48 protein-coding genes (1 of these 48 running past the window's edge) are annotated in these 57,671 nt (G+C 60.8%); 18 read left to right on the forward strand and 30 right to left on the reverse strand.

Annotated elements, in window-relative coordinates:
• Positions 1 to 615 precede the first annotated feature (615 nt).
• From AC13EY_RS18285 to AC13EY_RS18300, 4 genes are all read left to right on the forward strand, one after another.
• Positions 616 to 2,430, forward strand: a complete 1,815-nt coding sequence (locus AC13EY_RS18285) for a DUF1302 domain-containing protein (protein ID WP_338212735.1) — start codon at positions 616 to 618, stop codon at positions 2,428 to 2,430.
• Positions 2,431 to 2,465: 35 nt separating this feature from the next.
• On the forward strand, positions 2,466 to 3,830 hold the full coding sequence (locus AC13EY_RS18290) for a DUF1329 domain-containing protein (RefSeq protein WP_338212856.1): 1,365 nt from the start codon (positions 2,466 to 2,468) through the stop codon (positions 3,828 to 3,830).
• 148 nt (positions 3,831 to 3,978) lie between these two features.
• A complete protein-coding gene (locus tag AC13EY_RS18295; RefSeq protein WP_088273717.1) occupies positions 3,979 to 5,301 on the forward strand; it encodes a DEAD/DEAH box helicase in 1,323 nt (440 codons plus the stop codon).
• A gap of 442 nt (positions 5,302 to 5,743) precedes the next feature.
• Positions 5,744 to 6,808 carry a 3-deoxy-7-phosphoheptulonate synthase gene (locus AC13EY_RS18300; RefSeq protein ID WP_338212734.1) on the forward strand — a complete coding sequence of 355 codons (1,065 nt, stop codon included), beginning with the start codon at positions 5,744 to 5,746 and terminating at the stop codon, positions 6,806 to 6,808.
• Positions 6,809 to 6,892: 84 nt separating this feature from the next.
• Here AC13EY_RS18300 and AC13EY_RS18305 read toward each other — a convergent pair whose 3' ends face one another.
• From AC13EY_RS18305 to AC13EY_RS18315, 3 genes are all read right to left on the reverse strand, one after another.
• Positions 6,893 to 8,077 (reverse strand): multidrug effflux MFS transporter, encoded by a 1,185-nt coding sequence (locus AC13EY_RS18305; RefSeq protein WP_338212733.1) that lies wholly within the window; start codon positions 8,075 to 8,077, stop codon positions 6,893 to 6,895.
• Positions 8,074 to 8,892 (reverse strand): alpha/beta hydrolase, encoded by an 819-nt coding sequence (locus AC13EY_RS18310; RefSeq protein ID WP_482877274.1) that lies wholly within the window; start codon positions 8,890 to 8,892, stop codon positions 8,074 to 8,076. The genes AC13EY_RS18305 and AC13EY_RS18310 overlap by 4 nt, the downstream gene beginning before the upstream one ends.
• A gap of 93 nt (positions 8,893 to 8,985) precedes the next feature.
• The gene (locus AC13EY_RS18315) at positions 8,986 to 9,915 is read right to left on the reverse strand and encodes a LysR family transcriptional regulator (protein WP_482877272.1); all 930 of its coding nucleotides are present in this window, start codon (positions 9,913 to 9,915) and stop codon (positions 8,986 to 8,988) included.
• A gap of 128 nt (positions 9,916 to 10,043) precedes the next feature.
• On the opposite strand from AC13EY_RS18315, the gene aptA reads away from it, so the two are divergent.
• The 3 genes from aptA to AC13EY_RS18330 all read left to right on the forward strand — a co-directional run bounded on the left by aptA (position 10,044) and on the right by AC13EY_RS18330 (position 14,225).
• Positions 10,044 to 11,384 carry an omega-aminotransferase AptA gene (gene aptA, locus AC13EY_RS18320; protein ID WP_338212731.1) on the forward strand — a complete coding sequence of 447 codons (1,341 nt, stop codon included), beginning with the start codon at positions 10,044 to 10,046 and terminating at the stop codon, positions 11,382 to 11,384.
• A 52-nt stretch (positions 11,385 to 11,436) separates the two neighbouring features.
• Positions 11,437 to 12,933 (forward strand): CoA-acylating methylmalonate-semialdehyde dehydrogenase, encoded by a 1,497-nt coding sequence (locus AC13EY_RS18325; RefSeq protein ID WP_088273723.1) that lies wholly within the window; start codon positions 11,437 to 11,439, stop codon positions 12,931 to 12,933.
• 203 nt (positions 12,934 to 13,136) lie between these two features.
• Complete coding sequence (locus tag AC13EY_RS18330; RefSeq protein WP_338212730.1) at positions 13,137 to 14,225, forward strand: GGDEF domain-containing protein; 1,089 nt, start codon at positions 13,137 to 13,139, stop codon at positions 14,223 to 14,225.
• 4 nt (positions 14,226 to 14,229) lie between these two features.
• Here AC13EY_RS18330 and AC13EY_RS18335 read toward each other — a convergent pair whose 3' ends face one another.
• The 18 genes from AC13EY_RS18335 to AC13EY_RS18420 all read right to left on the reverse strand — a co-directional run bounded on the left by AC13EY_RS18335 (position 14,230) and on the right by AC13EY_RS18420 (position 33,243).
• The gene (locus AC13EY_RS18335; RefSeq protein ID WP_482877269.1) at positions 14,230 to 15,045 is read right to left on the reverse strand and encodes an inositol monophosphatase family protein; all 816 of its coding nucleotides are present in this window, start codon (positions 15,043 to 15,045) and stop codon (positions 14,230 to 14,232) included.
• Positions 15,038 to 15,562: a retropepsin-like aspartic peptidase RloA3 gene (gene rloA3 / locus AC13EY_RS18340; RefSeq protein ID WP_088273726.1), complete on the reverse strand. Its 525-nt coding sequence runs from the start codon at positions 15,560 to 15,562 to the stop codon at positions 15,038 to 15,040. Before rloA3 ends, AC13EY_RS18335 begins: the two co-directional genes overlap by 8 nt.
• A 147-nt stretch (positions 15,563 to 15,709) precedes the next feature.
• Positions 15,710 to 17,326, reverse strand: a complete 1,617-nt coding sequence (locus tag AC13EY_RS18345; RefSeq protein WP_482877267.1) for a Vgb family protein — start codon at positions 17,324 to 17,326, stop codon at positions 15,710 to 15,712.
• Positions 17,327 to 17,432: 106 nt separating this feature from the next.
• Positions 17,433 to 19,286 carry an ABC transporter ATP-binding protein gene (locus AC13EY_RS18350; protein ID WP_482877265.1) on the reverse strand — a complete coding sequence of 618 codons (1,854 nt, stop codon included), beginning with the start codon at positions 19,284 to 19,286 and terminating at the stop codon, positions 17,433 to 17,435.
• 118 nt (positions 19,287 to 19,404) lie between these two features.
• Complete coding sequence (cysQ, locus tag AC13EY_RS18355; RefSeq protein ID WP_088273729.1) at positions 19,405 to 20,184, reverse strand: 3'(2'),5'-bisphosphate nucleotidase CysQ; 780 nt, start codon at positions 20,182 to 20,184, stop codon at positions 19,405 to 19,407.
• A gap of 64 nt (positions 20,185 to 20,248) precedes the next feature.
• On the reverse strand, positions 20,249 to 20,878 hold the full coding sequence (locus AC13EY_RS18360) for a transposase (protein ID WP_088273730.1): 630 nt from the start codon (positions 20,876 to 20,878) through the stop codon (positions 20,249 to 20,251).
• 127 nt (positions 20,879 to 21,005) lie between these two features.
• Positions 21,006 to 21,386 carry a VanZ family protein gene (locus AC13EY_RS18365; protein WP_088273731.1) on the reverse strand — a complete coding sequence of 127 codons (381 nt, stop codon included), beginning with the start codon at positions 21,384 to 21,386 and terminating at the stop codon, positions 21,006 to 21,008.
• 2 nt (positions 21,387 to 21,388) lie between these two features.
• Positions 21,389 to 23,512, reverse strand: coding sequence for a YjbH domain-containing protein (locus tag AC13EY_RS18370; protein WP_482877263.1), 2,124 nt, complete (start codon positions 23,510 to 23,512; stop codon positions 21,389 to 21,391).
• Positions 23,505 to 24,284: a capsule biosynthesis GfcC family protein gene (locus AC13EY_RS18375; RefSeq protein WP_088273733.1), complete on the reverse strand. Its 780-nt coding sequence runs from the start codon at positions 24,282 to 24,284 to the stop codon at positions 23,505 to 23,507. Before AC13EY_RS18375 ends, AC13EY_RS18370 begins: the two co-directional genes overlap by 8 nt.
• Positions 24,281 to 24,928: a YjbF family lipoprotein gene (locus tag AC13EY_RS18380; protein WP_482877261.1), complete on the reverse strand. Its 648-nt coding sequence runs from the start codon at positions 24,926 to 24,928 to the stop codon at positions 24,281 to 24,283. The genes AC13EY_RS18375 and AC13EY_RS18380 overlap by 4 nt, the downstream gene beginning before the upstream one ends.
• An 11-nt stretch (positions 24,929 to 24,939) precedes the next feature.
• Positions 24,940 to 26,058, reverse strand: coding sequence for a polysaccharide biosynthesis/export family protein (locus tag AC13EY_RS18385; protein WP_088273735.1), 1,119 nt, complete (start codon positions 26,056 to 26,058; stop codon positions 24,940 to 24,942).
• Positions 26,059 to 26,151: 93 nt separating this feature from the next.
• Positions 26,152 to 26,424, reverse strand: a complete 273-nt coding sequence (locus AC13EY_RS18390; protein WP_088273736.1) for a hypothetical protein — start codon at positions 26,422 to 26,424, stop codon at positions 26,152 to 26,154.
• Between the two features lie 116 nt (positions 26,425 to 26,540).
• The gene (locus tag AC13EY_RS18395; protein WP_482877258.1) at positions 26,541 to 26,858 is read right to left on the reverse strand and encodes a hypothetical protein; all 318 of its coding nucleotides are present in this window, start codon (positions 26,856 to 26,858) and stop codon (positions 26,541 to 26,543) included.
• Between the two features lie 71 nt (positions 26,859 to 26,929).
• Positions 26,930 to 29,155, reverse strand: a complete 2,226-nt coding sequence (locus AC13EY_RS18400; RefSeq protein ID WP_482877256.1) for a polysaccharide biosynthesis tyrosine autokinase — start codon at positions 29,153 to 29,155, stop codon at positions 26,930 to 26,932.
• A 46-nt stretch (positions 29,156 to 29,201) separates the two neighbouring features.
• On the reverse strand, positions 29,202 to 29,636 hold the full coding sequence (locus tag AC13EY_RS18405) for a low molecular weight protein-tyrosine-phosphatase (RefSeq protein WP_088273935.1): 435 nt from the start codon (positions 29,634 to 29,636) through the stop codon (positions 29,202 to 29,204).
• A 294-nt stretch (positions 29,637 to 29,930) separates the two neighbouring features.
• Positions 29,931 to 31,874 (reverse strand): bifunctional diguanylate cyclase/phosphodiesterase, encoded by a 1,944-nt coding sequence (locus AC13EY_RS18410; RefSeq protein WP_482877254.1) that lies wholly within the window; start codon positions 31,872 to 31,874, stop codon positions 29,931 to 29,933.
• A 17-nt stretch (positions 31,875 to 31,891) separates the two neighbouring features.
• Positions 31,892 to 32,560 (reverse strand): transglutaminase-like cysteine peptidase, encoded by a 669-nt coding sequence (locus AC13EY_RS18415; protein WP_482877252.1) that lies wholly within the window; start codon positions 32,558 to 32,560, stop codon positions 31,892 to 31,894.
• A gap of 95 nt (positions 32,561 to 32,655) precedes the next feature.
• Positions 32,656 to 33,243 (reverse strand): UPF0149 family protein, encoded by a 588-nt coding sequence (locus AC13EY_RS18420; protein ID WP_228246104.1) that lies wholly within the window; start codon positions 33,241 to 33,243, stop codon positions 32,656 to 32,658.
• A 120-nt stretch (positions 33,244 to 33,363) separates the two neighbouring features.
• Between AC13EY_RS18420 and recQ the strand changes: the two genes are divergently transcribed.
• The gene (gene recQ / locus AC13EY_RS18425) at positions 33,364 to 35,493 is read left to right on the forward strand and encodes a DNA helicase RecQ (RefSeq protein WP_335598707.1); all 2,130 of its coding nucleotides are present in this window, start codon (positions 33,364 to 33,366) and stop codon (positions 35,491 to 35,493) included.
• Between the two features lie 12 nt (positions 35,494 to 35,505).
• Here the strand turns inward: recQ and AC13EY_RS18430 are convergent, their stop codons facing one another.
• Positions 35,506 to 37,683, reverse strand: coding sequence for a patatin-like phospholipase family protein (locus tag AC13EY_RS18430; protein WP_088273742.1), 2,178 nt, complete (start codon positions 37,681 to 37,683; stop codon positions 35,506 to 35,508).
• 160 nt (positions 37,684 to 37,843) lie between these two features.
• On the opposite strand from AC13EY_RS18430, the gene AC13EY_RS18435 reads away from it, so the two are divergent.
• Positions 37,844 to 38,662, forward strand: a complete 819-nt coding sequence (locus AC13EY_RS18435) for a UDP-2,3-diacylglucosamine diphosphatase (RefSeq protein ID WP_482877249.1) — start codon at positions 37,844 to 37,846, stop codon at positions 38,660 to 38,662.
• Positions 38,663 to 38,668: 6 nt separating this feature from the next.
• Here the strand turns inward: AC13EY_RS18435 and AC13EY_RS18440 are convergent, their stop codons facing one another.
• The 3 genes from AC13EY_RS18440 to AC13EY_RS18450 form a co-directional block, all read right to left on the reverse strand.
• On the reverse strand, positions 38,669 to 40,048 hold the full coding sequence (locus tag AC13EY_RS18440) for an adenylate/guanylate cyclase domain-containing protein (protein ID WP_482877278.1): 1,380 nt from the start codon (positions 40,046 to 40,048) through the stop codon (positions 38,669 to 38,671).
• A gap of 188 nt (positions 40,049 to 40,236) precedes the next feature.
• On the reverse strand, positions 40,237 to 40,806 hold the full coding sequence (locus tag AC13EY_RS18445) for an HD domain-containing protein (RefSeq protein ID WP_088273745.1): 570 nt from the start codon (positions 40,804 to 40,806) through the stop codon (positions 40,237 to 40,239).
• Positions 40,807 to 40,909: 103 nt separating this feature from the next.
• Positions 40,910 to 41,236, reverse strand: a complete 327-nt coding sequence (locus AC13EY_RS18450; RefSeq protein ID WP_088273746.1) for an Mpo1-like protein — start codon at positions 41,234 to 41,236, stop codon at positions 40,910 to 40,912.
• A gap of 206 nt (positions 41,237 to 41,442) precedes the next feature.
• Between AC13EY_RS18450 and AC13EY_RS18455 the strand changes: the two genes are divergently transcribed.
• Both AC13EY_RS18455 and AC13EY_RS18460 read left to right on the forward strand, forming a co-directional pair.
• A complete protein-coding gene (locus tag AC13EY_RS18455; protein ID WP_233048176.1) occupies positions 41,443 to 42,474 on the forward strand; it encodes an AraC family transcriptional regulator in 1,032 nt (343 codons plus the stop codon).
• A 5-nt stretch (positions 42,475 to 42,479) separates the two neighbouring features.
• Entirely contained in the window at positions 42,480 to 43,046 is a 567-nt protein-coding gene (locus tag AC13EY_RS18460; protein WP_482877246.1) for a nitroreductase family protein, read from the forward strand.
• Between the two features lies 1 nt (position 43,047).
• On the opposite strand, the gene AC13EY_RS18465 is transcribed toward AC13EY_RS18460, so the two are convergent.
• The 5 genes from AC13EY_RS18465 to AC13EY_RS18485 form a co-directional block, all read right to left on the reverse strand.
• The gene (locus AC13EY_RS18465) at positions 43,048 to 44,376 is read right to left on the reverse strand and encodes a HAMP domain-containing sensor histidine kinase (RefSeq protein WP_482877244.1); all 1,329 of its coding nucleotides are present in this window, start codon (positions 44,374 to 44,376) and stop codon (positions 43,048 to 43,050) included.
• A gap of 21 nt (positions 44,377 to 44,397) precedes the next feature.
• The gene (locus AC13EY_RS18470) at positions 44,398 to 44,745 is read right to left on the reverse strand and encodes a Spy/CpxP family protein refolding chaperone (RefSeq protein ID WP_228246097.1); all 348 of its coding nucleotides are present in this window, start codon (positions 44,743 to 44,745) and stop codon (positions 44,398 to 44,400) included.
• Positions 44,746 to 44,848: 103 nt separating this feature from the next.
• Positions 44,849 to 45,529: a response regulator gene (locus AC13EY_RS18475; protein WP_338212855.1), complete on the reverse strand. Its 681-nt coding sequence runs from the start codon at positions 45,527 to 45,529 to the stop codon at positions 44,849 to 44,851.
• A complete protein-coding gene (locus AC13EY_RS18480; protein WP_228246096.1) occupies positions 45,526 to 45,945 on the reverse strand; it encodes an SH3 domain-containing protein in 420 nt (139 codons plus the stop codon). Before AC13EY_RS18480 ends, AC13EY_RS18475 begins: the two co-directional genes overlap by 4 nt.
• A gap of 15 nt (positions 45,946 to 45,960) precedes the next feature.
• Entirely contained in the window at positions 45,961 to 46,263 is a 303-nt protein-coding gene (locus AC13EY_RS18485; protein ID WP_228246095.1) for a YciI family protein, read from the reverse strand.
• 168 nt (positions 46,264 to 46,431) lie between these two features.
• Here AC13EY_RS18485 and AC13EY_RS18490 point away from each other — a divergent pair, with 168 nt between their 5' ends.
• The 7 genes from AC13EY_RS18490 to AC13EY_RS18520 all read left to right on the forward strand — a co-directional run.
• Positions 46,432 to 47,286, forward strand: coding sequence for a PHP domain-containing protein (locus tag AC13EY_RS18490; RefSeq protein ID WP_269687078.1), 855 nt, complete (start codon positions 46,432 to 46,434; stop codon positions 47,284 to 47,286).
• Between the two features lie 30 nt (positions 47,287 to 47,316).
• Positions 47,317 to 47,961, forward strand: coding sequence for an L-threonylcarbamoyladenylate synthase (locus AC13EY_RS18495; RefSeq protein WP_088273754.1), 645 nt, complete (start codon positions 47,317 to 47,319; stop codon positions 47,959 to 47,961).
• Between the two features lie 85 nt (positions 47,962 to 48,046).
• Complete coding sequence (locus AC13EY_RS18500) at positions 48,047 to 49,264, forward strand: tryptophan--tRNA ligase (RefSeq protein WP_474121356.1); 1,218 nt, start codon at positions 48,047 to 48,049, stop codon at positions 49,262 to 49,264.
• A gap of 3 nt (positions 49,265 to 49,267) precedes the next feature.
• Entirely contained in the window at positions 49,268 to 50,143 is an 876-nt protein-coding gene (locus AC13EY_RS18505; protein ID WP_482877240.1) for a segregation and condensation protein A, read from the forward strand.
• Positions 50,124 to 50,954: an SMC-Scp complex subunit ScpB gene (scpB, locus tag AC13EY_RS18510; protein ID WP_482877238.1), complete on the forward strand. Its 831-nt coding sequence runs from the start codon at positions 50,124 to 50,126 to the stop codon at positions 50,952 to 50,954. Before AC13EY_RS18505 ends, scpB begins: the two co-directional genes overlap by 20 nt.
• A 64-nt stretch (positions 50,955 to 51,018) precedes the next feature.
• Positions 51,019 to 51,921 carry a 23S rRNA pseudouridine(2605) synthase RluB gene (gene rluB, locus AC13EY_RS18515; protein ID WP_269687080.1) on the forward strand — a complete coding sequence of 301 codons (903 nt, stop codon included), beginning with the start codon at positions 51,019 to 51,021 and terminating at the stop codon, positions 51,919 to 51,921.
• A gap of 248 nt (positions 51,922 to 52,169) precedes the next feature.
• Positions 52,170 to 57,671, forward strand: the 5' end (the start) of a protein-coding gene (locus AC13EY_RS18520) for a leukotoxin LktA family filamentous adhesin (protein ID WP_482877236.1). It continues 12,582 nt past the right edge of the window; 5,502 of the gene's 18,084 nt are visible here — the first part of the coding sequence; its start codon is at positions 52,170 to 52,172; the stop codon falls past the right edge of the window.

Genomic DNA, 57,671 nt, shown 5'->3' on the forward strand with positions numbered 1-57,671 from the left:
CGCTACGCAACATCAGCAAGAAATGGACGATGCCGATCCGTGACTGGAAAGCGGCACTGACACGCTTTACGATCAGCTACGAAGGCAGGCTGCCACAGTAGTAACCCCATCCCCGGTTACACAGAATTCTGCACACCCTCGGGACAGTTTGGCCGCAGCGTTCCAGAGACGGTTCATATCGCTCTGGCTGATGTGCATCTGGCTGAGGTCTGAAGGCTTGCAATGCTGGCGCAGGTCAGCGGGCAGGTCGCGGACTGTTTTGCCGTACAGTTCGAGCCCCTGGGCAATCCCCTGTGCCCAGAAGCAGCGTTCGTGCACGCGCTCCGAGGAAAGAGCATGGTTCTGTGGAGTCATGGGCTTTGTCGCCTGAATTTTATTATTTTGATCGACTGCAACTGGCGTTAACAATAAAACACAAAGTCCTATTGTGCAAAATTATGCAACGGATAATTGCGGGCTTTGGATCAAGGGTATTCAGCATGTGAATGTCCCTAGCGGCCAAAAAACTCGTCCGAATCGGCCAAATCGCGTTCCGATCTCGTGACAGACTTGGTTCCGGTGCTAGACGGCTCGCGTCGTCTTGAACCCATGATTCAAATCTAACGGAGCAGCACAATGACAAAAAAAATGCATGCTTGGTCGCTTGCCGCATTGCCGCTGGCAATCGGTCTGGCCAGTTTCTCTGGATCGGCTGGGGCAGTTAACTTCAATATCGGTGACGTGGAAGCGCAGCTGGATTCGCAAGTATCTGTAGGTATGAGCGTATCTACTCAGAATGCGGACAAGCGTTTTATTTCGCTGTCCAATGGGGGAGAGGCTGCTGCTCGGACCTCTGACGATGGTCGACTGAACTACAGCTCCGGAGACGTATTTTCCAAAATCTTCCGTGGCGTTCACGACCTTGAGCTTCGCTATGGCGACTCTGGTGCATTTATTCGCGGTAAGTACTGGTACGATTTTGCGACAAAAGACGGCCACCAGAACTTCTACGATATTGACGACTCCGGTCGCCCGCCGCTGGTCAAGGGTGCAGGCGTGGCTTTGCTGGACGCCTTCGTCTACCACAACTATTTCATCGGCAACAATCCGGGCAATATTCGTCTGGGTCGCCAGGTAGTCAGCTGGGGCGAGTCAACCTTTATCGGTAACTCCATCAACTCCATCAACCCGATTGACGTGGCCGCTTTCCGTCGCCCGGGCGCCGAGATCAAGGAAGGTCTGTTGCCGGTCGAGATGCTTTACATCTCTCAGGGCCTGACTGAAAACCTGAGCGTCGAAGCTTTCTACCAACTGAAGTGGCATCCGTTCGCAATCGATAACTGCGGTACTTTCTTCGGTTCGGATACTCTGGCTACCGGCTGTAATGACCGTCTAGTCTATGCAGGTGCTGACTTCCCGCAGGGTGAGCAGCCCCCGGGAACCGTGATTTCACGTACCGAGAAAGACCGTGAGGCGAAGGACGAAGGCCAGTTTGGTGTCGCTTTCCGTTGGTTTGTTCCTGAGCTGAACGACTCCGAGTTTGGCTTTTACGCGATGAACTACCATAGCCGCACTCCCATTTACTCCAACACCGCAGGTCTGTTTGCAGTGACATCCAATGCTGGCGATCTGTTGCCGGGTCTGGGTGGGACGCTGGGTGGCGCTGGCTATTACTTCGAATATCCTGAAGATATTCGTCTGTACGGTGTGAGCTTTCAGACCTCTGTTGCCGGCACCTCGCTGGGCGGTGAAATCAGCTACCGCCCCAACATGCCGCTTCAGTTGAACACCGGTGATATGAGTCGTACTGCCTTGGTCAACGCTGGAACTGGTCAAGACAACACCCACCGTGGTTTGACCGTGGGCTTTGGTGACGATATCCAGGGTTACGAGCGCATGGAGGTTTATCAGGCGCAAGTGACTGCCATCAAGTTCATTGAGCGAGTACTCGGGGCGAGCCGCCTGTCTCTGGTTGGCGAGGCCGGTGTCAATTACGTTGCCGGTATTGGTGATCTGAAGTTCGGTCGCGACTCATTGTTCGGTCAGAGCCCGTTTGTCGAGGGTGATGGCGGTCTTGGTGTGCTGCCGGCAGGTCAATGTTCCTCTAATCAGGGTACTCCTCCTGCTGGCCGCTCACCGAATGCTGCAAGCTGGTGTGAGAACGACGGCTTCTACACCGACTGGTCCTGGGGCTATCGTGTCCGCGCCTCGCTGGATTACTCCAACGTTTTCGCTGGGGTGAACCTCAGCCCGAACCTGACTTGGTCGCATGACGTTGAGGGTTACGGCCCGAACTTCACCGAAGATGCCAAGGCAATCAGTATTGGTCTGAACGCCGATTACGCGAACAAGTACAACGCCAGCATCAGCTACACCGACTTCTTCGACGGTAAGTACAACACCGCCGTTGACCGTGACTTTGCGGCCGTCAGCTTCAGCGTAAGCTTCTGATCAGACAGGCCATAAGGAGAAATAACAATATGCGTATGCAACAAACTCTGATGGGTGTCGGCGGTCTGGCCCTGAGCCTGATGGCATCCTCTGTAATGGCGCAAACCCTGACCCAGGCTGAAATCGATCAGCTGGGTACTTCCCTGACACCGATCGGTGCAGAGAAGGCCGGTAATGCTGCGGGCACCATTCCGGAATGGACCGGTGGTCTGCCGCGTGATGCCGGTAAGGAACTGGCAGATCACTTCTACGAGAACCCCTTCGCTGGTGAGCAGCCGGAGTTCGTGATCACCGCTCAGAACTACCAGCAGTACAAGGACAATCTGACCCCGGGTCAGGTCGCCATGTTCGAGCGTTATCCTGAAACCTTCCGTATGCCGGTCTACCAGAGCAAGCGTACTGTCGGCTATCCGCAGTCTGTCTACGATCAGGTCAAGGCAACTGCCGGTCAGGCCAAACTGGTCAACGGCGGTGACGGCATCTCCAACTTCAGCCACGGAACCTTTGCGTTCCCGATTCCGAAGTCCGGTGCCGAGGTTGTCTGGAACCACAACACCCGCTATCGCGTAAACGCTCATCGCTGGTACATGCAGGCCATGCCGCAAACCAACGGATCCTTCACGCTGATCAAGCTGGAAGAGGAAGTGGGTTACCCGCAGCTGATGCCTGACGTCGATGAGTCGACCATGCCGAACACCCTGCTGTTCTTCAAGCAGCGTGTGAATGCGCCGGCCCGTCTGGCAGGTAACGTACTGCTGGTTCACGATAGCCTGGATCAGTTGAAAGAGCCGCGTATGGCGTGGGTATACAACGCCGGTCAGCGCCGTGTACGTCGTGCTCCGCAGGTTGCCTACGACGGCCCGGGTACCGCGTCTGACGGTATGCGTACTTCTGACAACTTCGCCATGTATAACGGTGCACCTGACCGTTATGACTGGACCCTGGTCGGCAAGAAGGAAATCTACATTCCGTACAACAGCGGCAAGCTGACCGAGCGTGGCACCCAGTACGCTGACGTTCTGCAAGCTGGTCACGTCAACCCGGAATACACCCGTTTCGAGCTGCACCGCGTATGGGAAGTTCAGGGCAACGTCAAGGCAGGTCAGCGTCACATTTACGCTCAGCGTAACTTCTTCGTTGACGAAGACTCCTGGATGATCACCCTGGCCGATCACTACGATGGTCGCGGTACTCTGTGGCGTGTAGGTGAAGGTCACCTGTCCTTCAACTACGACTACCAGATCCCGGGTTACTCGCTGGAAACGCTGTATGACCTGCTGGCAGGTCGTTACATCGCACTGGGTATGTACACGGAAGAGGTCTCCGCTCCAGACCTGACCTATGTGCCGACCTACAATCAGTTCACACCGGCTGCCCTGCGTGCTTCGGGTATCCGTTAAGTTCTGATGCTGCTGTAAACGTTTGGGTTTGAGGGGATATCTTCGGATATCCCCTTTTTTTGTCTCTGGTTCGCTCCCGACAGGGAGCTTCGTCCTTCACTCTGCTAAACTTCGGCTCTGTTAATTCCCGAACTTCAGAGTGACTTCATTGTTCAGCCAATTTGATCTGCACGAGCGTCTGCTCAAGGCGCTTGCCGAGCTTTCCTTTCAGCAACCTACCGAGGTTCAGGCTGCAGCTATTCCGCCTGCCATTGAAGGCAAGGACCTTTATGTCATCGCCCAGACCGGCAGCGGCAAGACGGCCGCGTTCGTGCTGCCCATGCTGCAACGCCTGCTGGCAGACGAAAGCAAGCCGCTCGCGCCCCGCGCTCTGATCCTGGTGCCCACGCGCGAACTGGCCCGTCAGGTCTCGAAGGATTTTGCTGCGCTGGCCAGGTTCACCTTTATCAAGGCTGAGCAGGTTACCGGCGGCGAAGACTTCCGCGTTCAGGCGGCGCGTCTGCGCAAGAATCCGGACATTGTGGTGGCCACTCCGGGGCGCGCGCTCGAGCAACTGACAGCGGGCAATCTGGATCTGGGCAGTGTGCAGACTCTGGTGCTGGATGAAGCGGACCGCATGCTGGATATGGGCTTTGCCGAGGATGTGGGCAAGTTGGCTGACGCCTGCCCGGGCGAGCGCCAGACCATGCTGTTTTCCGCCACCAAGGGTAATCGCGGTCTGCAGCGCATGATCGACTCGGTTCTTTCCGAGCCGCAGATTCTTGAGCTGAACTCCGTACGCGATGACACGCCGAGTATCACTCAGCAAGTTATTCCTGCGGACGACAACGCCCACAAGGAAGCCATGCTCAAGTGGCTGTTGCAGAATCAGGGCGACGGCAAGACCATCGTCTTCACCAATACCCGGGTCATGGCGGATCGCCTGAACGGAGTGCTGCGGGCTCTGGATCTGCGCGTCTACGTGCTGCACGGCGAGAAGGATCAGAAAGATCGCTATCTGGCGGTGGAGCGCTTCAAGCAAAGCGCCAACGGTATTCTGGTGGCGACTGACGTTGCTGCCCGTGGTCTGGATATCGTTGAGCTGGATCGGGTCATCAACTTTGACATGCCGCGCAGTGGCGACGACTACCTGCACCGGGTTGGCCGCACCGGCCGTGCGGGTGCCGAAGGTCTGGCTATTTCGCTGGTCAGCCCGCACGAGTGGAACCTGATGTCGAGCATCGAGCGCTACCTGCGCCGCCAGTTCGAGCGTCGTCTGCTGGCTGAAGTGCCCGGCAGTTTCAAGGGGCCTAAAAAGGTCAAGTCTTCGGGCAAGCCGGTTGGCAGCAAGAAAAAGAAAGACGGTAAAAAGGATGGCAAGAAGGCGGCGCCAAAGTCGAAGAAGCCGAGGGCGGGCAAGCGTCCGTCACGCCCGCCGACAGGGCAGGTAGTGACGTCGTCTGACGGTCTGGCACCACCAAAACGTCGATGATTGAAGGCAGAAGGGGTTGCGCCCTGCGCAACTCATCCGTTAGAGTCGGGCTATTGTTTAAAGGTAATCAAGCCATGACACACCGTTCCGCCCAGATTGTTGTCGCCAGCGCCCTGCGTGCTGTCGCTGCTGCGCGCGTGGCGGTTGGTTACTTTTATTTTGGGTATTGGTTTAGCCAAAGGCGCGCCTGATACCCCACAGGCGCCCTGAATTGACGGGTCGCCACCAGAGAATCAAGAAACCCCGGTCGGCTACCCGACCGGGGTTTTTTATTTGGCTTTGCAGATTCGAGGAATGACCATGTACGCACAACGCTCTTACAACCCGCGCTCTTGCTGCAGCTGGCGATTTTGCTTCGGCGCCCTGACTTCACGACATCCACTCGATCGAACACCAAGATAGCGCCGCGGCGGCAAGACCGCCCCGGCTAAGGAAGCAAAAGATGACTGCCACTGTAACTGCACTTGCCAGCGCTGCTCCGACCACCAAGAGTGCCGCCCGCCGTACCCAGACCCTGCCGACACCGGCTCAGCTGCGCGAACGCCTGCCACTGAGCGACGCTCAGGCCGAGGCCATTGACGCTCATCGCCAGGCTGTTCGTGACATCCTTGATGGCAAGGATGACCGTCTGCTGGTGATTACCGGCCCGTGTTCCCTGCATGACCCCGACGCCGCGCTTGAATACGCCGAGCGACTGGCCCAGTTGCAGCGTCGTGTTGCTGATCGCCTGCTGCTGGTCATGCGTGCCTACGTCGAAAAACCGCGTACCACGGTTGGCTGGAAGGGCATGCTCTACGATCCGCAACTCGACGGCAGCGGTGACATGGCGGCCGGTCTGGCGCTTTCCAGACGCACCATGCTGGCAATCAGCGAGCTGGGGCTGCCGATTGCAACCGAGCTGCTGCAACCGCTGGCCGCCAGCTACCTTGATGACCTGCTCAGCTGGGGTTGCGTTGGTGCGCGTACCAGCGAGTCGCAGATTCACCGGGAGATGGTCAGCGGGTTACACCTGCCGGTTGGCTTCAAGAACGGGACCGACGGCAGTGTGGCGGTTGCCTGTGATGCCATGCGATCCGCCCGGCATCCGCATCAGCATTTCGGCATGGACATGCATGGCCGGCCGGCGCTGGTTGAAACGACCGGCAATGCGGATACGCATATTGTGCTGCGTGGCGGTCATGGCGGCCCGAATTACCAGGCCGAAGCCGTAGCGAGGGTGCGAGCAGAGCTCGAGCGCCTGGGCATGCCGGCCTCGCTGGTGGTCGATTGCAGTCACGCCAACAGCGGCAAGGACCCGCTGCGTCAGCCAGAGGTACTGGCTGATGTGGTTGCCCAGCGCGCTGCGGGCGACCTCAGCCTGCGTGGCGTGATGCTGGAAAGCCATCTGTTTGACGGTTGTCAGGCACTGTCCGGTGAGCTGCGTTACGGCGTATCCATCACCGATGGTTGTCTGGGTTGGGAGGCTACCGAGCAGGCTTTGCTTGCTGCTGCCGATCGACTTCGCTGAGCCGGCCGCCAGCTAACGCAGGTTGAACCGGGGCCGGCCGAGCAAGCGTCACCAGGAATCGACGGTGGCGTTTGCCCGGGTGCCTCATGCCATTTGTGGCTCGCTGTGTGCGGAATACAGCAAGAATCCACCCAGCGAGCACAGCGCGGCTGCGCTCAGCAGCAGGCCCAACGTCAGTGACGGTGGCAGGGCAATGGCACTGATCAGGCCGGTGCCGATGGCGGCGACAGTCATCTGCAGAAAGCCCAATAACGATGATGCCAGCCCCGCCTGCTCGGCGAAGGGCTGCAGGGTTACTGCGGTGCCCAGCGGGTTGATCACGCCCATACCGGCCAGAAACAGACAGATTGCCAGGCAAAATTGCAGCAAATCCTGGCCTTCATGCATCAGTACCTGCGACACGCCACCTGACAGCGCAAGCAGACTGCCAATAATCACCACTGGAATGGCGCCCCATCGCTGGGCCAGTCGCGGAGCCAGTATTCCCGCGCTGAAAACCACCAATACCGTCGCTGCAAAGAACAAACCGAGCTGCAGGCTGCTGTAGCCCATCCCGCGTATCATGATCGTTGGTGCAGATGCAAAGAACGCATAAAGCCCGCCGATTACCAGACTGACCGCCAGCGCCGGCAGAGCGAATCGGCGGTCGCCAAGCAACTGCATATAGGCCTTTGCTGTAGCGGCTACAGTCATCTTCAAGCGTGCTGAAGGCGCATGGGTTTCATTCAGCAACAGGCTGTAGCTCAGGATCAGCGCCGAACCCGCTGCGGCGACCAGTACAAAGCTGGTGCGCCAGCCAAACTGACTGTCTATCACGCTACCTATCAAGGGCGAGAAGCCCGGTGCGGCGGCCATGGCAACCATAATGAAAGCCAAGGCCTTTGCCAGCAGCGGGCCGTCATACAGGTCGCGTGCCACCGCTCGCGCCAGTACCGATGCAGCGCACACACCGGCTGCCTGAATCACCCTGGCGGCCACCATGGTGCTCAGGTCGGTTGCGCCAGCGCCGAGCAGGCTGCCAAGCACAAACAGCGTCAGACCACCGAGAATCAGCGGCCGACGACCGTAGCGGTCGGAAAGCGGCCCTACCAGCAGTTGTCCGACAGCAAACACCAGAAAGAAGCTGCTCAACGTCAGCGCCATGTCGGCCGGGGCGGCATTCAGCGATGCGGCCATCGCCGGGAAGGAGGGCAGAATGATGGTGGTCGACAGTGTGCCGACAGCCGCCAGCCCGGATAGCAGTGCCAGCGTGCGGGTCGAGGTGCTCATGCCTGGTCTCCGGCTTTGTGGGTGCTGCTCAGTAGCGCGCAGCTGCGTGCAATCACCTGCGGGTCGGTCAGGATTCTGCGGTGCCCCAGACCTTCCAGCTCGACCAGTTCGGAGTCGGTCCAGTGGCGGTGCAGGTCAGCCGAGGCGATGAAGGGCACCACACGGTCGGTCGGGTCATGCATGATCAGCGCCGGGTGCCGCAGCCCGTGCTTGAGCGACGGCAGGTCCATCTCCGCCGGCGGGATGCCGATATGCTGCTCCACCCACGTGCTGAATTCGCGCTGTTCTTCGGCTGTAAGTCCATGCCCCAACGCCTGCAACTGCAACATGGGGCTGAGCGAGGAAGGGCCGCACAGGTGCACGCTGGCGTTGACCCTCAGCCCGTGGGAAAAGGCCCACAGGCTGGCTGCCGAGCCCAGCGAATGAGCAATCACGCCGTGGATTGGGCCAAGGTGCTCTGCCAGCGCGGCCAGAGCGCGTCCGGCGTGCACCGGGCTGCTGAGACTTCCACCGGAATCACCATGCGCTGGCAGGTCGAAGAGGGTGACTGCAAAGCCAGCGCGCAGCAGCGGGTCGACAAAGGCCGCCAGGTGTGAGCCGCGGCTGTCCCAGCCGTGTACCAGCAGCACGCGCGGGCCGAGACCCATGTTCCAGACGGAGATGTCGCCATCAGCGTAGGGGAAGGTGCCGTGCTGAGCCTGGGAGAGAAGCGCGCGCTCCAGGCTGCTTGCCTGAATGCGCTGCGGCACGCTGAATGCGCGACAGGCGCTATCGATCGCAGATGATGGTGCGGTGCTGGCATGAGAGCTGTTCATGGCGGAACTCCTTTTTAAATGACGACTTTAATTTAAATTAAATGTCGATCATCATCTTAAAGGAGTCAAGCTTTTTCGCCGTCTCGGAAATGGTCAGCTGGAGATAGGAGTGCCTGCCAGCGCCTCGAGGAAGCTTTCCAGTACCAGATGGGAGCGTCTGCCCTTGCGAGTGACTGCAGAGAGCACCAGGTCGTAGTGATAGCGAGTGGGATCGAGTGCGCGCATGCGCCCGCTGGCAACCCATTGGGCCGCATAGTGGTCCGGCAGGTAGCCGATGTAATGCCCGGTCAGCAGCAGGAAGGCAATGCCCTCGCGGTCGGAGGCTGTGGCGGTACAGCGCAGGGCCTGAAACTGTTGCTGAACCTCGGCCGGAACGCGAAAGCTGGGGGAGATGGCATCGTGGCGGCGCAGTTCTTCCAGCGTCAGCTTGCTGTCCTCCAGCGCAAACAGGGGGTGGCCGGCAGCGCAATAGAGTTCGGCGCGCTCGCTGTACAGCGGCTGGTACTCAAGCCCTGACAGCGCGCCGACCTGCGGAATCACACCAACGTGCAGGCGACCATCCAGTACGCCCTGTTCGACCTGGCCCGGAGCGGACATGCTGATCTGTATGCGCACGTCCGGCCCTCGGGTTTTCAAACGTGCCAGCGCATCTGTGACCCGCATGTGCGGCATGGTGACAAGGTTGTCGGTCAGGCCGATGTTCAATTCGCCGCGCAGGTGCTGGTGCAGACCATTGACCTCCGTACGGAAGTTTTCCACCGCCGAGAACAATTGCAGTGCAGCCTGATAGACCTCGCGGCCGTCCTCGGTCATGGCAAAGCCCGCGCGCCCGCGCTGGCACAGGCGCAGGCCCAGACGTTGCTCCAGGTCGCTCATCTGCTGGCTGATCGCCGAGCGGCCGATACCCAGCACGCTTTCGGCGACCGAAAAGCCTCCGCATTCGACGACCGTACGAAACACCCGCAGCAGGCGCAAATCAATATCCGAAAGCTGGGCAAGGGGGGCAGGGCGGCGGGATTTCATTGTTTAGTTATTCCCAAACTGAAGGTATGAAAAGTCATGTTTTATCATACCTTTTGCTGTGGCACCGTATAGCCATTGAAAACACCGGCGTAGACGCGCCCTTTGCCGACTTTTCGTGAGGCACCAGCATGCAAGACCAAAGCACCCAACAGCTCGCCGGCCAGCTCAAGCTGGATGCGCACTGGATGCCGTTTTCGGCCAACCGCAACTTCCATCGTGACCCGCGCCTGATCGTTGCTGCGAAAGGCAGCTGGCTGACCGATGCCGACGGACGGCAGGTCTACGACAGCCTGTCTGGCCTCTGGACCTGCGGTGCCGGACACTCGCGCAGCGAGATCCAGCAGGCGGTCGCCCAACAGTTGGGGACGATGGATTACTCACCGGGTTTCCAGTTTGGCCACCCGATGTCGTTCCAGCTCGCTGAACAGATCGCTGCCAAACTGCCGGGTGACTTGAATCATGTGTTCTTTACCAACTCCGGGTCCGAGTGTGCCGATACGGCGGTAAAAATGGCGCGTGCCTACTGGCGCTTGAAGGGCCAGCCGAACAAGGCGCGGATGATTGGTCGCGCCCGTGGCTACCATGGCGTGAACATCGCCGGTACCAGTCTGGGCGGCATTGGTGGTAATCGCAAAATGTTCGGCCAGTTGATGGAGGCCGATCATCTGCCGCATACCCTGCAGCCGGGGATGGCGTTTACCCGCGGAATGGCCGAGACCGGCGGTGTCGAGCTGGCCAACGAGATGCTCAAGCTGATCGAGCTGCATGACGCCTCCAATATCGCGGCGGTCATCGTCGAGCCGATGTCAGGCTCGGCGGGTGCCATCGTACCGCCCAAGGGCTACCTGCAGCGTCTGCGCGAAATTTGCGACCAGCATGACATTCTGCTGATTTTTGACGAGGTCATCACCGGTTTTGGTCGCCTGGGCTGCTGGACCGGCGCCGAGTACTTTGGCGTCACCCCGGACATCATGAACCTGGCCAAGCAGATCACCAACGGCGCCATTCCAATGGGGGCGGTGGTTGCAACCAGCGAGATCTACAACACCTTCATGCAACAGAATGCCCCGGAGCACGCGGTCGAGTTCGGTCACGGCTACACCTATTCGGCGCATCCGGTGGCCTGCGCTGCCGGTCTGGCCACCCTGAAACTGCTTGAAGACGACGCGCTGGTGCAACAGGCTGCCGAGCTGGCACCACACTTCGAGCGCACATTGCACGGCCTGCAGGGCGCGAACCACGTACTGGATATCCGTAATTGCGGACTGGCGGGAGCCATTCAGCTGGCACCGCGCGGCCCTGATCCGATCATTCGCCCCTTTGAAGCCGGTATGGCGCTCTGGAAGGCAGGCTTTTATGTTCGCTTTGGTGGCGATACCCTGCAGTTTGGACCGACTTTCAATGCGCGGCCTGAGGATCTGGACCGCCTGTTTGATGCCGTGGGCAGCGTGCTAAGCACGCTTGACTGACTTTTTCGGCTGCCTGCACAGCGGGCAACGCCATGTTTCCCAGGAGTAGATGATGACCAATATTACCCATTTGATCGACGGCCATCCGGTGGCTGGCAGCGGCCGCAGTGCCGACGTGTTCAACCCGTCCACTGGCGCGGTCAGCGGTCAGGTACCGCTGGCCGATGAGTCCGTCATCCAGCAGGCCATTGATTCGGCCAAGGCTGCCTTCCCGGCCTGGCGGCGTACGCCGGCGGCCAAGCGTGCGCAGATCATGTTCCGTTTCAAGCAGTTGCTGGAAGAGAATGAAAACGCCATCGCAGAAATGATCAGTGCCGAGCACGGCAAGACCATCGAGGACGCCATTGGCGAACTCAAGCGCGGTATTGAAAACGTTGAATACGCCTGCGCCGCCCCGGAGGTTCTCAAGGGCGAATACAGCCGCAACGTCGGCCCGGATATTGATGCCTGGAGCGACTTTCAGCCGGTCGGCGTGGTGGCCGGTATCACCCCGTTCAACTTCCCGGCCATGGTGCCGCTGTGGATGTACCCGCTGGCCATCGTCTGCGGCAACTGCTTCATTCTCAAGCCGTCCGAGCGTGATCCGACGTCCACCTTGTTCATTGCCGAATTGCTGCATCAGGCCGGTCTGCCCAAGGGCGTGCTGAACGTTGTCCATGGCGACAAGCAGGCGGTCGATGCGCTGATCGCCGCGCCCGAGGTCAAGGCGCTGAGTTTTGTCGGTTCGACCCCGATTGCCGAATATATCTACGCTGAAGGCACCAAACGCGGTAAGCGCGTGCAGGCGCTCGGCGGTGCCAAGAACCATGCCGTGCTGATGCCCGATGCGGATCTGGACAACGCGGTCAGCGCATTGATGGGGGCTGCCTACGGCTCCTGCGGCGAGCGCTGCATGGCCATTTCAGTGGCGGTTTGTGTGGGTGATCAGATTGCCGACGCACTGGTCGAGAAACTGGTACCCCAGATCAAGGCGCTGAAGGTTGGTCCGGGCACTACCTGCGGTCTGGATATGGGGCCGCTGGTGACCGGGCAGCATCTGGATAAGGTCACCGGCTACGTTGAAGACGGTGTGAAAGCCGGCGCCGAGCTGGTGGTCGATGGTCGCGGGCTGAGCATCGATGGCCACGAACAGGGCTTCTTCCTCGGTGGTTGCCTGTTCGATCGCGTGACTCCGGAGATGCGCATTTATCAGGAAGAAATCTTTGGCCCGGTGCTCTGTGTCGTGCGCGTCAACAGCCTGGAAGAGGCTATGCAACTGATCAACGATCACGAGTACGGTAACGGCACATGTATCTTCACCCGTGACGGTGAGTCTGCACGTCTGTTCTGTGATGAGATCGAAGTCGGTATGGTCGGCGTCAACGTACCGCTGCCGGTGCCGGTCGCCTATCACAGCTTTGGCGGCTGGAAGCGCTCGCTGTTTGGTGATCTGCACGCCTATGGCCCGGACGGGGTGCGTTTCTATACCCGCCGCAAGGCAATCACGCAGCGCTGGCCCAAGCGCGCCAGTCATGAGGCGGCGCAGTTTGCGTTCCCCAGCAATGGCTGAGCAGTAGGTCTAAAGGCCGCCTCCGGGCGGCCTGTTTGTTTTGGCCATCATTGTTCGCAGTCGAGCCCTAAGCGGTGTTCCTTGAAGGCTTGATTACGATTTTTGATGCCTGTTCAGGTTGGCGGTCTGTGATGTGGCACCTACAATGCGGAGGCTTACGCATTTTGCGTTCTGCCAGCGGGTTCAGGAGCGAACATCCAGGCATGTCAAATAAAAACAGCGCGGATATGCACCGCAGTGAGCAACGTCCCGAGTTCTGGGCCTTGTCCATGCGTTGTTGCCAGTTGGCCGGCACGGTCGACATCTGTTTCTTTTTTATCTTCCTTTGGCTTGGTTCTCCGATTCTGGCCTGGATCAATGTGATCAGCGTCGGCATGTACGTTTGGGCCTATCGTGCTTTCCGCGATCGTCGCAACCGCCTGGCTATCATGCTGATCCGCACCGAAGTGCTGGTGCATGCGGCACTGGGAACGGTGCTGGTTGGCTGGGACAGCGGTTTCCATTATTTCCTGCTGATGTTCATTCCGGCGCTGTTTGCCACCATGCGCCAGCGCAGCGCCTGGACTCTGGCGGTCTGCCTGTGGGGCTATTACGTCGGTCTGTATGTGTTGATGTGGTTTATTGAGCCACTGCAGCCGATCTCGCCCAACGCGCTGTTGTCCGTCAATATCTTTAACTTCACGACCGTTTTCCTGATGTTTGCCTACCTGACCATGTATTACGTGGTGACGGTGACCCGGGCGCACCGGCGACTGGCACGCATGGCGACCACCGACCCGTTGACCGGCCTGTTCAATCGGCGGCATATGGTTGACCTGACCGAAAAGCTGCTTGCCCGGGAACAGCGTCAACAGGGGAAGCTGACGCTGATGCTGATGGACCTTGATCATTTCAAGGACATTAACGACCAGTATGGTCACGAACTGGGAGATCGGGTGCTGCAGCGGGTTGCGCTGCTATTGCGTGATCAGGCCCGTGAACAGGACTTTGTTGGCCGTTGGGGTGGCGAGGAGTTTCTCGCGGTACTGCCGGAAACCGATCCGGAGCAGGCCCTTGTAGCCGCAGAGCGGATTCGGGCTGCGGTGCAGGCGCTGGATTGGACTGATCTGAAGCCGGGCCTGCAGGTCACGCTCTGTGCGGGTATCAGTCAGTTGAATGACCGGGAAAGCTTCAGCAGTGCCATTGCCCGTGCCGATCGTGCGCTTTACCGGGGCAAGGCGCACGGCCGCAATCGAGTGGAGCAGGCTCGCCTGGGTGATGCAGGTCTGGGGCTGGCAGAACAACCCGTCTGAGTACCTAGTCGGCGTCCAGCGACGGGCCGATCATCCCGGCGACCTGATCGTATATGCCGGGGCAGGCGACCAGGTAGGGGTTGCCCTTGAGTAGCCCTTCGCCGCGCAGGAAGTTGTTGCTGCGCCCGCCCGATTCAGCCAGCAGGGCCAGGCCGGCAACACAATCCCAGCTTTTCAGACGGGTCTCGTAGTAACCCAGCAGCCGCCCGGAGGCGACGTAGGCGGTCATCAGTGCGCCCGAGCCGTTGCGCAGGAACATCCCTCCTGCGTCCAGCAGTTTGCCCAGGAATGGCATGAAATGCTGCTTTCCGTCTGCGTAGAAGGTACCTACACCCAGCAATCCGGCATGCAGGTCTGTGGCATCGCTGACCCGCATCGGTTGCGCGTTGACCCAGGCACCGAAACCGCGACCGCCATGAAACACCTCGTCGTGATTTGGGTCTGCTACGACGCCAATGGTCGGTACGCCATCGACCAGCAGGCCGATGGACACGCACCAGTTGTGCAGGCCGTGGAGAAAGCAGGCGGTGCCGTCAATGGGGTCAACCACCCAAACACAGCGTGCATTGAGTCGCTCGGCGCCGGTTTCCTCGCCAACAAAGCCGTCCTCGGGGAACGCGGCCATCAGCTGCGCACGGATGAGGTCTTCGAGTTCGCGGTCGGCAGCGCTGACCATATCCTGGTTAAAGCCGCCCTTGTGCTCTACCGCCAGCTGATCGCGCTGGCGATAGAGGGTCAGACCGCGCTGAGCCGCCTCGCGTGCCAACTGGCAGGCCAGCTGGTAGCGACTGTCGAGATCCTGCTCAGGGGCGTCATGCATTGCCGGTCGTGCAGTCGGGAGAGGTGGTGAAGGTACGCGAGCTGTCTACGTTGCCCAGTCGGTCCAGAGTACGACGTCCCAGCAGAACCGGGTAATGCATATTGCTGCGGTCGCGCAGGGAAAACTCTTCATTCAGACGCTCGCCGGCAACACACACATCCATGCGCACGACCGGACGCTGTTCCGAACCGCCGGCACCGCGCACGCGAAGATCGCGCTCCAGAGGTCGCTCAAAGGTTTCGCTGATCAGACTGTCTGATTTCAGGTCTTCCAGAGTGACCTTGAAGCGCACCCATTGCCTGCCGTCGCGCTCGAAGCGCTCAATATCTTCGGCGTGCATGGAGGAGGTGAGCGCACCGGTATCGAGCTTGAACTTGACGGTCATGTCGGCCGGCTCGATGACGCCATGTTCGATCCAGCCGAGGTTACGGGGAGATTCAGCGTGAGCCAGAGGGGATAAAGCGGTGACGCCTGCAAGCAGCGCAGGCAGGAACAGATTCTTGAAAGTGGAAGGCATCGGAATGTCTCCTGTTTACAGCCATTTCAATATGCACAAATGGAATGACCACGGGAAGCGGTAGATAATTCCGCTCCCCCTGACAGGAAAGGGTCCGTTTTCACTATCGAGGGCGGGTCGCTGCTGTCTTTGCATCGACCCGCTCTATCACTGAGGGGTTAGTCGATAGAGGCCGTTGTCGATGTCGGAGGCGAAGTATACGCGCCCCTGCGCATCCACCGCCAGAGCCGTTGGAATACCGGTCGGAGGCATCCCCGGCCCGGGTTTGAGGCCTATCGGCAGCTGCTCGACAGCGATTGTGCTCTCACCAGTTTGGGGGTTGATGGTCACCAGGCGCTGGGCGCTTGGCTCGGCTACCAGGAGATGACCATCAGGCAGCTCGGCAAGCCCCTCCGGCAGACGCAGGCCTTCGGCTACGCTGGTCAGTTCACCCGTAGCAGGGTTGAAGCGGCTCAGGACGCCGCTCATTTGCGTCAGATAGACCATGCCGTCACGCGCCCGGATCATCTGTACGGGGCCCTGCAGCCCGTTGAGGACGTCGATGCGCTCGCCAAGATCAGCCCCCATCAGCCGCAGCAGCTTGCCGGTGCCCATTTCGCTGACCAGGATACTGCCATCATCCAGCTCAACGGCCGCCGACGGGGCATTGAGCTGATGGACCATCGCCAGCGTGCTGTTGTCGGCGCGACTGATCAACTGCAGGGTGCCGGTCGAGAAGCTGGTGACCAGCAGGCGCTCTTTGCCGAGACCGACATTGATCGGGTACTCGGCGTCGGAACCGTGGGCCCGGCGCAGGTCGGTCACCTTGCCACTGGCGGTGTCGATCGCACGCAGTGCGAAAACGTCGGCGATATACAGGGTCTTGCCGTCTTCGCTCAGGGTCAGCCCGGCCGGAACCGCCAGTTCGCCGCCGACAATCTGCCGGGCTTCACCGGTCTGCGGGTTGACCTGGGTGATGCGGTTGTTGGCCATGTTGGACACATAGATGTTGTCCTGCGCGTCCAGCGCCAGATTATCCAGTGCGCTGTCGAGCTGGGCGATCACACGGGTTTCGCCGCTGCGCTGGTCAACCTGTTTGAGTTGCCCGCTGAAGGTATCGATCGCGTAGAGGTTGCCTTTGGAGTCGAAGTTGGCTGCAGCCGGGGTCTTGAAGTCACTGGAGATGATCTTGATCTCGCCATCATCCGGGTTGATGCGTACCACCTGGCCCTTGAACCAGAGCGGGCCATACAGCCAGCCGTCGGCTCCGACTTCGAAGCCATTGAAGCCGCCCATGTCCCGGGCGATCAGTCTGGGTGGTTGCTGGCCGGCGCGGTCGACCTCCCACAGGGCATCGCCGAGAAATACCTGACTGGCGTAGAGCGCGCCGGTTTCGTCGTTGAAGTCCAGCGAGTTGATGCCGGGCAGGTCGCTCGCCAGTACCTGGATCGGAGCGTCGTCGTTTTCCCGATACAGCACGCGGCCGGAGTAGAAACCGGTCCAGGCCATCTCGCCGTTGGGGCCGATGGCGATGTCGTCGGCCTGGCCGTCGTCCGGGCCGATCAGGGTGCTCACGCTGCCGTCGTCGATATCAACCTGATAGATGCTGTTGCCGACCACGCTGCCGGCAAGCAGGCGGCCAAGCCTGTCGACGGCCAGGCCGTGGACGCCCTTGAACGGGGAGGGATCAACGATGACTTCAGGGCTTGAGTAGCTGGTGGCGAGCGCCAGAGGGGCCAGGCTGAACAGCCCGGCCAGGGCCAGAGCCCGCATGGGATACTTCATTTGCGATCTTCCTTGTTGTTATTGATCTGCTCTGTGATTCTAGACCCTCATAGCCGCCCGTGCGGGCGGCATCATCTGGCTTGATGACGGCGGATAAGCGCAAGGCTCAGGCCGGCTGGCCGGTTTCCTCCAGGTCTTCGCCGATGAATCCGCCGGATTGGCGCGCCCACAGACGGGCGTAAACGCCACCCTGTGCCAGCAGCTCGGTATGGGAGCCCTGTTCGATGATCCTGCCTTGCTCCATCACCACCAGTCGATCCATCTGCGCGATGGTGGACAGGCGGTGAGCGATGGCGATGACGGTCTTGCCGTCCATCAGCCGGTTCAGGTTCTGCTGGATGGCGGCCTCTACGTCGGAGTCCAGTGCCGAGGTGGCCTCGTCAAGGATCAGGATGGGCGCGTCCTTGAGCATGACCCGGGCGATGGCGATGCGTTGGCGCTGACCGCCGGACAGTTTGACGCCCCGCTCGCCAACGTGGGCGTCGAAGCCGCGGCGACCCTGGGCATCCTCCAGCGTTGCGATGAACTGATCTGCTTCGGCGTCTCGGGCTGCCTGCAGCATCAATTGCTCATCGGCGTCGGGACGACCGTAGAGGATGTTGTCGCGCACAGAGCGATGCAGCAGCGAGGTGTCCTGGGTGACCATGCCAATCTGCTCACGCAGACTGTCCTGCCTGACCTCGGCAATATTCTGGCCATCAATCAGAATACGGCCGCCTTCAGCGTCATAGAAGCGCAGAAGCAGGTTGACCAGGGTCGATTTGCCGGCGCCGGAGCGGCCAACCAGGCCGATCTTCTCGCCAGGGCGGATATGCAGGTTGAGGTGATCCATCACGCCGCCGCCCTTGCCATAGTGAAATTCGACAGCTTCGAAGTGGATGTCGCCCTGCGTTACCCGCAGCGCCGGCGCCTGAGGCTTGTCCTCGACCAGCTGGGGGCGGGAAATCGAACTGATGCCATCCTGTACGGTACCGATGTTTTCAAACAGCGCCGACAGCTCCCACATGATCCACTGCGACATACCCCACAGGCGCAGCACCAGGCCAACGGCGACGGCCACGGCGCCGACGCTGATACTGCCTTGCACCCAGAGCCACAGCGCCAGCCCGGCGACGCCCAGCAGCAACAGGGCATTGAGCAGGTAGAGCAGGGTATAGAGGGTGGTGACCAGCCGCATCTGGGTGTAAACGGTGGTCATGAAGCCGTCCATGCCTTCGCGTGCATAGGCGGATTCGCGGCGGGCATGGGAGAACAGCTTGACTGTCTGGATATTGGTGTAGCTGTCAACAATTCGGCCGGTCATCACCGAGCGCGCATCGGCCTGGGCTTCGGCGACGCGGCCGAGAATCGGGATATAGTGCCGCATCAGCAATACATACCCGACCAGCCATCCCAGCAGTGGCAGTATCAGACGCCAGTCGGCGTTGCCAACCAGCAGCAGGGTGCCGATAAAGTAGACGCAGATGTAGTTCAGCACGTCGATCAGCTTGATCACGCATTCGCGCACGGCCAATGCGGTCTGCATCAGCTTGGTTGCAATGCGGCCGGCAAACTCGTCCTGGTAGAACGCCATCGACTGCCGGAGCAGGTAGCGGTGGACCAGCCAGCGGATGCGCATCGGATAGTTGCCCATCAGCGTCTGGTGCGTCATCAGGCTGTTGACGAAGATCAACGCCGGCAGTGCGACCAGCACCATGAAGGCCATGCCCGCCAGCTTCCAGCCTTCTGTTTGCAGGAAGGTGTCGCGGTTCTGCTCTGAAAGCCAGTCAACAATGCTGCCCAGAAAGCCGAACAGCCAGACCTCGGCAATGGCGATGCAGGCCATCAGCAGCGAGGCGAGAATGATGTAAGGCCAGGCTCCACGGGTGAAGTGCAGGCAAAATGGCAGCAGCCGGCGCGGTGGTTCGCTCAGCTCTTCGGTGGGAAAGGGGTCAAGACGTTTTTCGAACCAGCGGAACATGCATCGGGCCTGCGAGGTGAGCTTTAGGGCGGGCCGTGCATTATGAGCTCCGCCGGGGCAGGGCTCAAGCCGGCACCGCCTTGTGTGTCTCTTGGCGCAAATCGATATCGGATCGTTCTCAGAAGAACGGCAGGCCACCGCTGGCAACAAAATGCGGGTTCTCGAAACCGGGTTTGCCATAGAGCAGCGGTGCGCCATCGAACGTCTGGATCTGGCCGCCAGCGGCCGCGAGTACGGCATGACCCGCTGCAATATCCCACTCCATGGTGCGTCCCTGTCTCGGATACAGGTCTGCCTTGCCCGCAGCGATCAGGCACAGTTTCAGTGACGAGCCTGCGTTGATCAGGTTACGAACCGGGCGGCCGGCCAGCAGCCGCTGGAGTGCGTCTGCATCGCCGTGAGAGCGGCTGGCCAGCACATCCATGCCATCAGCGGCAGGCTGGCGCACCCGAATCGCGTGTCGCCCGCTACTGTCCTGGTAAAACGCACCCCCGGCCAGTGAGCCGGTGTACAACTGATCCAGGGCCGGAGCCAGAACCACCCCCAGTATCGGACGTCCGTGCTCAATCAGGGCAATGTTGACGGTAAATTCGCCGTTGCGGTTGACGAACTCACGGGTACCGTCCAGCGGGTCGACCAGCCAGAAGCAGTCGCCGACATCAGGGATGTTGCCGGCTGCACAGGCTTCTTCTGCCACCACCGGAAAGGACAATGGCAGGGCGGCCAACCCCTCAAGAATAATGGCTTCGGCCTTTTCGTCGGCTTCTGTGACCGGAGAGGCATCCGCCTTGCCCCGCACGGCAAAATCGCTGTGGTAGATATCCATGATCAGCCTGCCGGCCGCACGACTGAGCGGGATGAGTGCGTCTACGAGCTGCTGTTGGTCACTGGCCTGCATGGCGGTTCCTGAAACGGTTGAGCGAGCCTGAAGGATACCATCAGGTTCCGCGCAACAGGGTTGTTCAGTTCATCTTGCCGGACAGACTCGACCAGCGCCACTCGGCAGGCTGGGTGCACAGTCCGGCTGCGACCGGACTGTTGTGGACCTGGCGGATGGCGGGCGGTATTTCCCGTGCGTCCGGAATGTAGCGATCCCAATAGTCGCGCATCCACAGCATGCGTCCGGGTGTTGGCAGTTGCAGCTCTTCCTTGTGCATCAGCATCCAGCGAGTCGTAGCTGTTTTCCAGGCCTGGACGATGCGCGGCATCGAGTAGGTCGGTTCGAGCAGGATGTGGGCGTGGTTGGGCATGATGCACCAGGCGATCAGCTTGTAGCGCTTGCGGTTGTGCAGCTCCAGCGCGTCGGTCAGCTCGGCAGCCATCAACGGGTGCTGCAGCAGGCAGCAACCCTTGCCTTGCTGCAGTACTTCTTCCAGTTGCTGACGTCGCTGCAGTGCCCGCTGGGCCTGCGGGTAGTCCCTGATGGCGTGACTGATGGCGCGCTGGCTGCTTTGCGGAATGGCATCGGCCAGTTTCAGGGTAATCAGTTGAACATCATAGGGAATCTGACGTTCAGGCTGAGCGTTGGGGCGCTGCCAGCCTTGCCAGAGATGGGTGCGATCAAATCGGGGGCTGAAGTAGTCGCGGGACATTGATCTTCCTTGTCGTTGTTCCAATGGGAACCTTAGCAGCGGGAAGCTGGAAGTCCTGACGATGAATTCAGAAGATGTGATGCAAATAGTGTTTTTGGCTCGAGCATGGCTCGAATGGGTGAGGTGGCTAAGATCGAACGTGCCGGGTCAACATCAGCCAGGCTGCAATCAGCAGTAGCCCGGCCACCAGCCCGGTGCTGTTTGCCAGAATGTCCCCCCAGTCGGGGGAGCGGGTGGGGTGCAGTGACTGGACCAGTTCAACAGCCAGTCCGACCAGGCTCATAAAGCCGGCGCGGAACCACCAGCGCCAGCGTGGAAAGGCTGCAAAGCTGAGCAGGGTCAGGGCAAAAATGCCTCCGGCGTGATAACCGGAGGCCTGCCAGGCATAGGCTGTGGGGGGCGGTGTTGGGCGCATGCCCAGGTACAGGCCCAATGCGAGCAGTGCAAAGAATGTCAGTTTGAACCACAGGCTGTAGCGCACCATCAGGCGCTCGATGAGCAGCTTCATGGTCAGCGTGTCAGATTCTGAAAGCTGTTGTCGAAACGGTCCAGATCCCGGTCTTGAGTCAGACGGTAGAGTTCATAGTTACGCCAAAGCTTGGCGCCACCATCTCGGGTCAGTGGGTTCCAGCTGAGCGTACCCACGGACTTGGTCGAACTCAGGAAAAAGGCGTCGAAAGGCACCCTGAGGTAAACACCCTTGTCGAAGCTGCCTTCGCCAAACTCTTCCTTGGATACGTCGGTAAAGGTTGCCCAGCCACCAAACTCGAAGCCGTTGCGGAAGCGTCTGGACAGATCAATGGTACCGCCAATGTCCCCGGCCAGATAACGACCTACGCTGCCCTTGATCAGCACGTCATGGAAACCGGTGCGCAGGTAGCCGGTGACATGGCCTGTCAGCGTCGAATAATCACGGAAGCTGAAGTCTTGTCTGTAGCCACGCTGCTTGACCCAGTTGACGTCTACGCCGACCGCCCAATCGACACCATGCGGCCGATAGAGCACCTCAGCGCCAATGCCGCCGTACATGTCTTCCAGCAAACCGGCATACGCCATGCCGAACCAGTCGCGATTGATCTGCTCGGTCTGCGTATATTGCAGACGGTTCAGCTGAACGTCAGAGCTCGTCAGGTACTGGCGCAGGTCCGTACGAACACGCGGCAGGTTGCTCGGGCCGTCGTATTCGAACTTGTCATAGTTGTTCAGCAGGTTGATGCCCACTGTGCCATCAAGCCATTTGTTGCGGTCGAAGTAGAACTGACCGTTGGCGCGCAGCAGGAACTGGTAGAGGATGAAGCTGTCCGGCCCGCCCACGTTCTGCCGGTAGCCGAGTGCCAGGCCTGCGTTGGCTCGATCAAGCTTGCCGTTGTATACCTCGCCACCCTGGCGTACCGCGGGAACCGCGTTCTCCATGCCATAGCGCAGAGCACGACGGTCTGTTTCGAAGCGCTCGTATTCGCGCAGTGTCTGTGCATTCACACTGGTCTGGTTAAGCGCCATGCCATAGGGCTTGTGTACCAGCGTGTACCAGTCGTAGCTGCCTTCTCCCAGGCTGTTATCCAGCACCCGGGCGGCTCGACTCACACCCTCCGCATCACTGGGATAGGTGGTCTGCTGGCCGGTAATGACTACCTCATCGCCGTTGACGGCGATACTCTCAACCGCGATCCCGGCGTTGTCTTCCAGTCTCTGGCTGATATTGGCCCAGTCGACATCTGCGCCACTGACGCCTGCGGGAAGCGGGCGGCGGGGTTCGGGAGCCGGATCCAGCAACTTGGGTGGGCGTTGTACGGACTTGACGTTGGAGCGCAGGGTAATGCCGAACATGGCCGTATTGCCGCGCTCCCAGGCTGCCGTCAGGTCAACGTTGCTGCCCAGGCTGTAGAGCACTCCGAGGTTGACCGGGTGGTCCTGCGTCTGGTTGTTACGGAACGGTTCCGACTGGTAATCGTTACCCTCAACCTCCAGTTTCAGCCGCACGTTGTCCCACGGCGTCTGGTACTCGATACCGCCGAACAATGCGGGGCGACCACTGAAATAGCTGCTGGTATTCAACGTGCCGCCGGGGTCGTCGTTGCGGGCACGATCATCAAAACTGTCGCTGATCAGCGACAGGGGATTGCCGAAGTCACCGCGGTTCCCGATGTAGCCCCAGGCTACGCCAAGACTGAAATCCAGGTCGTAGAAGCGTTTGTTGGCGACAATGAATTCACTCGAGAACAGGCCGGTACCGCCGATGTCGCGAAAACCCAGAGCAACCTGCGGCAGCCAGCGACTCTCTTGCCAGAGTCGAAACTTGGCATCGATTGCCTTGTCTTTCAGGCTCTGGTCGCTGAAACCCTCGTCGCCATAATTGATGTTGCTGATCGCGATATAGCGGATGGTACTTTCCAGCCACGGTAGCGGTTGCACCGAGATGCTGTAGCGTGAGTAGGGCGAGGTGCGGTTGGCATTGAAACTGAACTCGCCTGCTGGCGCCATGCGTGCAGTGGGCGTTTGCAGCAGACCGACACCGCCAAAGTCGTGCTGGGTGGTGCGGTAGCGCGGGTTCTCACTGGCCAGTGCGCAGCTGGCTCCGGCGGCCAGCAACGGTAGCGTGGATACGGTGGCCAGTCGACGAAGCAGGTTACTCATGGTCTGCGGAAGCCTCTACGCCGGTGTACTGGGTTGCAAGCAAGGCTGCCATCTCGTTATTGAAGGTATTTCCGCTGTCACTGAACAGCGCCGCGCGCAAAGGGACATAGATCATGCCGCCCTCTGCGAGCCAGGCATCTTCGCTGTTCCATGATGCAACACCCAGACGGGTAACAGCCCCGTCCGGTTGTATCAAATAGATCTCGTCGGGGTTTGCTACCCAGTGACGTGGGCACTGATCGATATATCGTTGGGGACGCAAGCCCGATACAAAGTCCAGAGTGCAGGTCGCAGTGACCGCTCCGATAACCTTGATCGTACCGGGATTTGCCGGGTAGACCAGATGATCGCCAGGCTCAAGCAGCGGATTGTAGCGAGCCAGGCGCTGCTTCAGCGGATTCATCTCGGCCTGGATTCTGCCGGTTGTCGGCATTCGCAGTACCTGCTCCTGCAGATCGGAAAGCAGATCCGTGAGGGAATTGTCGCCTATGGTCGCGGCCTTGACCCGGGCGGTGCCCAGGTCGAACAGAACGCCCGCCTTGAGTTTGCGTTGGTCCGGTTCCGCGCTCTCACGCAGCAATGCGGCACCTAATGGCCAGCTGTTAACGCTGACGCCGGCTGAGGTTGTCAGATCCAGCAGGCGTAATCCGTCCCGCCAGGCGTACTCTCCGGGAGACTCAACCTGCCCCTCAACCATCAGGTTGCTGGCCATCAGCGGTGCGCCGGACAGCGCAGGGATCAGCGCAAGCAGCGGAAGTATCAGCCGTTTCAAGGTTGCTTGCCCCGAGCCGGTCGGTGGGTAAACAGCAAGTCAAACCTTGGCAGGCCGGGTGCCGGATTCTGGATGCTGCGGCGCACGCGGCCGGTGTCCGGGTCGAGCCAGTAGTAATTGGTTGTCTGGAAACCAATCTGCTCCATTCGGATATGTTCGTCGATACGTTGCAGCGATTGCTGACCGATTGCCTCAAGGGGGCCGCGATAGTAGACCGCCTCCTGGTGCAGGCCGGTTTGATAGGTCAGCGGCAGATCTACCAGCCGGCTGATGCGGGTACCGTCGGCTACGCCAATCAGGCCGCTGCGGAATGGATCGTTGGCTGCAAGCGGAACCAGAACGTCGACGTCCATGCCAACCAGCTGGGTAATGCGGCCGTTATCGGTCTCAAGCTGTTCGGTCACACCTCGCCACTGAATCTGGCCGTGGCTACCGGGCGGTGCAATAAATAGACCCTGAGCACTGGCGGTGGACACCAGCAGAGTGTCTGCGCGGGGATCGTTTACCCGCTCCGCCGGTATGCGATTGCGGTCTTCGTCGAACAGCAGTCGAAAGGACCTGATGGTGTCTGACGTCAACGAGTTGCAGGCGGTCAGAATTAACAGCCCGCACAGCACTGCACCGGTCCGTAGTGAGATCGTCACTGTCAGACCTGTCAGTTGTCGTTACGCAGATCGTCGTAGTCGCTACCCACCCGAACGGCGGTACCGATGATATTGGCGCTCGGGAACAGCTGGCTGACGAAGCGATTCCAGCGTGTGATGCCGGCGGCGCCAACAAACACCACGTCCTGGGGCCGCATTTCGAACTGGTCGGCCAGGATAAAGGCGGATGGAGATTGGGCATTCAGCTGGAAGATGGTCGCTTTCTCGGTTTCCAGGTTCTCGACACCACGGATAACGTAGACCTCGCGGCCGCTGGACGTTGCGGGGGAGGGGCCGCCGACGGTTGCCAGAACCTCGCTGAGGGTCATGCGGCTGGTGCTGTAGGACAGCGCGGTCGGCCGTGCTACTTCACCCATCACAAAGACCTTGCGTGCATCGTTGAGCCCCAGATGCAACTTGTCACCGGCCTTGAGATAGATGTTGCCGATGTCACTGGGATGGCTGGTCAGGTAGTCGTAGTCCAGTGTAAAGACTTGGCCGTTGCGGATCAGATTCAGGCGAGACAGGTCTGCACGCTCGCTGTCGATACCGGCCTCACCGACAGCCTGCAGCAGCGTCAGCGGCTGCGAGGTAATGGCACGGAAGCCAGGCTGCATGAAGGCGCCGCTGAGCGTTACCTTCTGGCTGTTATAGCCAATGATGTTGATGTCGACCTGGGGCTGTTCGATGTACCGGGCGAGCCGTTGGGTAATGACCTTGCGCAGCTCTTCCTGAGTCATGCCGGCAACCTGGACGCTACCGATAAACGGGTAGAACAGGGTGCCATCGTCCCTCACGACGCGGGCGTTGGCCTCGGTAGCCTGCTGCTGGCCGCCCGGAACAGTCAGTTCGGGGTGATCCCAGACGGTGATGAACAGGCCGTCGTTCGGGCCGAGACGATAGTTGTCCGGGGTGTAATCCAGCAGGGCTGCCGGTACCTGACGGTTCGGCTGTACGGCCTGTTCCTGGGTCAGCACCTTGGGCGTGATCTGAACCATTTCGACCAAACTTTCCTCGGCGGAGTCTTCGGCCAGCAGCCTGTCGGTATCCATGTGCATGCCGGGAGAGAACATGCAGGCTTGCAGAAACAGGGCTGAGAGACTCAGTGCGGCGAGAGGAAAGCGGTTCATAGGTTTGATCTTATTCGCGTTGTTGACGGGCCAGAACAAAAAGCCATCTGATGATAAGGGTCAGATGGCTTCGATTGCTTTAAAAACCGGTGCTTAGTTGGAGCCGGTGGTGCCGGTTCCGCCGGTGTTATCGGAGCTGCCGCCAGAAGAGCCGGCTGCAGCTGCAGCACCGGCAGCCAGGCCAACACCGAGAGCTGCACCACCCATTCCGCTCAAGCCACCTTGGGCGTCAGGCAGGGTGTCGCCATTTTGGGTAACGGTCGGATCGTTGACCTGTTGGGTAGTATCATCCTCTGATTGGGCATATGTGACGCTGGAAGCAATCAGCAGGCCCGCAGCAATAACTGAAACCAGTTGCGTTTTCATGGGTATCTCCTTGAGTCCGTGAGCGCGTGCCCACCTGATTATACGCAATGACCTTGGCAAGGGAAGTGCAGGCCGTTTGCTACTGTGGTTGGGCAGGCGTGCGCCCAACCCGGTTGTCAGTTGGTACCGGTAGAACCGGTTGTACCACTGGTGCTGTCGGAACCGCCACCGGAAGAACCCAGTGCTGCACCAGCGCCAATGGCTGCCGTTACCCCCAGGGTCCAGCCGCCAAGATTGGAAAACCCGCCTTGAGGCTCGGGCTGCTCGGCGATATTGGCCGGCGGCATGGAAGCAGGAGGGCGCGGCAGGTCCTGAATCATGGGCGGTTGCGGCCGAAACCAGCTCCAGGGCTTGTACCAGAGCGATTGTGCCTGTGCGGCGCCGGCACCAAGCAGCAGGCTGAGGGTGATTCCCGAAATGATCTTGTGCTTCATGTTTGTTCCCGAATAGGTTGCTTACGCTGGCATCGAGTATACGTCACGATGCCAGCGCGTACAGTACTGCGTTACTTTTTGTCCGACTTGTACTCGTACTGGTAATAGCCGTAATTGCCATAGCCATAGGCCGAGGCTTTCTTTTCGACTGCGTTGAAAATCGCCCCTTTGATCTCGACACCGTTGTTGCGGAAGCGTTGCAGGGTTTGCTCCACTTCCTTCACCGGGTTGAGACCAAAGCGCGACACAATCAGGCTGGTGCCGGCCAGGCGGCCAACCAGAGCAGCGTCGGTCACAGCCAGAATCGGCGGCGTGTCGACGATCACCAGGTCATACATGCCACTCAATTGCTTCAGCAGTGATTCGAAGTTCACATGCATCAGCAGCTCGGACGGATTCGGCGGAATCTGGCCGCGCGGAATGAAGTGCAGGTTGGGCACTTCACTCTTCTGCAGGACGTCGGCCAAGGTATGGGTATTGACCAGCAGGTTCGACAGCCCGGGCTCCGCTGGCAGGCTCATCAGCTTGTGGGCGTAGCCCTTGCGCATGTCACCGTCGATCAGCACGACTTTCTGACCGGCCTGGGCGACGATGGCAGCCAGGTTGGTGGAGATGAACGACTTGCCGACACTGGGGCTGGGGCCCGAGATCATCAGAATGTTGTTGCGTGCTTCCATCATGGCGAAATGCAGGCTGGTACGCAGGCTGCGCAGGGCCTCAATGGAGAGGTCTGCCGGATTGGTAGCTGCCAGCAGTTGCGAGTTCTGGGTGATGGTCTTGCCTTTGGCATTGCGCTCGATCTGCTGCTGATCCTTGCTGAACGGGACGGACGCGTAAACAGGCAGGCCGATCTGCTCCAGCAGCTCCGGGTTTTCGATGCCGCGATTCAGCGCGTGGCGCAGCAGGGCAATGGCAACGCCCAGCATGCCACCCAGCAGGGTTGCCAGAACGACGATCAGCGCTTTCTTCGGCTTGACCGGCTGGCTGGTATCGACCACCGCATCGTCAATGATCCGGACGTTGCCAACGGTGCCCGCGCGCACCACATCCAGCTCCTGCGAGGTGTTGAGCATCGCGGTATAGATTTCGGTACTGACCTTCACGTCACGCGACAGGCGCAGCAGCTCTTGCTGGGTAGCAGGCAGATCGCCGACACGGTCAACCAGCGCATTACGGCGGCTGTTCAACTGATTGAGCTGTTCCATCAGCGCCTGATAGCTGGGGTGCTGGCGAGTGAAGCGGCGCTCCATTTCCGAGCGCTTGAGCTGCAGCTCCGAGATGGATGTGTCCAGCTCGACCACCTGGTCCAGAACCGCCTGGGTCTCGAGGGTGATGTCGACCGATCCGGCTTTGGCCTGATAGGCATTCAGCGCCTGCTCGGCTGCTTCGAGCTGGCGTCGGACGGTGGGCAGCTGCTCCTTCAGGAAGTCGAGGCTTTGCTGGGCCTCTGCGGATTTTCGCTGGACGTTTTGCAGTACATACAGGCGGCTGACTTCATCAAGAATCCGGGCCGCATCGGCCGGGCGCGGACTTTCCAGGTTCAGCAGAAGAATACCGGAGTCGCGACCCTTTTCACTGACGCCGATGTTACGCTGATAGGCGAGGGTGGTGCTCAGACTGTTGCGCTTGGTGACCAGAAACTCGGTCCCGGGGTTGGCAATCAGCTTGGCGATCTGGACGCGAAAGCCCTGTTCTTCTATCCGGTGACCGACTTGCCCCTCGAGCAGCAGCTCATCTTCACCATTGAGCAGCGCGAACTGTCCCTCAGCCCCCGCCCGCAGGATAAGCTGCTTGCCTTCCCAGGCTGCGGGCACCTCAAGCTGAAAGATATCCAGCTTTTCCCCGCCCCAGGCGTAGCTGTCCATGCCCAGCAGGGCGTCAGCAACCGGCTGTTGTTCCGTCGGGCTGTAGCGACGGTAGAAATATGAGCCGATCACGGGGTACAGCTTGGGTTCGGCTACCACATCCAGCTTGAGATTTTCGACGGTCTGACCAATCACCTTGCGTGACTTCAGCAGTTCGATTTCGGTCGCAGCGGCGCTGGTACTGGCGAACATGTCGGCGGCACCGGCATCGCCAAGCAGACCACCGAGCCCGCTGGATTTCTCTTCAATCTGGATTACCGCATCGGCCCGGTAGATAGGCGTTGCCAGCAGCGCGTAGGCAATACCGACGAACGCAAACACCAGCGTGCAGATGATGATGGTCAGCTTGTGATCGATCAGAGCGCCCAGCAGGGCCAGCAAGTCGATTTCGTCTTGGTTGTTTTGTGCGGCGGCGGGGGTGCTGTTCTGCATCAACAATCAGGTTCCGTGACAGAGTAGGGCGAAGGGTGTAGGGCGATTAAAGATAGCGCAACCAGGCAGTCGTTGCCTTGTCGAGTACCTTGAAAACGTGCTCGAACGCGGGCAGTTGCTGACGATAGGGGTCTGGTACTTCAGCGTTGTCCAGCCATTTGCCGATCAGCAGCGCCTTGCCGCGGGTCTCGGGTGCCAGGCTGTGGAGTTTTTGCAGGTGACGCTGTTCCATGGCCAGGATCAGATCCGCCGCGTGCAGCATCTCGGGGGTTACTTGACGGGCCCTGTGCTCTGGCAGCGTGAGGCCGGCGGCGGCCATCACCTGTGCGGCCGAGGCGTCTACCGGTTTGTCCACCAGTGCTCCCAGCCCGGCAGAACTGACCGTGATGCCTTTGCCGGCGAGCTTTTGCTGCAGCAGCGCCTCAGCCGTAGGGCTGCGGCAGATGTTGCCGACACAGACAACCAGAATCTTCTTGATCATAGGTTCGCAGGCCTTTGCCATTGCCATTGCCAGGTACGCCATCGCAGTCACAGGCTGTCTGGCGTCGTCAATTCATCCCTTGGGCCGGGCATGATAACAGGCTCTGCACGGATGAGAACCCATGGATGTTGCAAATCTGGCGTCAGCAATTTGATGTGCAGGGTGCCTCCGGTCGGGCGGTAAGGCGTATTCAACGGATTGTTCCAGTGTGTTCGCGTCAGACTGTCGCCTTTTATCCCTCTGACTTGGCTTAACAAATCGCTGGGTCAGGCGCAGATTCGTCGACCGGAAGAATCAGTCGCGCCATTCTCCTGGTTCGGCCAGCGCCCGGCCTTGCATGGCCTCAATACCCAGTTGTTTCAGTGCCGCAACCTCGCGCGGGCTCTGTACCTGCTCCGCGATCAGCAGCAGGTCGATCCGTTGTGCGGTGCGCACCAGTGCTTCCAGATACAGATGCTTGTCGCTCTCGGTATCCAGGTCGCGGATGAAGCTGCTTTCGATCTTCAGGTAGCTCAGGCCAATAAGGGCCAGTTCGCCGATCAGACTGAGCTGGCGGCCAAAGTGCTGAAGGCCCACTTGCACGGACAGCGGGCGCAGCTCCTGAGCCAGGCTGGCCAGGTCGTTACACCCTTGCAGGTAGCGCGCGTCAACTTCCAGCGTCAGATGGGCGGCCTCGGTTCGATGCTGCTCCAGCAATTGGCGGATCTGCTTGCGATGCTCTGCATTGTGCAGCGTGTCGTTGGTAATGCTGAGTGCCAGCGGGCCCGGGTGGCGCTGAAGGTGAGACAGGGCCAGCCCGACCATGCAGCGATCGAAGGCGGGCGATAGCCCCAGGCGCTCTATCCATGGCAGAAACTGGCCGGCCATCATGAGTTTGCCATCAGTGCCCCGCAGGCGAACCAGAGCCTTCTGATGCAGCAGTTGCCTGAGATCGTGGCCGTGCAGTACCGGCTGGAAGTGCAGGGTGAAGCTGAAGTCCTTCAGCGCGGCTTCGAGCAGCTCGCGCCAGTCGTGGCTGCTGCCCGGTGACTGACTGCTCTCGTTTGCTGGCTCATAGCCGGGCTGGATGGTTGCGCCGTTCAGGCTCGACTCGGTCATGGCCTGATCAAGTCGCCGCAGTACTTGCTTGCTGTCATCGCCAACCCGGTAGCCGGTAATGCCGAGTTCAATTGGTTGTGCTTCGCCGAGCGACGTCAACGTCTCCAGCGAGGCAACCTGGTTTGCCAGTTGTTCGGCCAGCTTGCGAATGTCGGCAAGGTCGCCGCCAGGCGCCAGAGTGAGGAACTCCCCGCCACGTGAGCGGCAGCAAAGCCAGCTAGGGTGGGCGTTCTGCAGGGCCTGCAGCTGGCCACCGATGCTTTTGAGCAGCGCGTCTGTGCTGGCTGCGCCGAGTTGCTGATTGATCCGGTTGAGGTCGGATACCCGCAGGCCGAGCAGCATGCCGTCGGGATTTTCCGTCGAGGTGAGTGCTGCGGCCAGTGCATGATCAAAGGCCAGTCTGTTCGGCAGATCTGTCAGAGCGTCATGGTAAGCCTGACGGCGGTAATGCTCGGTCCGGGCGGCCTCTTCCTCAAACAGGGTCTTTAGCTTGCCGACCATTTGGTTCATGGCGACGACCACGTGCTTGAGCTCGGGCGTCCGGGGGATCCGTGGCAGCGTCCGATACTCGCGCCGGGTGATTGCTTCGGCCTGGTCGGCCATGGACATCAGCGGCGTCAGTTGACGCTTGAGCAACAGAGCGCCAAGAAGGGCGCTGAACAACCCGCAGGCCACCAGCCAGGCCAGGGTACCCAGGGCGCTGTCCCAGAGTTTGTTCAGGGCGAACTGCGGATGGCTGACAACCTCGACGCGTGCGGACTGTTGCCAGCCGTCCATGACGATAGCGTCACCGGCCTGCTCCTGCAGATTGACCAGGTTGACGAACCAGCCAGGCGCCTTGGTCTCGTCAAGGCTGCGTGTGCGTTCAACCAGAACCTCGCCGTTGCTGACCGCATAAACGCGAATGCGGGCGAAGTAGCCACTGTCAAAGATCGAGCTGACCATAAGCTCGATCATGGCCGGATCTCTGACGTGGGGTGTCAGGGACAGGCCAAGCGCGGTAGCAGCGTCCTGAGCATGGGAGCGCAGCTGGGTCTGCAGCTGGTTGCGGGAGCTTTCCAGACTGACGATGAAGCTCCCGCTGAAGGCGACCAGCAGGAACAGACAAATCGCCAGAATAAGCTGTTTGACCAGTGACATGGTTGGGTCCTCTTGACTCAGGGTAAGCCGGGGGCATCGAAGCCCTCGTTCTGCATTTTTTTCAACAGATCCTGCCAGCGCGACAGTTGCTTTGCCGAGCCGGTCTGGGTGTTGCCGCGGCCGGCCAGCCATAGCCCTTCCGCATTGAAACTGTAAACCGGCAACAGGTCGCTGCGCTGCGATGCGGGCAATATGCTATCGGTCAGGTTGTCCAATACCAGCGGTTCGCTATCGGGGGTGGCGTAGTAGGTCAGCACCATATGAGCCTGATTCAGTTCCAGCGCCTTGACGTAGGTCAGGCGTAGCTGATCGTTGGATATGCCGGCCCGGCGCAGGCTGAAGTATTTGGCGATGGAGTAGTCTTCGCAGTCTGCCGCACCCTTGACCATGGATTCGGCCGGTGATGCCCAGTAGTCCACCTGGCCCCAGATGTCGATGTCGTCGCTGAAGCGCAGGCGCTGATTGAAGAAGGTGTTGATGGTTTCGAGCTTCTGCGCTTGCTCGAGCGCCTGGCTGTTGTCGAGCATGCTGCGCCATTCCTGCAGGCGCCACTGGGCTTGCATGTCCGGACGATAGAGGGTGTTGATGCGCGCGAAAATCTGTTCGTAGTCCCAGCCGATCGCAGACAGGGCGACCAGCAGCAGACTGGCAGGGAGAAAGAAGCGGAGGCGGATGGGTCGTTTCACTGCAGTGGCATTCCGGCAGGGTTAGCCGAGGTAATGCCACCCAGTGTAGGCAAGCGCGCGCAGTTCGTCATGTCTGCTGCGCGCACCCGTGTGGCTCAGGAACGTTTCAACAGTGCCGGACGAGGCTTTTCTTCCGGGGCGTGGAACAGCAGGAAAAGCTGGGTGAGTACCTGCGGAATGTGCTCGACCATATCCTCGACCATGTCTTCGTCCTGCTCGATCTCGGCGAACTCGGGTTGATCGGCAAACAGGCCGGAGCCGACCATGACCGGCAACAGCAACTCGCTGACCAGCTCTTCGTCATTGCTGAACCAGGCCTCCTCACGCAGGAAAACCCCCTCCATAAAGCCGATACACCAGCTGCGCAGGTCCGAGTAATCGGGCTCGTCACCCAGGGTCAGCTCACAGGGCAGTTCGAGATCCTCGTCGCTGGCCAGCTCGCGAGCGATGCGGGCCTTGAGCTCCAGCAGGGTGCCGATGATCTCGTCCTGCTGCGCGGGGCTCTCGTAGGGCGGGGTTTCGGCGAACAGCTCGGCCAGCAGCTCCTCGTCGGCAACCGGCTCCGGGCTGATGGCCAGTGCGCTCAGGTAGCCACAGGCGGCCATGTAGTCCAGCGCTTCGTCGTGCAGGTCATCGGCGTCCAGAAAAGCTTGCAGGCGCTGGAGTTGGTCATTGAAGGACATGGGACACCTCTCATTGTTTGTTCGGTCATTTTACGCATGCCCCGGGCAATTGCCAAAGACGTTATACTCTGCGGCCGCTGATTCTGCCCATCAACGGAATCGGATCTGGTGAGGAGACCCATGCGCGAGCAAGCACTGCAGCAACTCAGGAACGTGTTTGGCTACGGCGAATTCCGTGGTCAGCAAGCGGATATCATTGATCAGGTGGCCTGTGGCGGCGATGCGCTGGTCTTGATGCCGACCGGTGGTGGCAAGTCACTGTGCTATCAGGTGCCCGGGCTGCTGCGTGAGGGGCTGACAGTGGTGGTTTCGCCGCTGATCGCGTTGATGGACGATCAGGTCGCGACGCTGAACGAGCTGGGGTTGACGGCGGCGGCGCTCAATTCCACGTTGAGCGAAGACGCCCAGCGCGAGGTGGCCCGGCAGATGCGCGCCGGTGAGCTGCAGTTTCTCTATCTGGCCCCGGAGCGTCTGCTCAAACCCCGTACCCTGAATTTTCTGCAGTCTTTGCCGATTGCCCTGTTTGCGATTGACGAGGCGCACTGTGTTTCCCAGTGGGGGCACGATTTTCGCCCCGAGTATCTGCAGCTGGGTCAGTTGGCAGAGCTGTTCCCCGGCGTGCCGCGCATGGCTCTGACCGCCACGGCGGATGAGCGTACCCGCGAAGAAATGGTCCAGAGGCTGAAGCTGGAGCAGGCTGCCTGCTTTGTTTCCGGCTTTGATCGCCCCAATATTTTTTATCGCATCGTGCCCAAGGATAAGCCCCGTCAGCAGTTGCTCGGTTTTCTGCGCGAGCACAAGGGGGACGCCGGCATTGTCTATTGCCTGTCGCGCAAGAAGGTAGAAGAAACCGCCGCCTGGCTGTGCGAGCAGGGCTGGCCTGCCTTGCCCTATCATGCTGGCTTGCCGCAGGAGTTGCGCTCCACGCATCAGCGCCGCTTCCTCAATGAGGAGGGGCTGGTAATGGTCGCGACCATCGCCTTCGGTATGGGTATCGACAAGTCCAATGTGCGCTTTGTCGCTCATCTGGATCTGCCCAAGAGTGTTGAGGCCTACTACCAGGAAACCGGTCGTGCCGGCCGTGATGGTCTGGCTGCCGACGCCTGGATGGCCTACGGCCTGCAGGATGTGCTGATGCTCAATCAGATCATGGCCGGCTCGGAAGGTGACGAGCGCCATAAACGCATTGAGCGGCACAAGCTTGACGCCATGCTGGCCCTCTGCGAACTGACTACCTGTCGCCGGCAGACGCTGCTGGGCTACTTCGGTGAAACCCTGGAGCAACCCTGCGGTAACTGTGACAACTGCCAGGAGCCGGTTTCGACCTGGGACGGCAGTGAGGCGGCGCGGATGGCGCTGTCGACGATCTATAGAAGCGGTCAGCGTTACGGCGTGGGTCACCTGATCGACATTCTGCTCGGTCGCGATAACGAGAAGATTCGCAGCGCCGGTCATCAGCACCTTTCTACCTACGGGATTGGCAAGTCACTGGGTGAGAATGAATGGCGCTCGGTGTTCCGCCAGTTGATCGCCCTGGCTCTGGTCGAGGTGGATCTCGATGGCTATGGCAGCCTGCGCCTGAGCGAACGTTGTCGTCCGCTGCTGCGTGGCGAGCAGAGCCTGCAGCTGCGCCGTGATGTCAGCAAGCCGGCAGCCTGGGGCAGCCGGGGCAGCAACAAGCCGGTGATTGCCGAGGCTGATCGCGCCCTCTGGGAGTCGTTGCGCACCCTGCGCAAACAGCTGGCGGACGCTCACGGTGTGCCGCCCTACGTCATCTTCACCGACAATACGCTGGTCGATATGCTGCGTCAGCGGCCGACTACCCTGCAGGATATGGCACTGGTCAGTGGCGTCGGTTCGCACAAGCTTGAGCGCTATGGCGCTGATTTTCTTCAGGTTCTGGCCGGTGATGGAGCGGCGGCACAGGCTCAGGAGACCCGTGATGCCCATGAGGCGATTGCCATGGTGCGCGCCGGAATGAGCCCCGAACAGGCAGCCATGCAGCTGGGGCAACCGCTTCGCAAGGTCTACGGTCAGCTGGCGCAGGCGATTACCACCGGCAACCTGACCCTGGAGCAGGCCATCGACATCGGACCCGCTCAGCTTGAGCGGTTGCAGGATGCCTTTCTCAATTTCGATGGCGAGGATCTGCCAGGCGTAAGAACCCTGGCGCGTGAGCTGGACGAGCCGGTTGACGAAGGGGTGTTGCACTGCATCCGTGCCGCACTGGTGCTGGAAATCAGCGGCTAGGGGGCTGCCGGTTCAGAACGTCTGGCCCAGCTTCATATACAGGGCCTCGTGGCCCTCTTCGTTGACGCCCAGCCCGAAGAACAGCGGGCCAACCAGCGTATCCATGCCCATCAGCAGGCTGCCGGCACCGAAGTAACCGGTATCGAACCCGGCATCGTCGCGGTTGTATACCCGGCCGTACTCCAGGCTGGCGCCCAGGTAGAATGGCAGGCTGAGCGTGTTGAAGTAGCTGGGTGCCAGGCGCCGATAATAGACCAGCCGGCCGAGCTGGTAGTTCTGACCGGCCAGGCCGTCCTGGCGGAAACCGGAAAACCAGCCGGGGCCGCCGAGACTGAAGCTGCTTTGCGCCACATCCACGTCACTGTCGGTACGACCGATAAAACCGCCCAGTTGCAGGCTGTTGGGGCCGAAGCCGAAGGCTTTGTTGACCCTGAACTCGATCTGCTGGTAACGCGCGTCGGCCCCCAGATCCGGCTCGGACTGGCGCCAGCTCAGGCGGGCCTCTTCCCCCGAATGCGGGAAGTTCACATCGTCCAGCGTGTCGCGGTCGATCTCCAGCGAGTAGAAGGCTTCGTTGAAGTCGATGGAGGGCAGGTCGGGGTCGCCGATGCGTACTCGCGAGTTGCCGCGGTAGCGCGACAGGCCGAAGCGCACCTCACCGCTGTTGGCGATCTGGCGGCCCAGATTCAGGCCGGCACCATAGCGTTTCTGACGGTAGCCAACGATCGGATCGTCGTCGTCGATAACGTCGATGTTGCGCGCTTCGGCATCGATAAAGGGCGCCACAAAATAGCGTGAGCCATAGTCAAGCGGCTGGTAGAACTCGGTATAGAGCTCCTGTTCCGACCCGACCTGCAGCCGGGTCAGCCATTCCGCGCCGAGCGGGTTGAGACCGTTGACGCGAAAGCTGGCGCCAACGTTGTACTGACTGTCGCCTTCAAAGTCGTCTACCAGATTCAGGCCCAGACGCAGATAATCGGTGCCGGTGCGACGGCCAGCCGTATGTACCAGCAGGGTGTTGCGGCCCTGGTCGTGGACGATTTCGTAGGTGACTCGGCTGAAATAGTCGGTGCCGTAGATGGTGCCCATGTCGGTTTGCAGGCGGGCCAGGTTCAGAGGCTCGCCGATTGGCTGGCGGATCATGCCGAGCACAACCTCGTCGGCCACCTTGCCGCTGTTGTCCACTTCGATGGCATGAATGATGGCCTGGCGCTGAGGCCTGCTGCTGGCCAGGTTGCCGCCGCTGTCGGCACCGTCCGGGGCGACGAATGCCAGCACGCCATTGGCCTCGGCGAGGCTGCGGGCGCCGGCATCAATGGCCTGCTGTGCGTCGGCGAAGCTGCTGAACCCCATGTTGCCAAGCGCCGGTTGCAGCAGCAGGTCACGATCGGTCAGGGTGGCAAGCTGCTTCTCGGTGTTGGTGCGGGTCAGCAGGGTCGTGGTTTGGTCCATGATGTCGAGCACCGAGGTCAGCTCGCTGGCAGACTTCAGCGGAGTGCCGATGTCAACCACGATGACCCGATCCACGCCCATGGCGCGCGCGACGTCGATGGGCACGTTCTTGCTCAGTACACCGTCCACCAGCAGGCGGCCATCCACTTCGACCGGGGCGAAGAATCCGGGCAGTGCCAGGCTGGCTCGGATGGCCAGCGGCAGGTGCCCGTGGTCGAATACCACGGCTTCACCTGTGGCAATGTCGGTCGCCACGGCACGAAACGGGATAGGCAACCTGTCGAAGTTGTCGATTTCATTGGTGTGGACCAGCAGGCTTTCCAGCACCACTCCCATGTTCTGGCCCTGCAGCAGGCCAAGCGGCAGGCTGAGAACGCCGTTGTTGAAGGTGAGCCGTTGCTTGACCAGGAAGTCACGGTCGTCCTGTTTGCGACGGTAGGGTATGTCTTCGCGCTGGGGGGAGTCACTCAGCGCATCCTGCCAGTCCAGTTCGAGTGCGAGCTTCTCCAGTTCTTCGGCACTGTAGCCTGAGGCATAAAGGCCGCCGATGACCGCGCCCATGCTGGTGCCGGCAATGGCGTGGATCGGGATGTTGAGTTCTTCCAGCTGCTTCAGTACGCCGATGTGGGCCAGGCCACGGGCACCGCCGCCGGACAGCACCAGACCGGTACGCAAGGGTTCGGCCGCGGTCCAGCCCGAAAGGATCAGCAACAGTAACGGCAGCAGGCGTTTGAACATGGTGTGGGTCCGGATAAGGCAACGGCTGGAGGCCGCCATTGTATACGAAGCGGCGAATTCCTGCGGTGCTGTGGTGTTGTCATATTGCGGTCATCCGGATGACACAGTCCGGTCACCGCCGGACGGTAGCGTGAAGACAACTTCCCGAGGAGGCAGGCGCATGAATACAGCGGTGTTGTTGCCAGAGGCGCAAAAACAGCGGGTCAGGACGCTGTGGATATCGGATCTCCATTTGGGCACGCGCGGATGCCAGGCCGACAAGTTGGCGACCTTCCTCAAGTCTGTCGAGTGCGATCAGCTGTATCTGGTGGGCGATATCATCGACGGTTGGCGGCTGCGCAAGGGTATCTACTGGCCCCAGGCGCATACCAACGTATTGCGGCGTATCCTCACCATGAGCAAGCGCGGCACCCGGGTAACCTATGTCACCGGCAATCACGACGAGTTTCTGCGGCGCTACTCCACGCTGGTGCTGGGCAATATCGAACTGGTTGACGAGGTGGTACATCAGTGCGATGACGGCCGCCGGCTGCTGGTAATCCACGGCGACCAGTTCGATGTCATTACCCGCTGCCACCGCTGGCTGGCCTTTCTCGGCGATCACGCCTATGAGTTCAGTCTGGTTCTGAACCGCTGGCTCAATCACTGGCGTTCGCGCTTCGGCCTGGGCTACTGGTCATTGTCAGGCTATCTCAAACACCGGGTGAAGAAAGCGGTTAACTTCATCAGCGAGTTTGAGGAGGCGCTGGCGCACGAATGCAATAAGCGCGGTCTGGATGGCGTGGTGTGCGGGCATATCCACCATGCCGAGATCAGCAGGGTCAGCGGTATCGATTATCTCAACTGCGGTGACTGGGTCGAGTCCTGTACGGCGCTGATCGAACACCAGGATGGCCATATCGAGCTCTATCGCTGGCATGATGCTCTAGCGCAAATGCTGCAGCCGGTGAGCGACGCGCTTGAGGAGCGGGCGGCCTGACGCCGTCTAGACAATGACCTTGTCGCGTAACTTGCGGGCGGCCTGCTCCAGTGCCTTGATGATCTGTTCCTTGTCATAGTTGCGAACGTGAGTGGTATCCAGATACATCGAAAAACCGGTCAGCTCGTGCTCCACATAGGTCGGCGCGGCGCCCAGTTCGCGGCGCAGCCCGACCACTTCGTAAATCTGCACCGGTCGTGAGAAGCCTTTCACGCTGATCTGGCCCTTGTCGCGGCACATGATCAGTTCCTTCACCAGGGAGTAGGTCTCGTGCGAGATCAGAATCTCGCCGGCGTCGGCTGCGCCCTCCAGGCGGCTGGCCAGATTCACCTCGCGGCCGATGATGGTGTAATCCATGCGGGTCGCGGTGCCGAAGTTACCGACGGTGCAGTAACCGGTGCTCAGCCCCATGCGGATTTCCAGCGGCTTGGTGATGCCGCGGCTGCGCCACTGCTGGCGCAGCACCTTCATATGCTTGCGCATGGCAATGGCCATGGAGACCGCAGCCTCTGCGTCCTGCTTGGCGCCACGTGTTGACGGGTCGCCGAAGAAGACCATGACGCAATCACCGACGAACTTGTCGATGGTGCCACCGTATTGCAGGGCGATACGCGACATCTCGTCCAGGTAGTTGTTCAGCAGGTCGGTCAGGGCTTCGGCTTCCAGCTCCTCGGCCAGCTCGGTGAAGCCGCGAATGTCCGAAAAGAATACGGTCAGCTTCTTGCGTCGTGTTTCCAGTCGAGCGCTGCGTTTACCCGAGAAAATGGATTCCCAGACCTGCGGCGACAGGTATTTGGAGAGGTTGGCGGCCAGCCGTGACGTCTTCTCCTGCTCGCGTTGCAGCTGCTGCTGGGCCTGTTCCAGGTGGCGGCCCTGGCGATGCACGAATGCCGCGACGATCAACAGGAAGAAGCCTCCGCTGATAAGGCTGACCAGGGTCACCAGATTCGAGCTGGCGAAGACCAGTTGTGGCTGAAAGGCTGCCGCGCCCAGCAGGGCGCCGGCGATAGTCAGCAGACTGCCGGCGATCAGGTAGGTTGAGCCACCGGCAATCAGGCAGGAGAAGCCTACCAGCAGAAAGAACATCAGGCTGGGTACCACGGTGAATCCGAGCACCGCCATGAACGCGCCGGTATGAACGGCATCGAGAGCAAGCAGGGTAAGGCGCTTGGTGGTTGAGTTTTGGGGCGGGACCTTACGGCTGATCAGGTGAGCCAGTTGCGGATAGGCAAGCGCATAGAGAATGCTGATCAGATAGGCCAGCTGATGGCCGCGTTCGACCAGCACGGCGCTGAAGGTCAAGGCGACGCACAGGTAGGCAATGGTGCGCGAGTAATAACCTTCAAGGGGCGGTTTGGCGAGCGGTTTGTGGGTGTCGGTGATCATGTTCAGTCGAATCCGTGGCCGGGCAAGAGCACCGAGCGGGTGTCTGTGACTGGGCATGATAGGCCGTAATCCGCACGGCGGACAATGCCGCGCGGACAGGCTGCGAGTTGCTGGCGAGGTGTGGATTAATGCCGCGCGTAACCGGGCGTAGCGCAATGCCCGGTGCGTGCGCCGTCCACGCTGCTCGCCTAGACCTTGTAGATACTGTTGCGCGGTTTGGCGAACACGCGGCGCAGCATGGGTTCGAAGAATTCCAGCGGCTCGCTTTCATAATCCGGATCAAAGGCCGGTGCGTCGTACTTGGCACAGAACTCGGCGGTGTACTGATACTGCGGATGATCCTTGAACTGGTCGCGCAGATGCCGATCCATGCCGAGGTGGTGGAAGAAATAGTAGCCCTGGAAGACGCCGTGCTTTTCAACCATCCAGAGGTTCTCGGGGCTCACAAACGGCTTGAGGATGGCGGCGGCAATGTCCGGGTGGTTGTAGCTGCCCAGGGTGTCACCGATATCGTGCAGCAGCGCGCAGATGACATATTCCTCATCCCGACCGTCACGGTGGGCGCGCGTCGCGGTCTGGATCGAATGTTCCAAGCGATCGATCGGAAATCCGCCGTAGTCACCGTCGAGCAGGCGCAGGTGGGCGAGGATGCGGTCGGGCAGATTCTTGGCGAACGGACGGAAGTGCTCGGAGATGATGCTCCAGTCTTCGGCGGTTCCTTCCTGCATGGCACGGAACGTGGCGTGTTGCTCACCCATGATGGATCTCCTCTTGTTATCTGTTTTGGGTCAGGCTGCAGGCATCATAGAGGCGATAGCTGGAGGTGACTGTCGCTGTGCTGACATTCAGGCGATTCACCGCTCAGAAGCGGATTCGGCCGGTCAGCGCATCGCGCAGCATGACCCAGTCTCCCAGAAAACTGTAAAAGGGATGGGTAAAGGTCGCCGGCTTGTTGTGTTCAAAAAAGAAGTGGCCAACCCAGGCAAACCCGTAGCCGGCGATCGGCAGGGCCAGCAGCCACCAGAGATTGCCGCTGAGCAGGCTGTAAAGCAGCAGGATGATCACCAGACTGCTGCCGGCGTAGTGCAGGCGGCGACAGGTGTCGTTCTGGTGCTCGCTCAGGTAGTAGGGGTAAAACTCGGCAAAGGTGCGAAAGCGAGTCGGTTCGGGTGTGCTGGATGCTGGCATGATAGCGGTCCTGTAGGTGGCAGAAACGGTTGAACTCGGCCGCTGAGGCGCGTGACATCAGCTTAGACAATGCAGTAGCAGACGGGTATGGCTATCGCGGCCAAGTCGAGCTGCGCAGGTTTTTTATTCGCCTGCACTTTTAGTCTATGATCGTCCGCCGGATACCAAAAACGAACGTCTGAATCCGCTCACAGCGGCGAGAAATCATGGATCGAGCAATACGGACCACATCAGCAGGTTGGGTTTCTGCCATCGGCCACGCTTTGGCCGTCGACGGGCTGGACATTGCTGCAATATTCCGCGAGCTGGGGCTGGATGCCGAGGTGCTGACCGACCCGGATGCGCGGATCAGCCAGGACAGCATGACCCGGGTCTGGCAGCTGGCGGTCGAGCGCAGTGGCAATCCGGCTATCGGCCTGAACATGGCAAGGGTAGTGCGGCCAGGTCATTTCAGTGTGGTCGGTTACTCGCTGATGTCCAGTCGCACGCTGCGAGAAGGCTTTGGCCGGGTGGTGCGCTATCAGCGGCTGATCGGCGAGTCGGCCGATATGGTAATGCAGATCGAACCTGATACCTGCCGGCTGCAATTTGCCATCCACGGCGATCGGTTGCCCGCAGCGCGGCAGAGCGTGGAGGCAGCCATGGCTTACGCGTTGGCGTTCTGCCGCTGGATGACCGCGGAACCCATTGTGCCGCTCAAAGCCACCTTCGCCCGGCCCGAGCCGCAGGACACCACGCCCTATCGCGCACTTTTTGATTGCCCGCTGGAGTTCGATGCGCCGAGCTATTCGCTGCTTATGTCCCGTCAGTTGATGGAAGCGCCTCTGGCTACCGCCAATGACAGCTTGGCCAAGTTGCACGATCGCTTTGCCGGCGACTTTCTGGCCCGCTTTGAATCCGACCCTGTCACTCACCAGACCCGTCAGGTACTCTGCCGCCTGTTGCCCCAGGGCGAGCCTAAGCGGCAAACGGTTGCCAGTGCCATGAACATGAGCACGCGGACCCTGCAGCGTCGCCTGCAGGAAGAGGGTGTCAGCTTCCAGCAACTGCTTGAGCGCACCCGCCGGGAACTGGCGCTGCAGTATCTGGGTCAACCCCAACTCACATTGTTCGAGATCGCCTGCATGCTGGGCTTTGCCGATCCGAGCAATTTCTTTCGTGCCTTCAAGCGTTGGTTCGGCCTGCCGCCGGGCCAGTATCGTGAACAGGTACTGCAGGACCAGTCCGAGGAGGAATGATACCCGTGGATGTCTTGACCCTGCTGCATGAGCGGGTTTCCGTGCCGCGCCTGGTTGGCCCGGCCCCGACTGCCGAGCAGCAACAGGCGATGTTTCTGGCTGCCCTGCGGGCGCCTGATCATGCCTATCTTCGTCCCTGGCGTTTTCTGGTCATCGAAGGTAGCGGTCTTGACGCTCTGGGTGAGCTGTTTGGCCGGGCCGCGCTGGCCGATACGCCGGACCTGTCGGCGGATACGCTGGCGCGCTATCAGGGGTTGCCGTTGCGGGCGCCGCTGATGATCGTGGCCATCAGCCGCCATCAGGAACACGCCAAGGTGCCGGTGATCGAGCAGGATCTGGCCTGCGGTGTTGCCGTCGGCAACATGCTGCTGGCAGCACATGCGATGGGGCTGGGGGCGGTTTGGCGTACCGGAGCGCTGGCCTATCACCCGGTGGTGCGTCGCGGGCTGGCGCTAGAGGAAAACGAGCACATTCTGGCCTTTCTCTACGTCGGCCATCCTGCCGGAGAACGCAAGGCGGTGCCGGCCCTGGACGTTGATCGGTTCTTCACTCGCTGGCCGGCACAAGATTGACTCAGTGCTGAACGGTCGGCAGGCTGATGTCGACCCGCAGCCCGCCTGCCGGATTGTCTGAAAAGCACAGACGGCCGCCGTGTCGCGCGATGGCCCGTCGGGCAATCGTCAGCCCCAGACCGTAGCCACTGTCCTGACTCTGGCCCGGCACCCTGAAGAAGGGATCACCAAGTTTGTCCAGCCATTCATCGGCAACCCCCGGACCCTGATCATCAATCCGAATCAGTGCCTGCCCTGCGCTGCGGCGCAGGCTGATCTGAATCTCGCCGTTCTCCGGGCTGAAGCGCACAGCATTGCGAAGCAGGTTATCGATGGCGGCTGCCAACTGGTCGGGCCAGCCGTGGAGCGTTAAACCGGTTTCACCGCTCAGGGCAATGGCAAGATCGGATGCGCCAAAGCGCGCATCCTCAACAATCCCGGCAATCAGCGGGTCCAGGGCAAATGCGCTGGCCGGCTCGCGCCGGGTATCCAGCCGGCTGAGGGTCAGAATGCCGTCAATCAGTTGGTCCAGGCGGTCGCATTCGCGATCCAGACGCTGCCAGAGCGGGTCATCGGCTGGCAGGTTCTGCTGGCTGCCGAGCGCCAGTCCGACGCGAAGCCGCGCCAGCGGCGAGCGCAGTTCATGGGATACATCACGCAGCAGTTGCTGCTGGCTGTCCAGCAGTGTCTGGACCTGCTCGGCCATGCTTTCGAAACGGCGGGCCAATTCGCCAAGCTCGTCGCGACGAGCCGTGGTTTTTTGCAGACGCTGTGCATTGAACTCGCCTTTGGCCAGCGACTGGGCAGCAGCGCCCAGATCACCCAGCGGGCGCGTCAAATAGCGGCTCAGCAGCAGACTCAGCAGGGCCAGCACAACGACCGCCAGACCAATATTGAGCAGCAGGGTTAACGGGGTGCGTTGACTTCGCCACAGGGTTGGGGCGGGTACATGAAGGGCGATGATGTAGCTGGCCTGGTCGGTAGTCCAGGCCAGCTGAAACAGGCGTCCTGGTCCGGGGGGCTGTTCTGGTGGTCCCGGAGGTAAGTGTGACTCGGCCTGTAGCCGCGGCCGGCGCGACAGGGTGCCAGGCAGCAGGCTGTCGCCGGCGGCGTCAAACAGTCGAGCGCGCAGGCGATGTTCGCTGCGTTGCCGTTCGAGCCACTGCTGAGCGGCGCTTGGGCCGCTCTGCTCGTAGACGGTTGCAAGCTGCGCTGCAAAGTCGCGCAGCTCGGGATTCAGTTGCAGCAGCAACCAGTCCTGCTGCAGGGCGCGACTGACCAGAAAGCCTGAACCGCCGACCAGCAGGGTTGCCAGCCAGAGTACGGCAAATACTTTCCAGAACAGGCGCATGCAGCGTTCTCTTGGTCAGGTTCAGCGGTTGCAGGGTTCGCCGCGCGACAGGCGGCCTTCGCGGCGTTCCTGCATCTGCTCGCGGCGCTGTTCATGCAGTTGTTCCATCTTTTGCCGTTGCTCGGCGGTCAGGACAGCATCAAAGCGCGCCTTGCTTTCCTCGCGCAAGGTCTGGAACCTGGCGCGTTCTTCTTCACGAATCTGGCTCAGCTGGGCTTTTTGTTCGTCAGTCAGCGACAGCTCTTCAGCCATGCGCTCGAAACCGCGCTGGTGCATTGAACCGTCCCGAGGCTCTGCAGGTGCGGCCATCAGGCCGGCAGACAGGCTGGCAGTCAGCAGCAGGGTAGTAGCAAGCAGGGTGTTTTTCATGGTCGTTCTCCGTGGATATCTGACCGGGAAATCCGCTCATTGCCTGCAGAGTCTAGTGATCCTTTTGTCAGCGGCGGCCTGTATTGGGTAAAGACTGTGTAAATCAGCTGCCAAGCAGATAGCCGCGTCCGCGGATCGACTGGATGCGCGGGCGACCGTCCGGGTACGGGCCCAGCTTGCGGCGCAGATTGCTGATGTGCATGTCGAGACTGCGGTCGTAGGCGCCCAGTGGCTTGCCGAGGGCCTCGCGCGAGAGGGTCTGGCGGTCCACTACCTGCGCGGGCCGGATCATCAGCGCACGCAGAATCAGTGCTTCGCTTTGCGTCAGTTGCAACGGCTCGTCGTCCAGCCAGGCCATCAGGCTGCCGCTGTCCAGGCGCAGGCCGGCATGGGTCAATACCTCGCCGGCGCTGTCTTGTGACGGCTGGCTTCGGCGCAGCAGCGCCCGCAGTCTGGCGACCAGTTCGCGCGGGTCGCAGGGTTTGGCCAGATAGTCGTCAGCGCCCAGTTCGAGGCCGAGAATGCGGTCCACCGGTTCGCCGCGCGCACTGAGCATCAGCAGGGGAGTCCTGCAGCTCTGGCGCAGTTCGCGGAGGATTTCCAGTCCGTTCATGCCGGGCAGCATGACGTCCAGGATGATGACGGCAAAGTGATCGGAGCGCGCAGCCTGGAGGCCGCTTGGGCCGTCGTGGCAGGCGCTCAGGGCAAAGCCGTCGGTGGCAAGCCAGTCGGCCAGCAGGTCGCAAAGTTCCTGATCGTCGTCGATGATCAGGATAGGGGTCAGTTCAGCCATTCGCGGCGTTTCTGGCGGCCCAGCTTGGCCAGCATGAAGCCCAGCAGCAGGCTGCCGGCAACCGTCAGTCCGCCGACCAGGAACCAGCGCTGCTGTTGCGCGACCAGGCGGCTCTGGGCCTCCATGCGCGCTGCCAGATTATCCGCGCGCAGTTGCTGATTTTCTTCCTGCAGCTGGCTGATCTCTTCCGATTCGCCACCGGCGGCGAGCTGGTCGGCGAGGCGCTGACGTTCAGCTTCCACACTGGCCAGTTCGGCCTGGAGCGTGCCGATGTCCTGTTGGCTGTTCGCCGTTGCGCTCGGCGCTGTCTCGGGTGCGACTGTCTCGGGCACGGTATCGGCAGTTTGTGCTGTCGCGGCGTTGACCAGGCCGCACAACATTAGCGCAAGGGTGAATGGTCGTAACATGGGCAGCATCCTTGATCAGGCCGGAAATACACGCTTGAAGGGTTTGACGGTGACCTGCTGGTAGACGCCGGCTGCAACATAGGGATCGTTGTCGGCCCAGTGCTGTGCATCATCCAGTGACGGGAACTCGGCGACCACCAGGCTGCCGGTAAAGCCGGCGCTGCCCGGATCTTCGCTGTCGACTGCCGGCAACGGCCCTGCCAGCAGCAGGCGGCCTTGCTCCTGCAGTGTCTGCAGGCGGGCCAGATGATCCGGGCGGGCGGCCAGACGGGCGGAGAGACTGTCGGGGGTGTCGGTAGCCATGATGGCGTAGAACATGCGGAATCCTTGCTGTGTGATTCGGGCGGACAAATGCAGGGTGGCGAGCCGGCGGACTCTTTCGCAGGCTGCGTTGATTCACGGGCGGACTTACCTGCCTGAGCGTATAGCCGGCATAATAGGCGAAAGTCCCGCCGTGGCGTCAAGCGGCCCGCCAGGAGAGTTTTCGTGATTGTCGACTTGCACATGCACAGCACCGCCTCTGACGGCAGTCTCAGCCCCGAGGCGCTGATGCAGCGCGTCCACGCCGCCGGCGTTGATCTGGTCGCACTGACCGATCACGACTGTATCGATGGCCAGGCAGAGGCCGCAGCGACCGCCCGCGCGCTGGGTGTCCGATGGGTCAGTGGGGTGGAGATGTCCGCCCAGTGGTTTGGCCACACATTGCATATTCTGGGTTATGGATTTGACCTCGATGCACCTGCAATGGTGGATGCGCTCGCAGCGGTGCGCGAGGGGCGCTGGAGCCGCGCTCATCAGATCAGCGAGCGGCTTGCGGGCAAGCGTATGCCTGGTGCGTTCGATGGCGCGGTGGCGGTTCAGCAGGCCGCGGGCGGCGATGCGTCGCAGCCGCCGGGGCGCCCGCACTTTGCCGAATGGATGGTGCAGGCCGGTCATGTTCGCGACCACGGTGAGGCATTCCGCAAGTGGCTCGGTGCCGGCAAGCTCGGCGACATTCGCCAGCATTGGCCGACCGTCGCCGAGGTCGTTAGCCAGATTCGGGCTGCCGGCGGAGTAGCGGTTATTGCGCACCCCTGGCATTACGGGCTGACCCGCAGCAAGCTGAGAGCGTTGCTGCGTGAATTTGCCACTGCCGGAGGCCGGGGCATTGAAGTGGTGAACGGCAAGCAACCGGTCGACCAGGTGGCCTATCTGGGCAAGCTGAGTGTCGAATTCGGTTTTCTGGCCAGTTGTGGCAGCGATTTCCACAGTCCGGATTCGCCCTGGACCAGCCTGGGTAACATGACGGCTCTGCCGGCCGATTGCGATCCGGTCTGGGAGGATCGTGTGTTCTGCGGCTAAACTGCGGGTAAACCATTTCAGAGACGGCTCATGAGTCAATTCTTCCAGATCCACCCGAATAATCCGCAAGTCCGCCTGATTCGTCAGGCGGCTGACATCGTTCGGCAGGGTGGCGTGATTGCCTACCCGACCGACTCGGCCTATGCGCTGGGCTGCCAGTTGGGCAACAAAGCCGCGCTGGAGCGAATTCGGCGCCTGCGTCAGCTTGATGACAAGCACAACTTCACGCTGGTCTGTCGGGACTTGTCCGAGCTGGGTGTCTACGCCAAGGTCGACAACACGACGTTTCGCCTTCTCAAGGCGGCGACTCCCGGGCCCTATACCTTCATTCTGAATGCCACCAGTGAAGTGCCTCGTCTGTTGCTGCATCCCAAACGCCGCACTATTGGCCTGCGGGTGCCGGATCACCAGATCACGCTGGATCTGCTCGAGGCGCTGGGCGAGCCTTTGCTGAGCGTAACGCTGATCCTGCCGGACGATCCGTTGCCGCTGACCGATCCGGAGCAGATTCGGGATCGGCTGGGCAAACTGGTTGATCTGATCATCGATGGCGGAGCCTGTACGGTCGAGCCAACGACGGTGATCAGCCTGCTTGACGGTGAGGCGGAGTTGCTGCGCGAGGGGCGCGGTGATCCGGAGCCGTTCGGTCTGAGTCGCGATGAAAACCTTGACTGATTGCTGTCGGGCGCTGACGCTTGGCGCTTTATCGGTATAATCGCCGCTGGCTAACCATCTCAATACGTCTTTTCAGGAGTTCCCCTTGAGTTCTGTCGATTCGCAGCGCCGGGTTTTGTCAGGCATGCGTCCCACCGGGCGTTTGCATCTGGGCCACTATCACGGTGTGCTGAAAAACTGGGTGAAGCTGCAACATGAGTACGAGTGCTTCTTCTTCGCTGCCGACTGGCACGCGCTGACCACGCACTACGAAGATCCGCAGAGCATCGAGCAGAACGTCTGGGACATGCTGATCGACTGGCTGGCAGCCGGTGTCAGCGGTACCTCGTCAACCCTGTTTATCCAGTCACAGGTGCCCGAGCACGCAGAGCTGCATCTGCTCCTGTCGATGGTGACGCCGGTCAGTTGGCTGGAGCGCGTACCGACCTACAAGGATCAGCAGGAAAAGCTCAAGGATCGCGATCTGGCAACCTACGGCTTTCTGGGTTATCCGCTGCTGCAGAGTGCCGATATTCTGATTTACCGCGCCGGCCAGGTGCCGGTTGGTGCTGATCAGGTCGCGCACGTTGAGATTACCCGTGAAGTGGCGCGTCGCTTCAACCATCTGTACGGCAAGGAAGTCGGCTTCGAAGAAAAGGCCGAAGCAGCCGTCAAGAAAATGGGCAAAAAGGCCGCCAAGCTGTATTCCTCGCTGCGCAAGGCCTATCAGGAGCAGGGCGATGCCGAGGCGCTGGAAACCGCCCGCGCCTTGCTGAAGGAGCAGCAGAACATCACTCTGGGTGATCAGGAACGCCTGTTCGGTTATCTGGAAGGCGGCGGCAAGGTCATCCTGCCCGAGCCGCAGGCACTGCTGACGCCGGACTCGAAAATGCCGGGTCTGGACGGTCAGAAAATGTCCAAGTCCTACGGCAACACCATCACCCTGCGCGACACCACCGATGAGGTATCCGAGAAGGTGCGCCGCATGCCGACCGATCCGGCCCGCGTGCGCCGCAACGACCCGGGCGATCCGGCCAAGTGTCCGGTCTACCAGTTGCATCAGGTGTATACCGACAAGGCCACCCACGACTGGGTGCAGGAAGGCTGCCGCAGCGCCGGTATCGGTTGTATCGATTGCAAGAAGCCGATCATCGACGCGATCAGCGCTGAGCTTGAGCCGATTCAGCAGCGCGCGGCGGAGTATGAAGCCAACCCGGACGCGGTGCGCATGATCCTCAACGAGGGCACCGAGCGCGCCCGTGACGCCGCGCGGGACACCCTGATCGAAGTGCGTCAGGCCATGGGCCTGCAGTACCGCCAGTAACCGATGGCTGACCCAACGCAGGACGCTGAGGTCAGCCCCGACTCCGATGCCCCGGTGGATCGCTCCCGGGGTGTCGGGCGGCAGCAGGAGCTGCCCCTGGCTGTCGTCTACGGCGAGGCCTACACCGAGGTCCCGCAGGATCTGTATATCCCCCCTGAAGCCCTTGAGGTTTTTCTAGAAGCCTTTGAAGGCCCGCTCGATCTGCTGCTCTATCTGATTCGCAAGCAGAACATCGATATTCTCGACATCCCGGTTGCTGAAATAACGCGTCAGTACATGTCCTACGTCGAGTTGATGAAGGCGGTGCGGCTGGAGCTGGCGGCAGAGTATCTGGTGATGGCGGCGATGCTCGCCGAGATCAAATCTCGCCTGTTACTGCCGCGCCCCGAGGAAATGGAGGATGACGAAGGCGACCCGCGTGCCGAACTGATCCGCCGGCTGCAGGAGTACGAGCGCTTCAAGAAAGCCGCCGAGGATATGGATGCACTGCCGCGCATGGGCAGGGAAGCCTGGGCTGTACGGGTCGAGGTAGGTGAGCTGCCCAGCCGGCGTGCCCATCCGGAGGTCAGCATGCAGGAGCTGCTGCTGTCGCTGTCCGAGGTATTGCGCCGGGCAGAAATGTTTGAAAGCCATCAGGTTACCCGCGAGGCGCTGTCGACCCGCGAGCGCATGGCCGAGGTGCTTGACCGGCTCAAGTCAGGGCAATTCGTGCCCTTTGTCAGCCTGTTCACCGCCAGCGAAGGCAAGCTCGGCGTGGTTGTTACCTTTATGGCGGTGCTGGAGCTGGTCAAGGAACAACTGGTTGATCTGGTGCAGAACGAGCCGTTTGCACCCATTCATGTCAAGGCGAGGGGAGAGGATGAGTCAGCCGCCGATTGAACACATCATTGAAGCCGCCCTGCTGGCTGCCGGTCGCGCGTTGTCGATCGACCGTCTGCGTGAACTCTTTGATGAAGACCGGATGCCGGGTTTTGACGACGTTCGCAAGGCGCTGGAAAAAATTGCTGCCAGTTACGAGGGGCGGGCGATCGAGCTGCGCGAGGTTGCCAGCGGCTGGCGCCTGCAGGTGCGCGAGGCTTACGGCCCCTGGGTGGCTCGGCTCTGGGAGGAGCGCCCGCAGCGTTATTCCCGCGCTCTGCTGGAAACCCTGTCGCTGATTGCCTACCGCCAACCCATCACCCGCGGCGAAATTGAAGACATCCGCGGTGTAGCGGTCAGCACCCAGATCGTCAAAACCCTGCTGGATCGCGAATGGGTGCGTATCGTCGGGCACCGAGATGTACCGGGCCGCCCTGCGATGTACGCGACTACTCGCCAGTTTCTCGACTATTTCAATTTGCGCAGCCTGAACGAGCTGCCGCCGCTCGCGGCGGTGCGTGAAATGGATGAGCTGGACCTGGAGCCCGAGCTGGCGTTGTCTGGAGAGGGCGAACAGCCAGTGTCTGCTGATGGGGCAGTGGATGAACCCTGGCTCCCGGTTGAACCGCTCAAGCCACTGGATTCAGAAGAGGGGCAGAGCGGTTTCCGTAATCTGCTTGATGAACTCAATGCGATGGAAGCCAATCTCAAGAGTGATTTTGATGACATGCCGGTCTCGGACATGCCGGTAGCGGACGTGCCGGTAGCGGACGTGCCGGTCGCCGATGAGCACGATCGACCAGATGATTCCGACGAAGAGCCTGTGAACTGATATAGCTGGCGCAGGGCGTCGGTGTTATCCTGCTCGGCTTTTATCTACACCGGGAGGTGCTCCAATGACCGACGAATTTGAAGTAAACGATAGCCCGGCGGCCCCCGCCGCAGGCGAAAAGCTGCAGAAAGTGCTGGCCCGCATGGGGCTGGGCTCGCGCCGCGAAGTGGAAGGCTGGATCGCAGCTGGTCGCGTCAGCGTAAATGGTCAGCGCGCAGAGCTGGGCTGCCGTGTCGACAGCATGGATCAGATCAGTGTCGATGATCGCCCGCTGCGGCGTGACCTGAGCACCGAGGTTGTGCGCCGCGTGATGCTCTACAACAAGCCCGAGGGCGAGGTCTGTACGCGCGATGACCCGGAGGGTCGCCCGACGGTCTTTGATCGTCTGCCGCGTCTCAAGCACGGCCGCTGGATCAATGTCGGCCGTCTCGATATCAACACCAGCGGTCTGCTGCTGTTCACCACTGACGGTGAGCTGGCAAACCGGCTGATGCATCCCTCCTGGCAGATGGACCGCGAGTACGCGGTACGGGTCATGGGCGAGGTCGATGACGAGATGATCGAGCGTCTGAAAGAAGGCGTGATGCTCGAAGACGGTCCGGCCAAGTTTACCGACATCGTGTCTTCCGGCGGCGAAGGTATCAACCGCTGGTTTCACGTCTGCCTGATGGAAGGTCGCAATCGCGAGGTGCGCCGTCTGTGGGAATCGCAGGGCGTGCGCGTCAATCGTCTGAAGCGGGTGCGCTTCGGGCCGGTCTTCCTTGGGGCAGAGCTTCCGGTCGGTCGCTGGCGCGAGCTGAAACAGAACGAGCTGGATGCTCTCAGCATGGAAGTGGGGCTGGAGCCGATTGCCCTGCCGGCGATGAAAACCAGCGACAAGGAAAAACTGCAGCGTCTGGCCCGCAAGCCGTCCATGCATCAGGCTCGTCAGCCGCGTGGTGGGCGCAAGCCGACGCGCTCGCGCTGAGGTGTTTGTAAGCAGGCGTGACAGATTACTGTCACGCCGCGTCATCTCCGGGTTTCGGCGTCATCGGTTCGCCCTTTGCACCGTTGTTGATTGCTTAGCGTTTTGCTACAGTGCGCTGTCAAAAATTTATTGTCGACAGTGAGGTTGGCATGGCCAGCGCAGGGAAAGCGAAGAAATCGGGTGGGCGTTCGACTCAGGTTTCTGTATTCAACCGTCATCCGTTAACAGTTTTGATGTTGGCTTCGGGCATGATGCCCGGCTGGAGTCTGGCCAACGACATCACGCTGCACACCGGTAGTGGAGGGCAGACCGCCACCACGATTGCGGTCAACGGCGCCAATACCGACATCACCACCGCAACGGTGCGTGGTCAAACCGGCTTCAACTCCTTCGGTAACTTCACTGTCGACGCCGGCAATACGGTCAATCTGCACGTGCCCGGTGGCGCGAGCAATCTCGTCAACCTCGTCCACGACTCGCGCGCGGTCATCAACGGTACCCTGAACGGCCTCAAGGGTGGCAAGGTGGGCGGCAATATCATCTTTGCCGACCCGCACGGCTTTGTTGTTGGCGCCTCCGGTGTGGTCAACGTCGGCAGCCTGACCGTCACCACGCCCAATACCGCGACCATGGACGAGCTGCACCGGATTGCGGCAGTTGATGGTGCTGTGACCGACAGTCAGGCCGATGACTACGTCGCCAGGTTGGCTGCCGGCGAGCTGCCCAGCGCCGAGCTGGCCAGTGATGGCAGTAATGCGATTGTCATTCGCGGCATGGTCAATACCAACGGTTCGATCAACCTCCACGGTGCTTCGGTACTGGTTGAGGCCACTGCCAACCTGCAGGCCGGCACCGACGTTGCCCGGACTGTGTTCAACAGCACGGTAAATACCGAGGGCCTGGCGATTGGCGACGCGGTTGCCCGTGCTGATGGCGGAATCGTTATCACCGCGACTGACAATGTCGAAATCTCCGGCGAGCTGGCTGCGCTGATGGCCGATGACTCGGGGGCGCAGGTTCAGATCGCAGCTCGGAAGTCGCTGGAACTGAATGGCGATGCGTTGATCAGTACGCGAGGCGAGAATGGGCAGGACGGCGGTAATGTCACCCTGGAGGCGCCGTCAATTACGCTCGCCGACAATGCTCAGGTGGTTACCCGCGCCACCGGTGCGGGTCGCTCGGGCGATATTGCGCTCAACGCGCTCAGTGATATCAGCTGTACCTTCTGTGACGAAGACGCCGAAGCTCAGACCCTTGATGACCTGAAAGCCGGCATTCAGTATCAGGCCAATCCCTGGTTATCCGCCAATCTGGGCAAAGCCGAAATCATCGTCGGTGAGAACGCTGTGCTGGACGCCGGACACGCTACCGGTGACAACGCCGGCGACGTTACCCTGGATGCCTACGGGCTGAACAGGCAAATGGCCGGGTACGCCGAAGCCGGTGCGCGGATTGATGTTGACGGCACTATCACCGGACGTAATGTCACCATCACCGCTGACGCGCGGGCCGAGGTTTCTCGCGACATTCTCGGCATGCTGCTCAGCAAGTACGACCTCAAGGACGACATCGCCCAGCTGGCTTCCGACAATGGCTGGAGCGAGGCAGAAACCTGGGCCAATGTGCTCGATACTCTGGCCGATCCTATCAAGGCCTACGCCGGAACGGCAGACACCAACGCCTTTCTGGAAACACCGACCAACTTTTCCGAACTGACCCTGCTGGTGCCGAACCTGTCGGCCTACATCGCCAAGGCCGACGCTGTCGTTGATATTGGCGCCACAGCCAATATCAACGCCAGTAACGATCTGACCGCCTGGGCAACCACCCAGCGCGCGGTAGACAGCTCCACCTGGAGCATTCCGGTACTCGGCAAGAAAATTCCCTTCGGCTTCGATGCTGCCTACGGCCAGATTTCCGGCCTGACCGAGGTCGTGGTGAACTCGGGCGCTACGCTCGATGTTGGGCGGGACTTGTCGGTAGTCGCGCACAGTGACAACAGCCTGTCGGTCACCGCTGCTGCAGAAAACAGCGTTGATGGCGAAGGCAGTGCACTCAAGACCATGGGTCTTGGGTTCGGCATGGCGATGAGCAATATCAACACCCGCGCGGTGGTCGCCGATGGCGCCAACCTGACGGTGGACCGGGATGTCAACGTACTCGCGCTGACCGAGCAGGAGCTGGAGACCAGTGTCAGCTTCAAGGCCAGTGGTGAGGGTGCAACCGGCGGCCCCGCAGTTGGTGTATCGCTCTTCAATAGCGATACCTACGCCGAGTTCAGTGCCGACCTGGACGGCGCGCGTAATCTGAATGTCAATGCAGCCAATGTGGTCTACAAGCAGATTACCTCGGTCACCGTCTCTGCCGGTGCCTCCGAGCCGGGTTATCTGGACAAGCTCAAGGAAAAGGCCAATGAGCAGGTAGCCAAACCGGTTACCGACTACCTCGGTGATAGCCTCAAGGACTTTTTTGGCATCAAGCCCGAGTCCAAGGAAGAGGGCGGCGCCAAGCCGACAACCGACAGCAAGTTCCGTCTGGCCTCGGCAATTGACGTAACCCTGTCCGACCACAGCGTCAAGTCGGTATTGGGCGGTGGTAGCAGTGCACCGGTTATCGACATCAGTGGCGACTTGGCCGTCCAGGCCTGGCAACAGCAGCAGAATCTGCACAACGCCGCCGAAAGTACGGTCAATGCCTCCGCCAAACGCGATGATGGCAGCACCGATGGCGCCGCGGTGTCGTTGAGCGTCGCTGCCGTCTATACCGAACTCGATCAGCAAACCCACGCAATCATTGGTGACGGAACCGAGGTAACCGCCGGCCGAATCGGCGTGGGTGCGCGTTTTGATCAGCCCGTCGGGCTGCTGGGGCTGGACCGCTGGAGTTCGCTCAAGCAGGTCTATGCCAACCTGAAACTGCTTGCTGAGGGTGGGCAGGCCGTTATCGGCAAGATTGCGACCCAGTATGCCAATTCGACTGGCGAGGCTGACAAGCTCGGCATGGCCGGCTCGTTGTCTATATTGCAGAACCGCATCGATACCCTGGCCTGGGCCGGAGACAACGTCAATCTGACTGCTACCTCCACCGACGATGCCCCCTGGGCGAGCCTGCTGGCCGCAGTGCTGCCCGAACTGGACAGTACGACAGCGCTGGAAGCGCGTCGGGAGGCACTGCGCACTCTCGGGTGGGAGTGGTCTGCTCCGCTGCAGGTGACCGCCGACAATCAGCTTGAGCAGTTGGCCATCTCGGGGAACTTCGATGCGCTGTTCGGCACCACGAGTGAGGATGGTGGCGCGGTGGGCGCCGGCATCAATATCCAGATTACCGGTAATCAGGCAGTCGCAGGCATTGGCGCCAACGGCAGCCTGACTGCCGAAGCCATCAATGTGGAGGCGCTGCAGAACGAACTGATCATCGCGGTCAGCCCTTCTGCGGGTAAGGGGGCCAGTGTTGCCGGTAACGGCTCGATCGTCGTCAGCGTTGTGGACAGCACCGTGCATGGCTCGATCCACAGCAGCACCGATGTGACTGCCGATACCGTAAATATCGATGCAGAGCATCAACTGGGTCTCTGGAGCGCCGCCGGCGCCATCGCTGCCTCCGAAAACGTCGGTGTTGGTGCGGGTGTTGCAGTCAACGTCGTCAATACCGACGTCTATGCCCTGGTGGGCGACAATAAGGGCTGGCGTCCGGATTATCTGTCTGACGGCCTGAACGACAGCAGCAAGGGTACATGGCTGGTTAACGATCTGACGCTCAGTGCGCAGAGCTCTGGCCAGAGCGGTGCCTTCTCGATTGCCGGTGCATTGGCGCGCTCCGAGCAGGAACAGGCCCAGCAGGACGAGGTCGCCAGCGAGAGTGGCGGTGCCGATGCCGGCTCGCAGGAGAAGGCCGGTAGCCTCGGCGAGGCGATCAAGACCTCGCTCACCAATGGTTTGGCGCTGATTACCGGCGAAGTGCAGAACGCCAAGGACAAGGCCGTTTCCTCCGGGGAAGCGGCAATGGACAAGATCGGCGAATACTGGGAAAAGCTGCAGACCGCATTCAATGGTGACAGCAGCAGCGACGGCAGTGACGGTACTACCAAGGAAGGCCTGAGCCTCGCGGCTGCCGCCTCTGCCAGCGTCAACGTATCGGGACAGAAGAACCGCGCTCACCTGGGCAACATCGTGCTGGATCCGCGGGATGCCGCCGGCAGCAAGGTCAATGTGCTGTCGCTGAACCAGACCCACCAGTTCAGTGGCTCCGGCGCCGGTGCCCTGACCCTGTCGGGCGGCGACAAGAGCCAGCACAGCGCGGCGCTGTCCGGTGCGGTTGCGTTCAATCAGCTCAAAAACGTCACCGAAGCGCTGATGCAGGACACCGTTCTGCGCAGCAACGATCTGCTCAAGGTGCAGGCTGCCAGTGGTGGCGATCAGATCGCCATGGGGCTTGGGTTGTCAGTCGCGGCCGGTGGCGAGACTAATGTCGCGGTCGCGCTCTCCGGCTCGGCCGGGGTGTTCAATAACAAGACCCGTGCCGCGGTAATCGATAGCCAGATCGAGCAGCGCGCTGCAGCGCCAGGCGTCATTGGGGTCAACGCTTACGATCGTTCCCGCTCGCTGCTGGGCGGTGGTGCCTTTGCTGTCAGCAAGGACAAGGGCGGCAGTGGCGGTGGCTCCATGGTGCTGGCCATTATGGGTAACGAGCTGGAAGCCGAGTGGTTGGGCAGCTCCGCAACCGATTTTGACAGCCTGGAAGTCAAGGCCAACAGTGCCTCTCGCGTTTTGGCCGGTGCGCTGGCTGTTGCTGCCAGTACCGGACAACAGAGTGGCTCCGGTGCCGGCTCGCTGTTCGTCGTGGTGATGAACAACAAGGTCAAGGCGAACGTCGACAAGACAGGCAGCAATGACTCCTCGCTGACTGGTGCAAACGTGACAGTTGCTGCAGCCAGTGTGCCGGGTGGCGACGCGTTGAACGATATCTTCAACTACGACGCCAGCGCAGACACCACGCTCAGTGAAACCGGTCTCGATATGACCGGCAGCAACGCTACCTCACAGATTGAGGTGGAAGCTGAGACCAACGATGAGCTGTTCAGTGAAGACGGTATTGATACCAATACCGACGAGACATCAAGCACTGCCGATACCACTACGCGTAACCTGTTCGACAGCGGTGATATCGCGGGTGAGGCGGTACTGGCGATTGCCGGCAGCGTTGCCGGCACCGGTGGCAAGGCCGCTGTGGGTGGCGCCATTGGCGTGGTGTACAACGGCAGTGATTACAGTGCCAATGTCGCCAACACCGATATTGACCTGACCGGTGATCTGGCGGTTGTCGCACGCAATGAAACCGATGTTCTCGCCGGCACCATTGGCGCCGCGGGGGCCACAGATATTGCTGTTGCCGGCTCTGCTACGGCCTTGATCGGCCGCGGCTCCGTATCCGCCGAGCTGGATATGACCGGTCGCACCCTGAACGCCGACGATCTGACGGTTCAGGCGCTGAAAACCGGCGGCTTCTACTCGCTGGCCGGCAGTATTGCCGGCAGCAGTAACACGGCTGCCGTTGGTGCGGCATTCAGCATCAACGACATGCAGCAAAGCGCGACAGCGAATATCGTCGGTGGCACCTATGAATTGACCGGTGACGCCACACTCAGTGCTGCGCAGCAGAGCCGAATCATTACCGCTGCGCTGTCCGGTTCGGTCTCCGCCAGCGGCTCCGGAGTCGGTGCCGCCATGACCTACAACCGCATTGCCGACACG

The organism is Halopseudomonas sp. L-58 (assembly GCF_056859475.1).

Coding starts and splice junctions, on each gene's coding strand:
- AC13EY_RS18285 (WP_338212735.1), top strand. CDS start 616: ATGACAAAAAAAATGCATGCTTGGTCGCTTGCCGCATTGCCGCTGGCA.
- AC13EY_RS18290 (WP_338212856.1), top strand. CDS start 2,466: ATGCAACAAACTCTGATGGGTGTCGGCGGTCTGGCCCTGAGCCTGATG.
- AC13EY_RS18300 (WP_338212734.1), top strand. CDS start 5,744: ATGACTGCCACTGTAACTGCACTTGCCAGCGCTGCTCCGACCACCAAG.
- AC13EY_RS18305 (WP_338212733.1), bottom strand. CDS start 8,077: ATGAGCACCTCGACCCGCACGCTGGCACTGCTATCCGGGCTGGCGGCT.
- AC13EY_RS18310 (WP_482877274.1), bottom strand. CDS start 8,892: ATGAACAGCTCTCATGCCAGCACCGCACCATCATCTGCGATCGATAGC.
- AC13EY_RS18315 (WP_482877272.1), bottom strand. CDS start 9,915: ATGAAATCCCGCCGCCCTGCCCCCCTTGCCCAGCTTTCGGATATTGAT.
- aptA (WP_338212731.1), top strand. CDS start 10,044: ATGCAAGACCAAAGCACCCAACAGCTCGCCGGCCAGCTCAAGCTGGAT.
- AC13EY_RS18325 (WP_088273723.1), top strand. CDS start 11,437: ATGACCAATATTACCCATTTGATCGACGGCCATCCGGTGGCTGGCAGC.
- AC13EY_RS18330 (WP_338212730.1), top strand. CDS start 13,137: ATGTCAAATAAAAACAGCGCGGATATGCACCGCAGTGAGCAACGTCCC.
- AC13EY_RS18335 (WP_482877269.1), bottom strand. CDS start 15,045: ATGCATGACGCCCCTGAGCAGGATCTCGACAGTCGCTACCAGCTGGCC.
- rloA3 (WP_088273726.1), bottom strand. CDS start 15,562: ATGCCTTCCACTTTCAAGAATCTGTTCCTGCCTGCGCTGCTTGCAGGC.
- AC13EY_RS18345 (WP_482877267.1), bottom strand. CDS start 17,326: ATGAAGTATCCCATGCGGGCTCTGGCCCTGGCCGGGCTGTTCAGCCTG.
- AC13EY_RS18350 (WP_482877265.1), bottom strand. CDS start 19,286: ATGTTCCGCTGGTTCGAAAAACGTCTTGACCCCTTTCCCACCGAAGAG.
- cysQ (WP_088273729.1), bottom strand. CDS start 20,184: ATGCAGGCCAGTGACCAACAGCAGCTCGTAGACGCACTCATCCCGCTC.
- AC13EY_RS18360 (WP_088273730.1), bottom strand. CDS start 20,878: ATGTCCCGCGACTACTTCAGCCCCCGATTTGATCGCACCCATCTCTGG.
- AC13EY_RS18365 (WP_088273731.1), bottom strand. CDS start 21,386: ATGAAGCTGCTCATCGAGCGCCTGATGGTGCGCTACAGCCTGTGGTTC.
- AC13EY_RS18370 (WP_482877263.1), bottom strand. CDS start 23,512: ATGAGTAACCTGCTTCGTCGACTGGCCACCGTATCCACGCTACCGTTG.
- AC13EY_RS18385 (WP_088273735.1), bottom strand. CDS start 26,058: ATGAACCGCTTTCCTCTCGCCGCACTGAGTCTCTCAGCCCTGTTTCTG.
- AC13EY_RS18390 (WP_088273736.1), bottom strand. CDS start 26,424: ATGAAAACGCAACTGGTTTCAGTTATTGCTGCGGGCCTGCTGATTGCT.
- AC13EY_RS18395 (WP_482877258.1), bottom strand. CDS start 26,858: ATGAAGCACAAGATCATTTCGGGAATCACCCTCAGCCTGCTGCTTGGT.
- AC13EY_RS18400 (WP_482877256.1), bottom strand. CDS start 29,155: ATGCAGAACAGCACCCCCGCCGCCGCACAAAACAACCAAGACGAAATC.
- AC13EY_RS18405 (WP_088273935.1), bottom strand. CDS start 29,636: ATGATCAAGAAGATTCTGGTTGTCTGTGTCGGCAACATCTGCCGCAGC.
- AC13EY_RS18410 (WP_482877254.1), bottom strand. CDS start 31,874: ATGTCACTGGTCAAACAGCTTATTCTGGCGATTTGTCTGTTCCTGCTG.
- AC13EY_RS18420 (WP_228246104.1), bottom strand. CDS start 33,243: ATGTCCTTCAATGACCAACTCCAGCGCCTGCAAGCTTTTCTGGACGCC.
- recQ (WP_335598707.1), top strand. CDS start 33,364: ATGCGCGAGCAAGCACTGCAGCAACTCAGGAACGTGTTTGGCTACGGC.
- AC13EY_RS18430 (WP_088273742.1), bottom strand. CDS start 37,683: ATGTTCAAACGCCTGCTGCCGTTACTGTTGCTGATCCTTTCGGGCTGG.
- AC13EY_RS18435 (WP_482877249.1), top strand. CDS start 37,844: ATGAATACAGCGGTGTTGTTGCCAGAGGCGCAAAAACAGCGGGTCAGG.
- AC13EY_RS18440 (WP_482877278.1), bottom strand. CDS start 40,048: ATGATCACCGACACCCACAAACCGCTCGCCAAACCGCCCCTTGAAGGT.
- AC13EY_RS18445 (WP_088273745.1), bottom strand. CDS start 40,806: ATGGGTGAGCAACACGCCACGTTCCGTGCCATGCAGGAAGGAACCGCC.
- AC13EY_RS18450 (WP_088273746.1), bottom strand. CDS start 41,236: ATGCCAGCATCCAGCACACCCGAACCGACTCGCTTTCGCACCTTTGCC.
- AC13EY_RS18455 (WP_233048176.1), top strand. CDS start 41,443: ATGGATCGAGCAATACGGACCACATCAGCAGGTTGGGTTTCTGCCATC.
- AC13EY_RS18465 (WP_482877244.1), bottom strand. CDS start 44,376: ATGCGCCTGTTCTGGAAAGTATTTGCCGTACTCTGGCTGGCAACCCTG.
- AC13EY_RS18470 (WP_228246097.1), bottom strand. CDS start 44,745: ATGAAAAACACCCTGCTTGCTACTACCCTGCTGCTGACTGCCAGCCTG.
- AC13EY_RS18480 (WP_228246096.1), bottom strand. CDS start 45,945: ATGTTACGACCATTCACCCTTGCGCTAATGTTGTGCGGCCTGGTCAAC.
- AC13EY_RS18485 (WP_228246095.1), bottom strand. CDS start 46,263: ATGTTCTACGCCATCATGGCTACCGACACCCCCGACAGTCTCTCCGCC.
- AC13EY_RS18495 (WP_088273754.1), top strand. CDS start 47,317: ATGAGTCAATTCTTCCAGATCCACCCGAATAATCCGCAAGTCCGCCTG.
- AC13EY_RS18505 (WP_482877240.1), top strand. CDS start 49,268: ATGGCTGACCCAACGCAGGACGCTGAGGTCAGCCCCGACTCCGATGCC.
- scpB (WP_482877238.1), top strand. CDS start 50,124: ATGAGTCAGCCGCCGATTGAACACATCATTGAAGCCGCCCTGCTGGCT.
- rluB (WP_269687080.1), top strand. CDS start 51,019: ATGACCGACGAATTTGAAGTAAACGATAGCCCGGCGGCCCCCGCCGCA.